Raw genomic sequence first — 57,671 nt, 5'->3', positions numbered from 1 at the left:
CCATAGAGAAGGCCATCGCTCTAGCAGGTGGTTTGACCGACAGAGCCTCACGCAAAGGCATTAACCTCACCAAGCATAAAACGGGTCAAACGATGGAAGGAGTCAGTATGCACCGCAACGTTGAACCTGGTGACATTGTATTTATTGACCAGAGCTTCTTTTAAGTGACAGGGAATCAAATGAACGGGACTCATCCAAATAATCTCCAGATGAACAAAGTAGAACTGATTCGTTTTGGCCATCACTTCAAAGCGATTAAAAAGAATTGGCTAAGCATCGCAGCATTCACGCTTCTGTTCTCATTAACTTGTACTTGGTATATCTACTCCAAAGCATCGATATACCAAGCTACAGCTACGCTACTCATCCAAGAGGAGCAAAAAAGCGCCCTTTCAATCGAGGAAGTATATGGCGTCGACACGACAAAAAAAGAGTACTTTCAAACGCAAATCGCCATTTTAAAATCGAATCATATTGCAGATAAGGTCATTAGAGAGCTGAACCTCACCCAATTACCTGAATTCACAAGCTCAGGGGGGTTAAATAAAAAAATCGACCAAATAAAGTCGATTCCTTTTGTTCAAGACCTACTGAATGTGGCACCAAGCCCAAAAGAAACCGCCCAGTTTTCAGAGTCCTATTATCAGGCACTTCAAGCTTTCAGAAGTAAACTCGATATTGAGCCAGTACGTAACACCCAATTAGTCAGAATTCGCTTTCGTTCTACCGATCCTAAGCTTGCGACGACAATCGCCAACGCGGTCGGCCAAGCCTATATTGACGCAAATTTTGAAGCCAAATTGGTCGTTACACAAAATGCGGCTACTTGGTTGACAAATAACTCTCAAAAATTGGAGGAGCGATTACGTAACTCGGAGCAAGCGCTGCAAGAATTCTTGTTAAAAGAAGGGTTGATCGATATAAACGGTATTGATGAAATTTACGCAAATGAGCTAGAAGAACTCACTCGCAAGCTGAATATCGCTGTTAATAAGCGTATTGAAGCGCAGACGTTAATCCAATTGTTACGACGTAAATCTTCGCAAAGTTTAGACAGCTTGTTGTCAATTGATGAATTCGCTAATCAAGCGCAAATCCGCGATCTAAAATTGTCGGAAGCACAGGCAGCCAAAAATCTCTCTGAACTGGCACAGCGCTACGGACCTAAGCATGATCGAATGATTCAGGCGAAAGCACAGCTTGCTGAAATTCAATCAAGAACCCAGCAACTCATCCGGGACATTTCCTTCAGTAAGCAACAAGACCTTCTTGCTGCAAAAGCGCAAGAGGACATGCTTCGAGCAGAACTCGATAACAAAAAGTCAGACTTCCAATCGTTAGGGTCACAAAAAGCGCGTTACGAACAGTTAAAACGCGAGGTTGAATCCAATAAGGCACTCTATGAAGCGTTCTTAAATCGTGAGAAAGAGACCAACGCCACCAGCGACTACAAGAATGTCACTGCTCGCTTTACTGATAAAGCCATCATCCCTCTATTCCCGGTGGCACCACAACGAATCAAACTGGTACTAATTGCCACCTTTTTTGGCTTTGCCATTGCTTGCGCTCTGGTCATCATCTTAGAAACGATGCGAGAAGTTATCCGAAGCACAGCCGATGTGCAGGAAAAACTTGGTGTTACGTGTTTAGGTGTGATTCCTATGGTCAAAAAACGCAATTTGCGTAAAAACGGCGTCAGTTATACCGCGTATTTAGATGATGAAGAAAAGCTATTTAGTGAAGCTTGCCGCTCCGTCAGAACCTCGCTTCTGCTCAGATTAACCAACACGAAGCAAAAGATATTGCCCTTTACCTCTGCTATTCCAGAAGAAGGAAAAACATCGACCAGTATCAATATGGCGGTGTCGTTTTCAAAAATGGAAAAGGTGTTGATCATCGACTGCGATTTACGTCGACCTTCCATCGCAAAGCGATTCGGTATTGCTGAATCAAGCCCTGGCTTAACGCATATCCTGACGATGGATACGCCAATCAAAGATTGTGTTACACATATAAAAGAAGCCAACTTAGATGTATTATCGGCCGGCCTAATTCCGCCAAACCCACAAGAATTACTGGCTTCTGATCGCTTTAAAAAGTTGCTCGAACATTTTCAAAATAAGTATGACCGGATCATTATCGATACGCCGCCCCTACTGTCAGTGAGTGACGCACTTATTCTTGGTCAATATGCCAATGGTCTGATTACCGTCATTCGCTCAGAATCAACAAAATCATCACTGGTTAACCTTGCGTTATCTAAACAAATACAACACTCAGTTCCATCTCTTGGCGTCTTAATCACACAAGCCAAGGCCAAGGAAGGAGAGACGCTTTATGTCCAGAAATACGCCTACTAACGTAAACCTATCTTGGTACCAAACCTTGAAAAGCCAAGAACAGCCGGTATTGATCTATCAAATGGGCAAAGTAGGTTCGAGTGCATTAGAGCATTCCATTCCTAACTCGATTCACTTGCACGACCTTATGACCGTCGATGCGCAAAAACAAATATCCCCCGTTAGAGCGCAATTGCATAAACCTCAGATCAATGCGTTAAAGCGACGACTAAAGCGTATAACGATGAGCCATATGTTAAAGCGCAAAAAAAAAGTTCGAATTATCTCGCTGGTGCGAGAACCGATCGGACGAAATGTCTCAATGTTCTTTCAAGCACTTCCTTTTTGGATGGCGGACAAATATCTAAAGGATGACAGCGCAATACGTACCGAACGACCGCAATTACTCCAAGAAGCATTTGATAAGCACATGAATCATCAATATGCGCTGCAGTGGTTTGACAACGAGATCAAACAACTAACAGGGATTGATGTGTTTAACGAGTCTTTTAATCACGAAGTAGGCTATCAAACATACCATAACAATAACTTCTCACTGTTGGTCATTCGAAGTGACAAGCTAACGAAGGCTAACTCCGCAGTTGAAGACTTTTTAGGTTACCCCGTGGATGTTGTTTATGAAAATCAATCAGACAACAAATGGTACTCGCCACTAATGAAAGAATTCAAAACGCAATTTCAACCTACACCCGAGTACGTTGAAGAAATGCTGAATTCTAAATTGACGAAGCACTTTTTCTCAAATGCAGAAATCACCGACCTTAAACAGCAATATCTGACCAATTAATTATGAAAACCAAGATTCTACATATTATTAATGATCTTTCTCAGAACGGCGGTGCTCAGAAGTTCTTAGTCGACCTTGTTTTAGAACATAAGCCTGAATACGAAATCAAAATTTTGGTCTTGTGTGATGAAAATGATTACTTACCAATGCTATCCGCCCAAGGGATAGAGTGTTTTAACTGGCGCACATTGTCATTGAGTGAGAGATTCTCTTTGCTGCGTTGGCCGGATGTCGTTCACGGGCACCTCTACCCTTCCATTTACCTAGCGCTATTGGCGGTAGGTAAAAAACGAATCCAGACTGAGCACTGTTCTTATAACCGTCGACGTGACTATCCGCTGTTTAAGTTCATGGAATACGTCTTATATTGGGGCCACGACTTGACGGTCAGTATTAGTGAAAAAGTACAAGATGAACTGGTGAAGTTCATGCCTCGCTACCAACATAAATATCACGTGGTGCACAATGGCGTTGATTTAAAAAGGTTTTCTATGACGCCAAGATTCGCCAGCCACCTAATCGACAAACCAGTTATCAAGATTGGAATGGTGGGCCGACTTCACCAACATAAAGATCATGAAACGCTTATCCAAGCACTTATCCATTTACCAAGACGATACGAACTCCACCTTGCGGGAGATGGAGAAAAAAAATCGTCACTGCAAGAATTGGCAACAAAAATCAACGTCGCGCAACGTGTTCACTTTCATGGCGTAGTTTCAGACGTTCCAGCCTTTTTGAACGACATGGATATTTACGTGCAATCGTCGCACGTCGAAGGCTTTGGTTTGGCGGCGGTTGAGGCGATGGCAGCAGGCTTACCCGTACTATCGTCGGACGTACCTGGTTTGGATGACGTCACCGGACGTGCCGAATATTTATTTCAAGTTGGTAACGCCACTGAACTGAGCCAAAAAGTGCTCCAGCTATGTGAAAGTGTTGAGCGGTACGACGCTGCAAGTCAATACTCAGTCAATAGGGCCTCTCTCTACACCATCGATAAATTTCGTGAAGGTTACTATGGAATCTACCAGCAGCTTTGCGCCAACAAATAGTTCCGTGCCATCGAGCCATCGCGCCTCATTGCTTGCAGCATGCCTATTAGCATTGTTCTTTATTCCTATGAAGTTTCGTGCTGGAGGAATAGCGCTAGCCCCTTCTGACATCGCAAGCCTTTTGTCCATTGGTTTTACTGCATTAGTGGTATTGGAAGGAAAAGCTGAAAAACTCATGCATCCCTGTATGGGGTTCCTCCTATTGTTCACTGGGTATGTGTTCATAAATGGTCTGCTAAATCGCGTCCCTTTAATGCCGCTAGTTATAGAAACTGTGCAATGGTTAGCGATTTTGTGCCTACTGAGCCTAATGTACGCCTATGGCGTGTTTGATGACGAACGGGTAATGGTTTATTTCACGTATCTGTTGTTTTTCATCTGTACGCTCGTTGCCTTATGGCACTTTGCTCAGGGCTATCAAAGCGGGTTTAAGTTACTCGGGGTAAGTAAATACGGGTTCGGTGTACTGTGCTCACTACTGTACCTTTATCGAGATAAAATTCGCGCTTTCCACCTTTTGATGCTCGTAGCTTTAGTATTACTGGTGTTATCACAAGAAAGAAAAGCGCTACTTGGTTTTTGTCTGCTTTTCTTCTTTGACCAACTGCTCGTAAAAAACTTAATGAGAAAATCGCTCAGCGAAACGTACACGTGGGCGATTTTATTAGCCTTGAGCTTCATTGTGTTTACTGCCGTCACAACCACACTCTACGTTGGGTTTGAAACTCTAGCAGACACATTGGAAATAACCCAAGAAGACGTCTTATTTGCCAACCAAAGTGAAGCCCGCTGGGTATCGAATCTTCATAGAAAACTTTTACTTGCCAATGGGCTAGATATTTTACTTCAACACCCAGTGTTAGGTGTCGGCGCGAAAATGTTACCCAACTTTATGATCAGTTACTTTAACTATGATGAGCTGGCGATCTACACCCACAACTTTGTGTTAGATACCGCAATTGAATACGGATTGCTTGGTATTGGTCTGCTGTTTGGTGGTTATTTTCTTTTTATTCGCTTTTGCTTCCGTAGTCTTAATGAAAACAGAAAAAGCTTATTACTTGCGATATACGCCCTCATCATGGTGTTTTTCGTTGCGGTAAACACCACCATAATTTTAATACTCTTATTACCCGTCATGATCAGCATGAGCAACGACTCAAGGGCCATTGCTCATACTTTTCCGGTAAACCATCACCACGAATATGAATAATCAAGGATAGGATAGATGAAGTATTCAATCTCTCGACAATTTGAAAAGAACCGAGAACTCCAAGCTGATAATTTTGTTTTAGTTTACCAAATGGGCAAAGTTGGCTCCTCATCAATTGAGCACACGCTAGGGGAGAAAAATATCCCGAGCTATCACATCCACACCTTTGATGATCACGAAGAATTTCACATGTATCACAATAAAAAAGACGTGAGTAAATTCTTCGACTTCCGAAACCGCGCACTCTATCGCTTAGTGCTCAAGCAGCGAAAACGTATCTTACAAAAACGCGAGCAGATTAAAATCGTTACGCTGGTCCGCGATCCAATCGCAACTGTCTTTTCTCGTTTCTTTCAAGACCTCCATTTGCAATTTATCGAAGGCAAAAAGAATGATGCAATTCACCGAGATATGGAAGTCACGTATCAGCACCTCGAGCATTGCTTTGATAACTATATCAATCTCAACTATTTTGCGGACTGGTTCGACAACGAGTTAAAGCGTAATTTCAATATCGATGTGATGCGCCAAGAGCTGGACAACACTCAACCTTTCTTCACATTCCAGAACGATCAGGCCAACGTCATGCTAATCAAATGCGAACAGCTCAGTTCTCTTGATAAAGAAATCGGTGAGTTTCTTGAGTTGCAAGACTTCGTACTGAAAAACAGCAACGAAGCGAAAAACAAGTGGTACTCCAATATCCACCAACACTTTAAGAATCACTACGACTTCTCAAAACTGTTCTATATGTACGATCTTCCCTTGTATCGCCACGTTTATTCAGAGCAAGAGCGTGATGCTTTTAAACACAAATGGATGCAAACACCAGGGACAAAATCATCATGAAGAAAGTACTCCATGTTACAGAAGCGTTTGGAGGTGGCGTTCAAACCGCCCTCTATAGTTATGTTCACTCATCCAGAGACGAGCCTTATCAACATTTCTTGCTAGCCAGAGCCCGAGAAAACGACTTGACCAATGAGAACAACCACCACATTTTCGTACAGACAAAGTGGGTAGAAGGCGGCTTGCTTCAATTTATTCGCGATGCAAACCACATGATTGCATCACTTGCTCCCGACGTCGTGCATTTGCACTCGAGTAAAGCGGGATTTCTCGGCCGATTTCTAAAGCTTGGCAAGGCACGCTTGGTTTACACACCGCACTGTTATGCCTTCGAACGTGAAGATATCTCAGAGCTTGCACGCCAGATCTATAAAGCACTAGAGAAAGTAAAACTGAGCAAAATTGATGTGGTTGCAGGCTGTAGCCAACGAGAGTGTGACCTAGCCATTAGCATTGGTGCGAAACGTGCCGAACTGCTCAACAACTACGTGTCTTATCAAAGTGAAGATCGTATAGAGCGAAACAAGCAAGAAGCGCTGAAGCTCGTTGTACTTGGTCGTGTCGCGCCCCAAAAAGATCCTCAGTTTCTTATCAGCACATTGCAGTTCCTTAATCGGTATGCGCTTAACCGCCCGATAGAGATCACATGGATAGGTGGCGGTGACCACGTACTCGAACAGAAATTACGCACTGAAAATGTGGATGTAACGGGCATGCTGCCTCGCGATGAGGTAGTTGAAAAGCTCAAGGGTTCAGACCTTTATCTACATACTGCAGCATGGGAAGGGATGCCGTTAACCATTCTAGAAGCATCCAAGTTACATCTTCCTATGGTTATTCGGACCATCGGCGCAACCAAAGATCTCAACTACCCGTTTTTAGCGCTCACTCCTGAAGAAATGGCCAAGCAGATCGCGCATTGTGTCAATCATTATGAAGAGATCGATTTTCGCCAATATACAGCAGAATTAAACGATGCCTTCAGTGAAGAAAAACAGCGCCTCGCACTCAATAAACTTTACGGTTAAATGCCCCTATGTTTCACACTGTTCAACAAAAATTACTGTTGATGCCCAGCGGTAAAAAAAGCTTGTTATCTACTGGATTAAAAACCGCAATCACGCGTGTGTTGAGTGCGCTATTTGCTTTTTTACTGACTCTGATTGTATCGAAGACCAGTGACGCTTCGACGGCCGGTCAATTTTTCTTTTTATTCAACCTAGTCTCGCTACTCGCTATCGTTTCTCAGCTAGGTTTTGATGTCTCGTTAGTTCGTTACAATGCGATCGCTTTTAATAACAAAGAGAAGCTTGAACAAAGCCAAAACTATAAAACCGCACTTTATCGAAGTATGGCATTTTGCTTGCTCGCCATAGGCGTTTTGTTGGCAGGGTTTAATCTGTTTCCAGAACAGCTAAACCAGACTCAATCACCAATGTATGCGATTACTTTATGCTTGCTTTGCATACCTTTCTTGGTGCTTGCGCAAACCAACAGTCGGGTGCTTCAAGCATGTAGAAAAGTCGTATCATCTCTGTTTGCGTTGCAGCTTGGGGTAAGCATGTTGATGGTCATTTTTGTCTTTGCCCTAGACTATATCGGTCAGCAAAATATCAACAATCTAATGACCGCACTGCTTTTAGCGAGCATAGGTGTCGCGGTCATATCTAGTGCCAATTGGCTGGGCTCAGATCAATATCAAACATCGGCTTTCGTACCAAACAAAAAAATGGTCGCTTCTGCCAAGCAAGTCTGGGTTGGCAGTATCTTCACGAATGTTCTTCAGTGGGGAAGCCTTGTTATTGCGGGCTTTTTTATCTCAACAGCGGAACTCGGTTTGTTAGCCGCAGCCCAACGCACATCACTACTGATTGGCTTTGTGCTGATTACCATTAACTTTGTGGTCGCCCCGATGTTTGCGTCTCTCTACAAAGAGCGCCAAATGCGCAAACTGCAGAATCTGAGCCGCTTGGCGTGCCGAGCCAATGTTGGTTTAGCGATTGTACCCGTAATTATTTGCACCCTCTTCCCCGAGTTTGTAATGCAACTTTTTGGTGGAGAGTTTCTCGCCGCGGCACCACTATTAGTCGTCCTTTCTCTGGGGCAGTTAGTCAATGTTGCGACTGGTTCAGTAGGTTTTTTATTATTAATGAGCGGTCATGAGAGAACCATGAAATACATTACAATTTCCTCAGGTACGGTGTCTATCTGCCTACTTGTTACGCTTTGCCAAATGTTTGGGGTGATTGGTGCAGCGTGGGCAATGGCAATTGGCATGGCTATCCAGAATTTAGCTGCACTGTACTTTGTAAAACGTTACTTAGGCTTCTTTCCAATAGGTTAATTATGGCTTTAATACTGGCACGCACGAGTTTTGTTTTAGTCCTGATGCTAACCGCTTCACTCTCTTTGTGGAAAAGCTCTGACCTACACCATACTGCTTACCTGCAAATGGAAACCTACTTAGGCGGATCGAGTACGCTTCACTTTACTTTCAGTTTATTGATCGGCTTTTTATCGGTCTTCACGTTCCCTTCTCTGGTGAGCTCGAATAAAACCGACGTTTTTGGGATTCGTCTTTTGCTACTGCTGTTGGCTATCGTTTCAATGGAAGAAATAAGCCAACTTTTTATTCCAAATCGATCATTTAGTTTTGATGATCTCAGCACCAACTGGATAGGCGTTATCTCAGGTTACTTTAGTGCCAAGTTAATTCGTTTCATCCGCGCTCGATCGTTCTAGTAAGACAGGAATCTCTGGGGTATTTGGGTATATAATTACGCCAAACAACCAGACTAACGAGTACATCATGCCATCTCATCCAACCAAGATTACTTTTTTTGAATTCTTAACCCCGTTGATCACGTCAGGCAAAAAGACGATAACGATTCGAGATGAATCAGAAAGCCATTACGTTCCCAATACAGAAGTCGAAGTTTTTACCTTAGAAACGGATCGTAAAGTCTGCGATATCAAGATACGTTCTGTAGAACCACTTCACTTTGAAGATATTAATGAGTTTCATGCAGAACAAGAAGCCATCGAACTACCAAAACTCAAGCAGTTAATTCGAGAAATCTACCCAAATACCGACACGCTCTTTGTTATTGAGTATGAGCTGATTAAATAACCCACAACAAATACTAGACGACTGGTCTAATTCATTCTATAGTACACTTCATGAACGCAAAGACGAATGACACACGCCAACATATTCTCGACGTCGGATACGAGTTGATCGTAAACCGAGGGTTCACGAGTGTTGGTCTTTCAGAGCTATTAAAAAAGGCCGCAGTGCCAAAAGGCTCGTTTTATCATTACTTCAAATCCAAAGAACAATTTGGTGAAGCGATGATTCAAGACTACTTTACTAAGTATTTTGAGCGTTTAAACGCACGCTTTACCAATACTGAACTGAGTGGCTACCAACGCCTAATGAGCTATTTCGAAGAAATGGTCAAAGTAGAAGACGACGTGTGTAATGCGAACAAATGTTTATTGGTTAAGTTAAGTGCAGAAGTCTCCGATCTCTCTGAGTCAATGCGCTTGGCATTACGCCAAGGAGCAGACAAAACCATTCAAGCGATAGCGGATTGCATTGACATCGGCATTCAAGATGGCTCAATCCCCAATGGTGACAGTGCGTTATTAGCAAGGCAGATATACTACCTTTGGAATGGCGCTAGCTTGCTGAACAAACTTTATCAAGATCAGGCAGCATTGACGCAAAGTCTGACCTATACTCAACACTTACTGCAGAATACGCGCACTTGCCCATAACGGGCGGCGTGGAAGCAGAATGAACACCCTACACACGTTTCACTGTCAGAAAAAGCGTCAGTGTTAACACAGTAAACCTTCCCGCTTTAAATAAGCGGGATATTTTGAAATAAATACTAGACGACCGGTCTAATCAACAAGTGAGATAGATATGACTAACGCAACAAATCGCAGAATCGTACTCGCGTCACGTCCCCATGGTGCACCGACACAAGAAAACTTTCGTTTAGAAGAGGTAACGAAACCGACTCCGAAAGAGGGTGAAATGCTATTGAGAACGGTTTATTTATCTCTAGATCCATACATGCGTGGTCGCATGAGTGATGCCGAATCATACGCTGACCCTGTTGCAATTGATGACGTAATGGTCGGTGGTACAGTTTGTCAGGTAGAAACATCAAACCACCCAGATTACGAAGCGGGTGAATGGGTTCTTGCCTACACTGTTGGCTGGCAAGACTACGCTATCTCAACTGGTGAGATGGTCATTAAACTTGGTAAAGAACCGCAAAACCCTTCTTACGCGTTAGGCGTTGCAGGTATGCCAGGATTTACCGCGTACATGGGTTTACTCGACATTGGTCAGCCAAAACCAGGGGAAACCATCGTGGTAGCAGCTGCTACGGGGCCTGTAGGCGCAACAGTTGGTCAAATTGGTAAAATCAAAAGTTGCCGAGTTGTTGGTATAGCAGGCGGAGAAGAAAAATGCCGTTACGCTAAAGAGGTGCTTGGTTTCGATGAGTGTATTGATCACAAAACTGAAGACTTTGCAGAACAACTGAAAAATGCCTGTGACAAAGGTATCGATGTTTACTTCGAAAACGTAGGTGGCAAAGTATTCGAGGCTGTATTGCCACTTCTGAATACAAATGCGCGTATCCCACTTTGTGGTTTGATTTCTCAGTACAACGCGACAGAGCTGCCTGAAGGTACCGACCACCTTCCATTACTAATGGGTAAGCTCCTGACCAAACGAATCAAGGTGCAAGGCTTCATCATTTTTGATGATTACGGACATCGTTACGGTGAATTTGCGCAAGATATTAATCAATGGTTGGCAGAAGGAAAGATCCAATACCGCGAACATCTAGTACAAGGACTGGATAATGCGCCAGAAGCATTCATCGGTCTGTTGGAAGGTAAGAATTTCGGCAAACTTGTAGTACAGATTAACGACCCATTATAAAAAGGGATATGTAAATGATTAAACTTCACCACCTCAATCAGTCTCGTTCAAAGCGCATCATTTGGTTACTTGAAGAGCTAGATGTAAATTACGAGATTGTACCCTATGTTCGTGATTCCGTGACCTTCATGGCACCGCCAGAACTAAAAAGTGTTCACCCATTAGGAAAGTCACCTGTTCTTGAAGATAACGGCGAGATTATCATTGAGTCAGGTGCAATGACCGAATATTTGATTGAGAAATACAGTGACGGAGCCTTTGCTCCTGAGCGTGGTACAAAAGCACACACAGAATATCTGCAATGGATGCATTTTGCAGAAAGCTCTGCAATTTTACCTATGCTGCTAAAAATCTTCGTAAGCAAAGAGCCAAATGAAACTCAGTTTTTACCAGGCTATGCCGACAAGGAAGCAATGAATGTACTAGGCTACTTCGAGCAATCCTTAGAAGGCAAAACTTACCTAGTAGAAGAGCGGCTGACTGGCGCAGACATCATGATGTCTTTCATTGTCGAATTGGTTCAAAAGTTTGGTTTAGTTAATCACTTCCCTAATATTGAACGTTATGGGAAACAGCTCGCGACACACCCAGCATTTGCAAAAGCTGAACAACTTGAAGTGAAGTACTCTTAATTACTTCCCCCCTTTCGCCCCTTTGATGACACGTAAAACTTCATTTAAGGGGCGATATTACTAGCATCGCAGACACGCTAACTGGATAGCGCTCCCCCCCAGTCAATCGCTTTCGAGAACGTCGATTGTTATGTCAATCAAGCTAATGTAGTAAATTTCTGATTCTAATATAGTTTCGACCATAGTCACCATCTATTGAATTGATAAGCAATATCAGTTTTCTCCTCCAGCTTTTCCGTAATAACCTCCTCTACAGTTTCTAAGGTATTGAGCCCTGGAGGGGGAAGAAAAATGACAAACAAGAAATTGACTACAGCAGCAGGTTGCCCTGTCGCACATAACCAAAACGTTATGACTGCAGGTCCTCGTGGCCCTCAACTATTACAAGACGTTTGGTTCCTTGAAAAATTGGCACACTTTGACCGCGAAGTGATCCCTGAGCGTCGTATGCACGCAAAAGGTTCAGGTGCTTACGGTACGTTCACAGTAACGCACGACATCACAAAATACACTCGCGCTAAGATCTTCTCTGACATCGGCAAAAAAACAGAACTATTCGCTCGCTTCACTACTGTAGCTGGTGAGCGCGGTGCAGCAGACGCAGAACGCGACATCCGTGGTTTCGCACTAAAATTCTACACTGAAGAAGGTAACTGGGACTTGGTTGGTAACAACACACCAGTATTCTTCCTGCGTGACCCACTAAAATTCCCAGACCTAAACCACGCAGTAAAACGCGACCCTCGCACTAACATGCGTAGCTCTACCAACAACTGGGATTTCTGGACGTCATTACCTGAAGCATTCCACCAAGTGACTATCGTAATGAGTGACCGTGGTATCCCTGCTTCTTACCGTCATATGCATGGTTTTGGTAGCCACACATTCAGCTTCATCAACGCAGAAAACGAGCGTTACTGGGTAAAATTCCACTTCAAAACTCAGCAAGGCATCAAAAACCTAACTGACCAAGAAGCAGAAGCGATCGTAGGTAAAGACCGCGAAAGCCATCACCGTGACCTTTACGAAGCGATTGAGCGTCAAGACTTCCCTAAATGGAAGATGTACGTACAGATCATGCCTGAGCTAGAAGCGGATGAAGTCAACTTCAACCCATTCGACCTAACACGTGTATGGTCTCAAAAAGACTACCCACTGATCCCAGTTGGTGAGTTTGAACTGAACCGTAACCCAGAAAACTTCTACGCAGAAGTTGAGCAATCAGCGTTCAACCCAGCTGCAGTAGTACCTGGTATCGGCTTCTCTCCAGATAAGATGCTACAAGGTCGTCTGTTCGCTTACGGCGATGCTCAGCGTTACCGTCTAGGTGTGAACCACCATCAAATCCCAGTGAACGCACCTCGTTGCCCTGTTCACAGCTACCACCGCGATGGCGCAATGCGCGTTGATGGCAACTTTGGTTCAACACTAGGTTACGAGCCAAACTACAAACAAGAATGGGCAGAGCAACCAGATTACTCTGAGCCACCTCTACGCATCAACGGCAACGCTGATCACTACGATCACCGTGTAGACGAAGACTACTTCAGCCAAGCGGGTGACCTATTCCGTCTGATGAGTGAAGAGCAACGTCAAACTCTGTTCGACAACACAGCTCGCGCAATGGACGGTGTACCAGAGTTCATCCAACAGCGCCACGTTCAACACGCATACCAAGCGGACGAAGCGTACGGCAAAGGTCTTGAGATTGCACTAGGCTTAAACAAGTAAGCGAACGCTGTGATCGTCACGCTGTGTGATTAAAAGACATAAAAAAGGAGGTGCCCAACAGCACCTCCTGATTTCAAATCACTAATCCTTAATCACAAGTCACAAACCATGCTCAAGGAGATTCATTATGATTAACTTAGATTTCTTTAAGCTCTTTGATACCAAAGAACTGTTTATCTATTACTGATTCATCAACTACTGATTTTTAGCTACCGCTTTGATCAGTACTGATGTATCCATGCGACCTAAACCATCACGTTGAAGGTCTGCGTATTGCTCATCCACTTTCTTAGTCAGTGGAAGTTCTAGACCCACTCGCTCAGCTTCTTGCAGACAGAAATCTAAGTCTTTGCGCATCCAATCAATAGCGAAGCCAAAATCGAACTTGTCTTCAGCCATCGTATTTGCGCGGTTTTCCATCTGCCAAGAACCTGCAGCGCCATGCTTAAGCGTTTCTACAACTTGAGCGATGTCCAAGCCTGATTTTTGTGCCAGCAACAAAGCTTCACTCAGCCCTTGTAAAACGCCACCAATACAGATTTGGTTTACCATCTTACAGCGTTGACCCTGACCGTTTTCACCCAGTAGCGTCATCTGCTTCGCGTACACATCCATCGCTGGAGACACACGGTCAAAAATGCTTTGTTCACCACCACACATGATGGTTAGAACACCATTTTCTGCGCCTGCTTGACCACCAGAAACTGGCGCATCAATGAAGTGATTACCATACTTAGCACACGCTTCAGCCAGCTCAACCGCTAGGTCTGCAGAAGTGGTCGTGTGATCGACTAACACTGCATCCGCTTTCAAACCGACCAGAATGCCTTCTTCACCGTAAACAACGCTACGAACGTCATCATCATTACCCACGCAGGTAAAAACGATGTCACAGCCTTCTGCCGCTTCACGTGGTGTTTCACAAGCTACGCCTTGGTATTCTTCAGCCCATTTGTCGGCTTTCGCTTTTGTGCGGTTGTATACTTTGGTTTCAAAGCCCGCTTTACTTAGGTAACCAGCCATTGGGTATCCCATCACTCCCAGACCAATAAATGCTACTCGTTGTTTTTCCATTGCACGCTTCCCTTAGTTCACCTGACTGAAATGTTTCGTAACATGCTACTAAAGAATTGAAATCATTACTCGTGATTTCTCTTTCCACGGTCTCGATGATCCAGTATTTCAGTTCGTTTATTGCGCCTTCTACACCCCTTTACTTGACGATTAGCATAACAGTCAAAGCACTTAAAAAGGTTTACTACTGCTTAGCATGGAACATCGCTTGCCCACTCTTGTCCTTGTTCGACCAGAAATTGATGTTGAACTGAGCATCATCGCTCATCTCAATGCGGTGCCAGTACTGCGGTGGACTTGTAGCAAACTGGCCTGCATTAATCACCACCACTACTTCTGCTTCTGTGGCATTTTCATCAGCAAAGCCGTAGTAAGTCACTTGCCCTTCCATGACGCAAAGCTGTCCAAACACTCCCTCAGCGGTATTGTGATGAGTCAGTAGCGCTGGTGGCACATTGTCTTTAGTGAAGAAAGGCGTTGAACGTTGAACAGTCCAGTCTTTAGGAATTCGTAGATGCGACATAATGATACCCTCTCTAATTACAATTCTTTTCGTTTAAATCGGTTAAGCCTGACCGGCTTGAGACAACTCTCGAAGTAATGGAAATGCTTGCGTAACTTGTTCTCCCGTCACGACGAAGCCCATGAGTCGGCTATTTTCATCCTCTGCTTTCGCGGCAATGCCAGTTTGAGAAATCTGCACGCTCCAATTCGTCACCGAACTAAAATCGCCTGCCAATTGAATTGGATAACTCGGTGTTTTGACCTTTACCATCATAGGCGGTAGTTTCAACTCTGCTTCTTGCCCTAGTAGCTGTTTGCCCAAAGCATTGGCACTTAGCACGATCGGTTGGAGATAAGGCATCATTCGACCTTGGATTTCAGCACAATCACCTAATGCGAACACATTGGCTGCTGATGTCTGTAATCGGGCATTCACCTCAATGCCTTTATTGACACTCAACCCACAAGCCTTCGCTAACCAAGTGTTAGCACGTAAACCCGCCGCTGAAATCACTACATCAGCTTCAATTGCTTTACCTTGGCTCAAGCTTGCCACCAGCGAATCATTTGAGTGATTAATCGCAGCAACTCCAGTCTCCAAGGCAAGTTGAATACCTTGCTGCTTAAGTTGGTTCTCCAACGGCAATGCGACGAATTCAGGAATCAAGTTAGCGAGCAAACGGGGATTTGGCTCAACCACCGTAACCGCTTTACCACTGGTTGCGAGATCCATGGCGATCTCGACGCCGATCAAACCACCACCCATTACTAGAATTCGTTCCGCGCGGCTAATTTGCTCTTCCGCTAATTGATATTCTTGTAGCGAGTTCAGCGTTATCACCTCAGGTGCTGCACCACCAGATATTGGCGGCACAAAGGCTTTCGCGCCTGTCGCAAACACCAGTTTTGAGTAAGGGTAGGCTTGACCATTGACTAACACTTGCTGAGCTTGCACGTCGACATGCTCAATCATGGTATGGGCGAACAGTTCGATGTTGTGTTCCTGTGCAAACGCCTCACCACTTTTAACTACCAAATCTTGGGCAGTTTGCTTGTTACTGAATACATGACTCAAATCGGGCTTGTTGTATTCCGCGCCATCATCAGCAGTAAACACTTGCAGCGGAATATGTGCGTCCATTCGACGCACTGTTTTCACCAATTGGTAAGCCGCAAAGCCGCTACCAATAATCACAATAGATGCTTGCATATTCTCCCCCTTACCCGTTGTATTCGACAAAGACGTCTTTACCCAAGTGGCATTCTGGGCACAAGAAGTAATCTGGCACTTCAGACCATGCCATGCCCGGTTCAACGCCTTGATTAGGCTCGCCTTTAGTTGGGTCGTATACCCAATTACAAACGGTGCAAACCATGCATTGACAACCTGCAGGATGCGCCTCAGTACTAGGGTTGCTAGAAGCAGCATCTACTGCCGCTTGTGTTGCTACTTGTGCAGCGGGTTGTGATTGAACTTGTGGTGCAGACGCAGCAATCGCCAGCGAAGTAACAGGACTTGTCAGGTCATGCTTTGCCCACAATTTCGCGATGTTTTGACCATGTTCGCGACATTCACGCATCGCTTTACCATCTGGTCGCCATTTGGTTTTCAAACTCACCGCGGTTTCAAAGCCTGCGTCAGTCAATCGAGCATGGATACGATCCACCGCACCACCGTTCCAACCGTAGCTACCGAACGCAGCGGCTTTCTTCGCCTTAAAGCGCAGACCGGTAATTTCTTCTAGCATGCCTGCGATCTTCGGCATCATGACGTTATTCATGGTAGAAGAACCAACCAAGATGCCTTTTGAGCGGAATACGTTGGCGAGAATTTCATTCTTATCATGCTTAGAGACATTAAAGACTTTGACCGCCACACCAGGATCGACATCGTGAATGCCTTGCGCGATTGCATCGGCCATCATTCGAGTGTTGTTTGACATTGAATCGTAGAAAATCGTAATGCGATCTTCTTGATAATTGTCTGCCCACGCCAAGTATTGCTCGATGATTTGAACCGGATTATCGCGCCATACAATACCGTGTGACGTTGCGATCATGTCGACAGGCAAATTGAAACTCAGCACTTCTTTGATTTTTGCGGTTACCAAGCTGCTGAATGGCGTTAGGATGTTTGAGTAGTAACGCAAACACTGTTCCATCAACTCATTTTGATCCACTTCATCATTGAATAAGCGTTCATCGCAGTAGTGCTGACCAAATGCGTCATTGCTGAATAATACTGCATCGCCCGTTAGGTAAGTCATCATGCTGTCTGGCCAATGCAGCATCGGCGCTTCCACGAACACCAATTGCTTACCGTTGCCAATATCAATGCTGTCGCCTGTTTTTACGGTTTTGAAGTTCCACTCAGGATGGTGGTGATGACCAACGATGGAATCAATCGCCGCTTCTGTACAGTAAATTGGCGTGTTCGGAATCTTCTCCATTAATGCCGACAATGCGCCTGAGTGATCTTCCTCTGCATGGTTTACCACGATAAAGTCGATAGACTTAAGATCGATTTCCATTTCTAAATTTTGGATGAATTGTTGACTGAATCGATGATCGACCGTATCAATCAATACGGTTTTCTCTTCACGAATTAGATAACTGTTGTAGCTGGTACCTTTTGTCATTTTGTATTCTGTACCGTGGAAATCTTGGACTTCCCAATCGCGTTGACCTACCCAGTGGATGTTGTTTTTTACGTGAATTGTCATAATTACTACCTTGAATGACGGGATAAACAAAACTAATTTCTTCTTGTATTGCACTGGGCATGCCAACTTTTAATTGCCATACATTTCAATATCTTAATTGAAATCCAACTTTAACAAGTGTCATTTAGACACAGTTGAAAATTGTCATTAAGACACTACAATAGTCATATTGACACAATCGGTATTGGCTATGACTTCTTTAATCGCGCAATGGCTACACATCACGCAAGACCTTAACTCGGCCCTCACTCAACAGGCTCGCTTCGATACGTTGTTAACCACGATTCGAGAGGTATTGAAGTGTGACTCTTCTGCCCTTCTTTTGTATGAAGACCAACACTTTAAACCTTTAGCGATCAATGGATTGGCGAAAGAAGTGCTTGGACGCCGTTTCTCCATTGAGCAGCACCCAAGATTAGAAGCCATTGCCCGAGCAGGCGATATCGTGCGCTTTCCCTCTGACAGCGACTTACCTGATCCATACGATGGCTTGATTCCAAACCACGATGACAAACTGCATGTCCATTCCTGCATTGGTTTACCTCTGCTGATCGACGATCAACTGATTGGTGCCATTACGATTGACGCCTTCGACCCCAATCAATTTGATGGGCTACGCAACCAAGAGTTACGTTTTGTCAGCGCGTTGGCAGCAGGTGGCCTACACACTGCACTCCTGTTAGAGCAATTAGAAACACAAGCGAGCCTGCCACGTGACTCTTACGCCGAGAAGCGCACCTTAAGTAATGAAATCATTGGCAACTCTCAGGGTATGAAGAATCTTCAAGAGCAGATTGATGCCGTCGCCGATACGGAATTGTCTGTGCTGGTGATGGGAGAAACGGGCGTAGGTAAAGAGTTGGTTGCCAGCGCTATTCACCATCGCTCTAGCCGCTCTAGCAATACTTTGGTTTACCTCAACTGTGCGGCGCTGCCAGAATCAGTCGCGGAAAGCGAGTTGTTCGGCCATATCAAAGGCGCATTTACAGGCGCAATCAGCAATCGCAAGGGTAAGTTCGAACAAGCCGATGGCGGCACACTGTTTTTAGATGAAGTCGGCGAACTGTCGTTAGAGCTGCAAGCCAAGTTACTTCGAGCTCTACAATATGGAGACATTCAACGTGTGGGTGATGACCGCCATATTCGAGTCAATACACGCATTGTCGCCGCCACCAACCGTATATTGCATGAAGAAGTGACTGCTGGTCGCTTCCGAGCCGACTTACATCACCGCCTAAGCGTCTTCCCGCTTCATGTTCCACCTCTTCGTGAACGTGAAGACGATGTGGTGTTACTCGCAGGCTTTTTTGCCGAACGTTTAAGAAGCAAATTGGGATTGAACAGCATTCGTTTGTCCCCCACTTTGGTGCAGGCACTCAAAGACTATTCATGGCCAGGCAACGTGCGAGAGCTTGAACATGTCATTAAACGTGCTGGTGTTTTGGCAAAAGCGCGTACCCACGCCATGGACATTGAGTTAGTTGAGCAAGATTTTGACATCCGAACGCCGAATCAGAACATCAAGAACGTTGAAGAAACGGAACAAAAATCTCGGCTTGAGCTACCAGAAGGCGGATTAAAGCCTGCCACAGACGCCTTCCAAAAAGCGATGATTGTTCGAGTTCTGGAAGAGAACCAAGGTAACTGGGCAGCAACGGCACGTCAGCTTGAATTAGATAACGGCAATTTGCACCGATTAGCAAAACGGCTAGGGATAAAATAGACACTAACGAATATCACCTAATATGGCATATTCATCGCCAAATAAAGAGCCGATGCCCAACCGCTCACTCAGCCCACTATAAGTAGTGAGCTGAGTGCTCAGATAGAATAGCCACCTAAGTTTGACGGTATTTTCTTCTAAATTTTATTGTCTTGAACCACCTCACAGATTTAATAACCCTTAACAATAAACACAATAATAGTTAAGGTATTTTTATGAGCCAGATCTAATAAAATTAAATATATAGTATTTATTTTAAGAATCTAAATTTTCAAAGTTCATCATAATAAATACAACCTCTATGTATACACTTTACCTTCAAAAAACATCAAAATATAATCCCTTCGATAAAAACACTTAAATGAATTTAACTGTATAAAAGTGAGGAGAATAAAATATGGGATATGGGGCGACAGTATATTCATTAGATACTGAAAAGGTTTTTAACGTACTAAAGAATGAGCGTAATCCAGAGCTAGAAAAAGCCATCATGGAAAGGTGTCAAGACTCCTTTAAAGTGATTAATGAAATGCTGGAAAGTAGTGGCGAAAGCATCCGAGCTGAAGAGCTTCTTATGCAGATGCTGTCTGAAGAGATAAAATACAGTCACTTGGGTTACGCATATGCTTACTTGCTTGAAGCTATATGTAAGATAACTGGTTATTACTTATCCAATAACTCTTGGTATCCTTGCGATGTAAACGATTTCTGCGATATTCCATTCACTAATACCGATTATCCTATAAAATTCCCATTCCCTGACGATTTCCCTGTTGTTTTTATGATAAAAAATCAAGATATTCACCAAGATAACGTTGACTTCGGAGGCTTATCAGAGCAACAAATATCTGAAGTCAAGAGCTGGTACACTCATGCAGTCGTAAACAATCGTGATTTGGTATTATTTTATTATTAATTTTAACTATTAATAAATTATCCAATAGTTAAAATAACAATAGAATATTAATAAAACTCTAGCTTATATTAAGCTAGAGTTTTATCTATTTAACTGAAATTTTCTAATTTTAAAAACATTATATTTCACACCTAATTTATAGACTCTGTGTATAGTGTGCTCAGAGGCAATGTGAACTCATAGGATCAAAATCAAGTTCTAATTTTTAGAAGAAAAACCGATCTGCTTGTGTCAAAATGCGCCATCCCAACCAAAAAGTCTTAATGTAATGAACTACCAAGCTGCTATTTTTGATATGGATGGTTTGCTCCTTGATACTGAGCGCGTCTGTATGCATATTTTCCAAGAAGCATGTGAAGCCCAGAACCTACCCTTCTATAAAGATGTTTACCTTTCAATCATTGGTCGCAATGCAGCGGGCATTGAAGTGATTTTTCGTAAAGCTTATGGGGATGATCTTGACCGCTTACACCAAGAGTGGCGCGACCGTTACGACGCTGTGGTTAAGCACCAAGCGATACCGGTAAAAGAAGGGGTGATTGAGCTGCTTGAGTGGTTGAAAGGCCAAGGGTTGCCAATTGCAGTCGCCACTTCTACAGCAAAAGAAGTGGCACAGAAGAAGTTGGAGTTAGCGGGCCTAAGCAAGTATTTCGACAACTTAACGACAGGCTGTGAAGTGTCACACGGCAAACCTGATCCAGAGATCTACCTGCTTGCAGCAAGTCGTCTAAGCGTAGATCCAACCAAATGTCTCGCCTTTGAAGATTCAAATAATGGCGTACGTGCTGCGGTAGCAGCGAACATGATCACTTATCAAATTCCTGATTTGGTTGAGCCTTGTGACGAAATAAAGCAATTAGACCATACTGTCGCACCTTCACTGCATGATGTGTTGCACACGTTAAAGCAAACTCGCTAGGCCTACTTGTCGTCTGTTCTCTAGAAGCTCAGCAATTTAGCTGAGCTTCTTTCTTGAAACCTCTCCAATACCGTAAAACCAAACAATTCTGCCACCCGTTTAGAGAGATTATTTTCACCTTAACTCTGGCTAATCACGACTTTTGATTTAACTCACGCAATCGCATGAAATAAGGCATTTGAGTGATCAAATAGCGGAACTGACCAGTACAAGCTTGCAACAAAACGTCAATATACCGATTGAAGCACGTTTTTGGAGTGAAAATTGGCTGATAATGAGAACTATTGGATAAGATCAATCCAAGTCAGCCTAAAATACAAAATGGAGAGTGTTATATGTCTTTACGTTTATTAGCAACAACCTTCGCATTAGTAGGAATGAGCTTTGGTGCCCAAGCCAGTGCCGAGTGTGAAGTGTCATTAGATGCTAACGATATGATGCAGTTTTCTACTAAAACATTGAGCGTACCAGCCACTTGTAAAGAGGTAAAACTAACGCTGAATCACACAGGTAAGATGCCAGCGCAATCGATGGGTCACAACGTGGTCATCTCTGACACAGCCAACCTACAAGCAGTCGGTACTGATGGCATGGCAGCTGGAGCAGAAAATAACTACGTAAAACCAAATGATGATCGCGTCTACGCTCACACAAAAGTAATTGGTGGCGGTGAAAGCACCAGCATTACGTTCAGTACTGAGAAAATGAAAGCCGGCGGTGACTATTCATTCTTCTGTTCGTTCCCGGGTCACTGGGCAATCATGCAGGGTAAATTTGAGCTAAAATAAAAGATTTAGCCAAGCCAAAAGAAGACTCATTATAGGGAAGCCAAGGCTTCCCTTTTTGATAGATAAAATAGCAATTGAGAAAGGTCTAACACGTCTGGAAACGTGACCAAGAAACTAGCAAGTAAGAAACCCTTGCTCCACTGAGATTAAGTTCTTTTACGAAAACTCATGGGTAAAAATCGGATTTTTGTTTTACCTTTCCGAAACACTACTAAATGATAAAAGTCATTCAATACCATGTAACTCTTTCCAGTTTCCTGGATGAACCACATAGCCGAACAGAGCATGCCCACCATAAACCAATTCAGTCCCTTCCGGTATCCACAGCATCTGACCTGGGTGCACAAAATGTGTTTCACCATTTGCGGTCAGCTCGAAACAGCCTTCAATCACGAAAATAACTTCATCATAAAGCACTGTCCAAGCCACTTTAGCGCCTTCCCATTTAGCAAAGCCTACGCCTATGTTTGGTGAAATTTCTGGGCTTAACGCCCTTGCAACATACGCCATTCCCGGCGTATCACCACGAACATTGAAATCTAGACTTTTACTATCAACAAGTTTGACTTGCTTCATAATTCACTCCGGCTTTGCCATTTTGCTAATTGGATACGCGTTTTTACTCCCAAACCTAAAAAAGGCTCTGGCGGATTCAAACAAGGCATTCCTGTCACTTGCTGTATGTCATCCAATGATTTAGATGTCGCACCAACGACATAGTCAGCTAACAGTGTTCCAGAAATGGTTCCCCACGCAGCACCAACACCATTGTCGCAAGCGCTGGCATAAACACCTTCATCTAATTGACCAAAAAAGTTAGTAAAGTTACGAGAGATGGCATATACCCCACCCCATGTGTGAGTAAATGGTACGTCGGCCAGCTCGGGGTAACGCGCCAAAAAGACTTGACGATGATCGTCTCGGATTTGTTCTCTGACTTTATCGTTCATGCTTGAGCCATATTTCGGCACGTGTTTGTAAGTATTGCGGATCAAAATACGTCGATCGGCGGTCATACGTAACGTCGTTCCCGCATGATCAGCTGGAGTTAGGCCCCAATTCAGCTCTCCTCCGTATCGCTGCATTTCTGCGTCAGTCAATGGACGCGTCCAGCTTGCAAACGTCATCACTGGAAGTAGTCTGTTTTTAAGATAACCAAACTCCCGAGTAAAAATGCTGGTCCCAAGCAGCAGTTCAGGGGCTTCAACAGAGCCACTATCTCCATGTAATACCCAGCAACCGTTTTCTTTACTGAGCTTGCGGATTGGCGAGTTCTCTAACACCTCGACGTTCTCTGGAAGGCTTTCCCCTAGCCCACGCACCAAAGCAGCAGGTTGCATTAAATAACCACCTGGCGTGTAAATTGCGCGGCTGTAGTAGTTGGTTCCCAAGACTTTCGCCAGCTCACTGCCATTAACATGGAAGTATGGTTCGCCAAGGTCTTTCATTAGGTGCTCAAAGTGATCGAGATACGCTTCACCGCGCGCCCCTACGGCTCCTTGATATTTGCCCTTTGTTGACCACTGACAAGAAATACTGTGCTTCGACACTAAAGTGTTTAGCTGAGCAATCGCAGAACGGTTGAGCGACAATAACTTTTGTTTGTGCTCAGGGTCGGGATGCTCAAGTGAAAACTTATGAGGCAAATCGATAACAAAGCCCGAATTTCTTCCTGAAGCCCCTTGGCCGATACGTTGCGCATCAATCAGTATAATTCGTGCATTAGGCATAAGTTCAGCTAAACGTCTTGCCATAGCTAGGCCTGCGAAACCGGCACCTAACACGGCATAGTCAGCAATTTGTTTACCTTTTAACGCCGGTTTTTCTGGAATACTTGGCAACGCATGGTACCAACCACACGTCACGTCATCATTGGGTAAATGAATCATCTTTTTTCTCCGCTACGCTGCTGACAGTTTCAATGACAATTGATCTAGCCAAGGGCCGCGTAATGACTGTACTTTTCTTCCTAGCAACGCAAAACCGAGCATTGCTCCTTCTGGTGAATAAAACGCAGCGGTCAATTCATCTGCTTGGTTCTCGATGTACCATTGTCCCTGTTCTTCAGCGGCTACCGGGAAAATCGTGAGTGGAAGAATCGGCGTTTTTACAATCACTGGAGTTGGTGTTAACGAGATAGGGGCGACATCGCCTAGCAAGCTTTTCGCTACAGAAGGGATCATTTGATTAATCGGCGCAATATAGGGCTGCCAACCTTGCTCAGTTTCAACACAGTCACCTAGCGAGTAAATATTCTCATCACTCGTCTGGCCGAATTGATTCACTTTAATGCCGCGGCCCACTTCGAGCCCTGCTTGCTCAGCCAGAGAAACATTTGGCTTGAGTCCAACCGCGCTCAGCACTAGATCTGCTTCAATCTGCTTGCCACTGTTTAGATGTAAAACCGCACTAGATTCCGACCTTGGTTCGATTCTGGCGATACTGTCTTGTAGAGCCCATTGCACGCCTCGTTCGGCGAGTGCACTTTGTAATGATTCACCCAACTGTTGCGGGATCAAACGCTCCATTGGCCATTGACCCAACCCGATAACTGTCACTTCATAACCGCTTTCGATCAGGTCATTCGCGAACTCACAGCCAATTAAGCCATCACCTAGGATCGCGATGCGCTTTTTGTCTTGCAGCTCCGATCTGAAACGGCGGTAGTCAACTAAGTCGTTCACACTCATAACCCAAGAGCGATCGCCCTCAATTGGGATTTCAATCGGTGATGCACCTGTTGCCAGTACCAAGCGGCTGTAGGCGTATTTACCGATGGAGGTATGTAGCGTTGAATTGGCACGATCGATCTGTTCAACACGCGTATGCGGGTAAACGCGGATATTGAGACGGCTTTCCCACTTCAACGCGCTTTCACTTTGCAGCGCGTCGCCGTCTTTGTTCATGACCAACGCATTAGACAAAGCTGGTTTGCTGTACAAAGCGCCATCATCAGCGGTAAAGACGGTGATAGCAACCGTCTCGGATTGTGCTCTAAGTGCCGCCGCCAACTGGTAACCACTGTGGCCACTACCGATGATAACGATAGGGTCATTTGAGAATACAGGTTGAGTAACTTCAGATGGAAGAGGCTGAGCCGTATTTCGCTGAACAGACGCTTCTACCGACACCGAAGACACAGCTGCAACCTCTTCTAGTGGCGCATCGTCGGTGATTTCGATCATTTCAAAATCGGCCTTACCCACTAAACAGTCAGGACATAACCAGTCATCCGGTACATCTTCCCATGCTGTTCCTGGTGCAATGCCATCGGATGGCCAACCTTGTGCTTCATCATAGATTAAGCCGCAAATAATACAGAGCCACTTTCTCATCACTTATACTCCAACTACCTTGTTCAGAATTTCCGTGTTTACAAACCGCTGTCAGATTTGTTGTGATTCCATCAACCTCGCCCTAGCTTGTGGTCTGAAATCCAAGCCGGTACGAGGTGATGAAAATACAGTTACACGGTAGCTATACGTTGCTGTCTTACTGCAAACGAATGGCAATATTGCGTGTCTGGACGTAGCTATAAATCGCTTCTTGTCCTTTTTCTCGCCCAAACCCGGACAAGCCCACGCCACCAAATGGTGTTTCGATGCCACCAGCAAACCATTCATTGATGAACACTTGTCCACCACGCAGTTGCTGTGCCACACGCAATGTTTGGTTTAGGCTTTCACCAAAGACACCAGCGACCAGGCCAAAATCGGTGCCATTCGCGATTTCAACGGCCTCTTGCTCGGTTTCAAACGGTGTAATTACCAGTACAGGGCCAAACACTTCTTCTTGAGCAATACGCATATCTGGTGAGGCTTCAATCACCGTCGGTGCCACAAAGTAACCTGACAAATCAGGGGCGTACCCACCCGTTAGGATGTTCGCGCCGTCGGCTTTTGCTTGTTCTATCATTTCAAGCACGCGTGCTTGTTGATCAGCCGATACCAACGGTGTGATGTCCGGCTGGCTTTCGCCTTGACCAATAGTTAGGCTTTTTGCCATTTCCACTACCGCCGCTTTTACTTCTTCATAACGCTCTTTTTGAATTAGCAAACGAGACATTGCCGAACAAACTTGACCAGCGTTAAAGAAAATACCGACTTGAACGCTTTGTAAAAGCGTTTCGAGACTCACATCTTTCAGTGCGATAGCGGCCGATTTACCACCCAGCTCCATCACAGATGGTGTGGCGCGTTGCGCTGAATCTTTCAGTATGCGTTGGCCGGTCGGCACAGAACCTGTAAAGACAATTTGATCAACGTCTTGATGCTGCACCAAATGACTTCCAACGACTGAGCCTTTGCCACATAGCAAGTTAATCGTGCCTTTTGGGAAGCCCGCTTTTTCAATCGCTTTAATCAACAACGTCATAGCGAGTGGGGAAATCTCTGGCGATTTGATCACCACTGCGTTACCAGCAGCTAATGCAGGTGCTAATGAGCGTGCACAAATAGAAACTGGGAAATTCCACGGCACAATCTGCACTGACACACCAAACGGCACATATTGGGTGAAATCGACATAATCTTTACCCAATGGAATTGACGTGCCTTCCAGCTTGTCGGCCATGCCAGCGTAGTATTCGAAGTAACGTGCCGATTCTAAAAACTCATCTTTGGCATCTTGCAAAGATTTCCCATTTTCACGGCAGGCAACTAACCCACCTTCATCAACCATTTCACGAATAGCCGCGGAGGCTTTTAACATCCACTCGGTTCTGACGGCTGGACGAACGTCCGAAAGAAGACCTTGCTTGACCACTCGACGTGCCGCTGCCATTGCGCGGTCGGCATCGGTGATAGTGGCTTCTGCAATCGTCGCATACGCTTCGGCTGTGCCAGGGTTAATGACGGTCAGCGCTTGCTCTGAATCGCACCACTCACCATCAATATAATTAAGGTAATGCATCATATTACTGCTCCAGTGCCGCTTTCACTTGCTTTGCCAACCAGGTTTGAAAGAAATGCGTCGGAACATCCATTTCTGGTGAGAACACACCACCACCAAAGCCAGGTGAGTAACGACCTTCCTGCATGCCCTCGACCGCTCCAATATCTTCGCCGAATACGACTCGCCATGACTCAACGGTAGCAGTACGGCACGCAGCGAACTCATCTTTCGTTGCTTCATCACCCACATAGAAAACACGTAGGTGCTCAACACTTTTATTCGCAGTGATTGGTTCAATCATCATTGCAAAGGCATGATCGGCTTGAATACCAAGCAACACGTTTGGAAAGAGTGCAACATATTCTGCATGACGCAGTTTATCTTCTGGCCAGCTTGGAAATTTAGGTAAGTGTGTTCCTGCAGTATCAGAGAGGTTGTATGCGAGACTACCTTGGCCAGCAAAACGCTCTGCAAACATGATGTTGTAGTGATCCTCTAGGCGAGAATAACTGTTCAAACTCGGATGCACCCAAGGTAAGTGGTAAGCTTCACAGTAGTTTTCTACGGCAAGCTTCCAGTTACTTTTCACTTCTATCTCTAAGTTGCCACCCATGTTCACGCGGCGAAGAAGCCCTAATCCTTCTTCACCTAAGAATTGCTGCCAACGTTGCTCTAGCGGCGCGATATGCTCTTCAAAGCTTTCTGCATTGCCCGATAAGTTGACGAATACCATGTCCATCCAAACGGCTGAACGAAGTGGCTTAAGGCCGTGCTTTTCACACTTAAATCGGTCATCTTTGTGTTTTGCGATACCACCGATGTGTGGTGTGCCTTTTAGATTGCCGTCAAGATCGTACGTCCATGAATGGTAAGGACAGCGAATCATGCCTTGAACTTCGCCTGCCTCATGAACCAGCTTCATACCTCGGTGGCTACACACGTTGTGGAAGACTTGGACTTCACCTTGACGATTTCTCATCATGAGTAGTGGAAGATTCATGAAATCAAGTGGCATTACATAACCATTTCTAAGCAGGTCTGATGCAAAACCAATACATACCCAAGTGTTACCAAACACCTGATCACGCTCAAAAGTAAAATACTCTTCGCTGGTGTAGGCCTGATTCGGCATTCCTGTTGCTTCACTGATTGGGTTCAGTACATTATCAACAAGTTCAACAGGAATAATGGTTTGGTTGACATTGCTCATATTCTTATCTCCGAGAGTCGAGTTGCATCCAGTGCGTACAACATCGTGTTGTGTTAGTGGAGATAATCTTGATTAACAACCCGGCAACAAACAAACGACTTTTTCGCCGGGCTTGGATGAGTTTTTGTCATTCATGCATTGATCTCGAACAAAAAAATAACCTTTTAATTAACAATGATCTTCTTGTCATGATTAATACTCATTAACCGATGAGTATTAATCAGTTGAAACACAAAAGCCCTCTCTCTACTCTCTTTCAAAAATTAACAATAACGCAACAAACAATAACATTAAAACAAACGCACTGTGAGGGATGCCTATGAGAGCAACATCTGGGATATTGAAAGGACTCAATCCGACTGTGACAATCGCATCAAAGATCGTCGTTATCGGTTTTGTACTTTTCTGCGCCATTCTCGCCAATCAAGCGGGCCAATACTTCGAAACGATTTCCGGCATTTTGCTACAGAATATGAAGTGGTTTTACATCGGACTTGTTTCACTCGTTGTCGGTTTTCTTCTTTACCTTATGGTTAGTCGATATGGGCATATTCGTTTGAGTAAAGATGACGAAAAACCAGAGTTTAGTTATTTGTCTTGGGTATCCATGCTTTTTTCCGGAGGCATGGGGATAGGCTTGATTTTCTGGTCGGTCGCCGAACCGATGTGGCATTACGCTGACAACCCATTTACTCAAGGCCTGACCAATGAAGCCGCAACAACATCAATGAAACTGACATTCTTTCACTGGGGTCTACATCCTTGGTCTGTCTTTATCATTGTTGCACTCGCATTAGCTTACTTTTCCTACCGTAAAGATCTGCCTTTTACCCTACGCTCTATCTTGTACCCTTTGATTGGTGATCGTATTTATGGGCCTATCGGGCACACGGTTGATATCCTAACAGTCGCGGTGACTGCTTTCGGTATCTCTCAAACCTTGGGGATGGGAGTTATCCAAATAAACTCTGGTTTGAATCAAGCCTTTGGTCTAGAAATTAGTTTGGGGATTCAACTCTTTATTATCGTTTCCCTTTGTACTTGTGCGGTTGCGTCGGTGCTATCTGGTGTAGGAAAAGGTATTCGCCGTTTATCAGAATGGAACATGCTGCTTTCACTCGCACTCGTGCTAGTCGTACTTTACATTGGTCCAACTCGCTATATCTTAAATACGCTACTTGAAAGCACAGGGCTTTATGCACAAAACATTGTCGGTATGAGCTTATGGAGCGATGCACAGAATGACTCTGGCTGGCAAAACTGGTGGACGGCTTATTACTGGCCTTGGTGGATGACTTGGGCACCTTTCGTTGGCATGTTTGTGGCTCGTATCTCTAAAGGACGCACAATACGTGAACTTATCGGCGGTGCTCTCATCGTACCCACGCTGATCACGTTTTTATGGATTTCAGTATTTGGTGGTGCAGCGTTGAAGGTAGAGCAAGACGCTCGTGTTGCTCATCAAGAGCAAGTCACTGCGGCACAAGAAACCAAACAAACACCACCTGCGGATTTTTCTGGCGGCCCGATTCTTGAAGCGACTAAAGCCGATACGACACGCGCTTTGTTTACGCTATTCGACAATCTAGATACAGGTATGTTTGGTAAACTACTTAGCGTGCTTGCGTGTCTATTACTCGGTACTTATTTCATTACCTCCGCAGACTCGGGTACCTTGGTTCTATGTACCCTCGATGCCGCTGGGCACAGTGAGCCTCCTACCTCTATACGCGTATTGTGGGGGATCATGATCGCAGCCATTGCGGGAGTACTTCTATACGCAGGAGGGTTAAAAGCAATGCAAACGGCCTCCATTATTGCCGGTTTCCCTATCGCCATTTTTATCGCAGTGATGAGCTTAACGCTGTTTCATAGTATTCGACGCGAACCTAAGCCATGGGCAATGCTTCCAGAGCACGTTCACCCAGAGCAAGAGAAACTTGATGGTCCTGTTGAACCGCTTGTTGAAAGCAAAACAGTGGTTTCCGAGCCTATCGCTTCAACATCCTCACTAAAAGATGATTCCACACTCAATCAGGGACCAGTACTAAGTTAGTGCGTCGTTTCATCAATCAATTAAAACAAAGCGGGAACTGGTACTCCCGCTTTTTAACATGACCAAACTCTGTTATTTTCTCTGCTTATTGATTTAGGCTAAACCTCGATCACCCACCTCATCTGGCAACTGTTGCAAAAGCCACTCTCTAAAACGCTTGACGCTTGCTGGGATTAAACCTCTATTTTTAGGTTCAAGCATAGAGAAATTGGAAGGTGTTGAAAGCACGTGTTCGACTGGCCTAACTAAAGCACCGCTTTGTAAATAGTCGTCCACTAATGACCCCCAGGCTAACGCGATTCCCTGACCATTAATTGCCGCTTGTAACAGCATTGGATAGTTATTGATGTTCATGCGATTACGAGGCGAAATATTTGGCAATCCTACACTCGCAAACCACTGCTCCCAATTCACCCAATCTCTTTGAGACTCTTCCAGATAGAGTAACGTTTTATTGAAGATTTCTTCTGGCTTACTAGGCTGGCCGATTTTCTCTAAATAAAGCGGGCTACACACAGGGAATACTTCTTCTGAAAATAGCGTTGTCACATCCATTTCCGCAGGTGGAGTGCGACAATAAAACAAGGCGAGATCGCAATCTAATCGGCGTAAGTCCAACACATTATCTGAGGCCAATATTCTTATATCGATGTCATCATGTTCATTTTGAAATTGAGCAACCTTAGGCAACAACCACAAGGCTGCCATTGCATTTGTCGTCGCAACCGTGATCTTTTGTTCGCCCTGCCACTTCTTCACTTCACCCGTGATTTGAGCAATATCGAGCAAAGATTGGCTGACTGCTTGATAATATTGAAGACCTGTAGGCGTTAAATTAATGCTTCGATTGGCTCGCGTGAACATAGCCTTGCCTAAGTATTCTTCTAATTGTCTAATTTGGCGACTGATAGCACCTTGGGTCACGTTTAGCTCGTCAGCGGCTAACGTAAAACTCAAGTGCCGCGCCGACGCTTCAAACGCAACGAGGCTATTTAAAGGTGGGAGGGGTTTGATTTTCATGTATCTTCCAGTAAGGCAGTATTGTAATTATTTTTATTCCCGGCAATCTTATGTTGCACGTGGATAATGCCATTCTGGACAACACCTCAAAAACGACAATTTATAAATGATAAAAAATAGAGATGAATCATAAATTGTTGTGAGAGAGACTGCCGTATACAGTTTCGTGGCTACAACGAGCACAAAAAGAGGAGCAGTTACTCCTCTTTTGTCTAGCCTTTTGCTCACTTTGTACGAGTTAGCCCATTTACCCTATTGCCAGTTTAGTACTCGCGTAACGCGCTTTTTTCTTTCTTGGACTGGCTAAGAAGTACGCTAATGTAAGAGGCCCTAATCGTCCCATAAACATCATGAAGATGATCACTAACTCACCCGGTTCGGACAAACTGCCCGTTAAGCCTCGCGATAACCCAACCGTACCCAGTGCCGAGACCGCTTCGAACATAATGTCTAACATAGACGCTTTCTCTGTCAGTAACAGCGTGAATATGGCAAACCAAGTCACCCCCACCGAGATCAGAGTCAGCGCCAATGCCTTGCTGATGGTCTCTTTGGGAATCTCGCGTTGAAAGGCATAGGTTGCTTCATCGCGACGCAAATAGCTGTAAGTCGCCAAGACTAACACTATAAATGTCACAACTTTAATGCCACTTGCCGTACTCAATGATCCACCGCCGATAAACATCAACACCAGAATGATCGCCGTTGTGGCATCTTCCAACTGATCGATAGCTAAAGTGTTGAACCCTGCCGTTCTTGGCGTCACCGCTTGAAACCACGATGCCCACCATTTCCCTGCTTCGCTCAACGGGGCAAGCGTGTTGGGGTTGTCATATTCAATCAGATAAATCGCGATAAGTGCCACCACGTTAATGATCATCGTGCCTAAGATCATCATTCGACTGTAAACGGTGAGTCGATGCCAACGGCGATTGCGTTTTAAGTCAATCCAAACCGAGAAGCCTAAACCACCAATAATGAACAAACTGGTAATGGTGAAGTTAACGACCGGGTCGTCCACGTAAGGCATTAAGCTATCGGCACTCAACGCAAAACCTGCATTGTTAAACGCACTGATGGTGTAGAAGAAACCATGGAACAAACTGGTTTCCCAGCCCAGCTCTTCACTCCAATAAACGCTCAAAATAGTGAAACCAATAAGTTCAACGAGCAGAGCGAACATCAATACAGATTTAGCAGTGGCAATGAGTATCGATGAATCAGTCTGGTTGAACGCCTCTCTCGCGACTGCTCGCTCCAAAAAGCCAATTTTTCCGCCCAGAGCCAGCAAGGTCACGATAGCAAACGTCATCAAACCTAGGCCACCACATTGAATCAGGAAAGCAATAACCACTTGCCCAAAAGGCGTAAACGCCGTGCCCGTGTCCACCACAACTAATCCCGTCACCGTAATGGCCGATGTTGCTGTAAACAGGCTTTGAATCCAAGTGATGGGCTCTGTGGTGGCAATCGGCAGTTTGAGTAAGACCGTGCCGAGCATGATCAAGCACGCAAAGCTGAGGCTAAGTATTAATGGCGGTGCGCCCAACAATTTTTTGCCCGCTTTGGGTTTTCGCTCGATTGGGATAACAGAGGGATGCCACAAAACCATGTTACACCAACCTTGGAGCGACGTATTTCAGCTCAGCGCGACTACCGCAAAGCAACAGCGTGTCGAACTCATTAAGCACAAACTCATCATTGATATTGGTGTAGACGGCTTCTTCGCGCTTCACCAAGATAGGCTGAATGTTGTAACTGCCTCGGCTGATCAACTTAGAAAGCGGCGTATCGTGCAGATTGGATTTAACGTGGATTTCCACCACATACAAACCATGCCCCATTTCCAAATAGTTGTTCACCATCGGATAGTTGAGTGCCTGCGCGACTCTTACGCCCATCTCCTCTTCCGGATGAATAATGCGTTGTACACCAAGCTTAGACACGATGGTGTGGTGTGCTTTGGTGCTCGCTTTGACCCAAATAGATTTCACACCCAGATTTTTCAGCGCCAGCGTACACAACAAACTGGCTTGCATGTCTTCGCCAATCGCCACCAACACCACATCACTGTTCGCTAACGCTAACTCTCTGAGTGCACCTTCGTCTGTTGCGTCACATATGACCGCTTGCGTTAACTCTTCGACGTATTTTTCGACGATTTTCGGGTCGCTATCCACCCCCGTTACGGTGTGTCCAAGATGAATAAGTTCTAAGCTGGCGGCAACGCCAAATCGCCCTAGACCAATTACTGTAAAGTGAGCCATATCAATACCTAACTGTGTTTTATGTATAGAAAATGCTAATGCGTTAAGGGTTAGACTGATTTTCCGTCACGGAAAATAGGCAACACGAATCCTGTTCGAGTGCCGATAACCAGCACTAAACCTTGGCATTAACGTTGATTAAATTTGGAATTTAGTGGTGCTTGGACGCCTCTAGCACTAAACGATAACCCAACCCCGGCTCGGTTTTTAATAGCCGCTGTTCGTCAGCACTATCGTTCAGTTTTTTGCGTAGTTGACTCACTAACACACGTAAGTAGTGAGTATCTTCGACATGACTTTTTCCCCAAATCACCGCTAGCAAATGAGTTTGCTCAATGAGTTTTCCCGGCTTGAGAATCAACTGTTCAATGAAAGAAAACTCTTTCTTGGTGAGTGGAATTTCCCTCTGATCCAACCAAAATTGGTGAGTACTTTTGATGATTTTGACTCGGCCAGCCACCAGCTCATCAGCGACGGTTTGCTCATCCACCAAATCTCGAACCAGCACTTTGATGCGCGCGATGAGCTCTTTTACGCCAAAAGGCTTGCTCAAGTAATCATTCGCGCCCGCTTCTAAAAGGCGGATTTTTTCCTCTTCTTGATCGCGAGCCGTCAGCACTAGCACTGGCGTTTTATACGTCTGACGAAGCGTAGTGAGAAACTCCTTCCCATCGCCGTCGGGCAAGCCTAAATCTAGCAGAATGACGTGCGGCGAATGCGCTTCGAAACACGCTTTGGCTTCTGCAATGGTACTCGCGCCAATGTAATCAAACCCTTCAGCAGACAGCGAAATTCGAATAAAGGTATGAATGCGAGGCTCATCGTCCACGACTAAAACTTTGTAACTCACGCCTGCTCTGCTCCTGGATTGAGTGGAAGTCGAATGCGGATCAGCGTCCCTTCTGATACTGGCATAGATTGAATCTCTCCTTGGTGTGCGATGATGATGCCTTTGGCAACCGCGAGTCCCATTCCGGTGCCTGAATCGGCCGATTTGTTGTTCGCGTCGGAATAGAAAAGGCTGAATATTTTTTCCGCATCTTCAGCTTTGATGCCAATCCCCATGTCCCGAACATCAATCACGCACGACGAACCCTGCTTAGAAAGTGAAACCTCGACAGATTCATTCTCTGGTGAAAATCGCATGGCATTATCCAACACATTAAAAATCGCTTGCTCGATGAGCGAACGACTTACTGACAAATAATCAACGGAATCATCCATATTCATGGACACTTTCTCGGTGTAATTTGGCAAACGAGAAACCGCATCCCGAACAATATCTGCAATCAACTCATCTTTTTTGGTAATTTTTAATGTGCCGTGCTGGAGCTTAGTCGCCTGTAAGAGGTTCTCGATATATTGATGCAAGCGATGGCTTTCTGAAGTCGCACTGTCGAGCAATTCTTTACGCTCTAAGTCATTGAGCTTGGGCATGTACTCGTTGAGTGTGGTCAATGTTCCAATAATGGTTGCCAGCGGCGTGCGTAAGTCATGGGACACCGATAGCAGGATGCTGTTTTGCAGCTTGGTTTGTTTTAACTCGCCCTGCTGGCGACGATAAAGATCCGCAAAGGTGCTGGTGATAAATGCCACCACCATAAACACGACTAAATTAAAAATGTCTTCCGGACGAAACATCTGCAAAGAGTAACGAGGTGTCGTAAAAAAGAAGTTGAAGCTCAGCGCTTCGATCACCGCCGCCGCATAAGCGAATCGCGAGTTGCATTGAAACGCCACTACCACGACCGCTAACTGTAAAATCAGCAGGACGGCAGCCGTAGAGCCAAACAGTTGGTCTAACAACCATGAGACGACAACCGCGCCAACAATCACGGTAGTAGAAAAGAGAAAGGTGTTATCTCGCCATTGAACAAACATAAAATACATCAACCAAAATTCGATGTAGAAAACTTTAGCAAAAGCCCATTCGGAGTTCGCGTAAAAAAAGCGTAAAAAATTCAATAACGACAGTGAGTTATAAACATAATCATCATTAAGTTGGCCTAACTTAATGAATAATCACAAGTTAACGTTGCCCATTAACGCCTACTTACTCGGTATAAACGACAGACACAAAAAAGAGGAGCATTTGCTCCTCTTTCGTGTAGCGTCATATTAGATGACTTGCAGCTGAGCATCACCTTGCTCAGACAAAAATCCGCCGGTTTGATGCTTCCACAACTGAGCGTAAACACCACCCAATTGCAGCAGCTCGTAATGCGAGCCTTGCTCAATGATTTTGCCGTCATCCATTACAATCAAACGATCCATCGCGGCAATCGTTGATAAACGGTGAGCAATCGCAATCACTGTTTTTCCTTCCATCAGAACTTCAAGGTTTTCTTGAATTGCCGATTCTACTTCTGAATCAAGTGCAGACGTTGCTTCATCCATGATCAAAATTGGCGCGTTTTTCAGCAGAACGCGAGCAATCGCCACACGTTGACGCTGACCACCAGACAGCTTCACACCGCGTTCACCCACTTCAACGTCATAGCCAACGTTACCTTGCTCGTCTCGTAGAGATTGAATGAAATCATGAGCATGTGCTTTCTCAGCAGCTGCGATAACGGCATCCATTGAAGCATCTGGATCACCGTAAAGAATGTTCTCTTTAATTGAGCGATGTAGCAAAGAGGTGTCTTGCGTGATCATACCGATGTGTTGGCGAAGCGACTCTTGTTCAACTTGAGAAATGTCCTGTCCATCAATACAAATCTTACCGCTATTTACGTCGTAAAAGCGCAGCAACAAGTTGACCAACGTGGATTTACCTGCCCCAGAGCGACCGACAATGCCGACTTTTTCGCCCGGTTTGATAGTCAGATTCAAGTTCTCAAATACTGCCTTCTCATCACTGTAGTTAAAACCTACGTGATCAAAGCAGATCTCACCTTGAGAGATTTGCAAAGGCTTAGCATTTGGTACGTCTTTCACTTCAACATCGTTTGAAATCGTATTAATACCGTCTACTACTGTACCGATGTTTTCAAACAGTGCGCTAACTTCCCACATGATCCACTTCGACATACCTTGTACGCGCAACGCAATACTGATGGCAATCGCAATAGCACCAATTGTTACAGCGTGATCTAGCCATAGATAAACCGAAATGGCACTAATAGACATCAGCAGCAAATAGTTGATGGCATCCACACTAAACAGTAAACAAGTCACCATGCGCATTTGGCGGTAAACCGTCACCAAAAATTGCTTCATGCTGCTTTCTGCGTATTCCAACTCTCGTTGCGAGTGTGCGAATAGCTTTACGGTAGATATGTTGGTGTAAGAATCGACAATGCGCCCAGTCATTACAGAACGAGCATCCGCTTGCTCTGTCGCTACTTGTTTCATTTTAGGGATAAAGTAGAACTGGATAACCGCGTACATTCCTATCCAAATCACAATAGGTAACATTAGCAAACCATCGGCTTCGCCCATCATCCAGAGCATCGAAAGAAAATAAACGCTGATATAAACCAGTACATCCACCAGCTTCATGACCGTTTCTCGTACCGCTAACGCACTTTGCATCACTTTGGTCGCAACTCGGCCTGCAAAGTCACGCTGGAAAAATCCAACCGCTTGTTTTAGCAAGTAACGGTGAATCAACCAACGGATAGACATCGGGTAGTTACCCAATAACGTTTGGTGCATCACCATTGAGTGGACAAAACCGAGAGCTGGCATCACAACCGCCACTAAGAACAGCATCATTAGCATGCGATCACCCTGGTCTTGCCAGAATGTTGCGCGTTCTTGATTAGAGAGAATATCGACGAGCTCGCCCATATAACGCAACAGCGTCACCTCAGTAATGGCAATAAGCGCACTGAACACAGCCATAACGAGTAAAGGGGCTTCAAAGCCACGAGTGTAAAAACGACAAAAGCCAAATAGCGCCTTCGGTGGCTTTTCGGTTTCCATCTGGGGAAAGGGTTGGGTCAGTTTTTCAAACCAATTGAACATAACAATGACTTTAGGTACCGCGAATGAATTTGCGAACGTTTTACTATCTTTTGATACAAAAGTCAGTAAAATACCGAAACAAAAGCTCAAATGATAATAATTACAATTAAGCTTAGCGTTAATCATAATTATCGGGAATAGATTTATGCAAAAGAATAACTCACTGACCATCGCTATCCGCAACGCGTTGGTTTGTGCTTTAGCACCTACAGCAGTGGTTGCATTCACAGCACAAGCTCAAGAAGACGTCGTACAAGATGACGTGATTGCCATGGAGACCATAACGGTCACCGCGCAAGCACTTAAAGTAGAAACCCCGGCAGCAGAAACGCCGCGCAGCGTATCTATCATTTCTGAAGATGAACTTCGTGTTCGTGCACCGAAAAAACTAGATGAAGCATTACGCTACACATCTGGTGTAACCGCTCAGCCTTATGGCGCAGACAACGACACTGATTGGTTCAAAGTTCGTGGATTTGATGCAGCGACTTACCTAAACGGCAACCGTCTATTCCGCGATGGTTACTACACATGGTTGGTCGAACCTTACGGCCTAGAAAGTGTAGAAGTGGTTAAAGGCCCATCGGCTATTCTGTTTGGTGAATCGGCACCAGGCGGTATCGTGAATGCGGTGCAGAAAAAACCAACGTTTACGCCTCAAGGCGAAGTAAAAGTCGAAGTTGGCAACAACCAACACCAGTCCGTAGGTTTTGACATTGCTGACGAAGCAAACGACGCAGGCACTGTGCGCTATCGTTTGGTTGGCTTGATGACAAGCCAAGATGGTGAACTGGACGGCACAAACAACGAGCGTTTCTACCTAGCGCCAAGTGTCGAGTTCGACATTTCTGACCGTACAATGCTGACCGTTTTGGCAACTTACCTTCGTGATGACGGTGTACCAACTAACCCATTCTTCCCAGCAGCAGGTACTCTGATTGGTTCTAACTTTGGCAAAATCGATCCTTCGACTAACCTTGGTCAGCCAAACTACGATAAATACGAACGCACGCAGTTTTCTCTGGGTTACTTACTAGAGCACGACATCAATGACACGTGGTCACTCTCGCAAAACCTCAACTACGGTTCGAATGAGTTGTACTTGCGCAGCTCTTACGCGTTCTCAAACAACGATCCAGCGAAAGAAGAATTAACGCAAGGCATCGTATTCCGTGACGGAAAAAGCCAGAGCATCACGTTCGATAACAATGCTGTCGGCAACTGGATGACAGACAACGCAGAGCACACAGTGCTTATCGGTATGGATCTGCAATTCCACAAAACCGATGGCGACGAGCAAGACAACTATGCATTTGGCACTATCAACCCGTGGAACCCAGTTTACGGCAACTTCACCCCTCTTGATCCTGCCGACAACGTGAAACGTGAGATTGAGAAATCTCAAGCAAGTCTCTATTCACAATACCAATTGAAACTGCATGAACAGTGGATTGGTAACATCGGTGCTCGTTACGACTGGGTGAAAACAGAAAACTCTGGCAAAGGCGCTACCGTTGATCAAAGTGAATCTCGTGATGATGGTCAGCTATCTCTAAGTGCGGGTGTGATGTACCTTGCAAACAATGGCCTGTCACCTTACGCAAACTACTCTCAGTCGTTTGAAGTGATCAGCACTATTGATACGGCAACCAATGAACTTTACAAACCGCTGGAAGGCGAGCAAGTAGAAGTGGGGGTGAAGTATGAGCCAAGCTTTATGGATGGCTTTATCAACCTTGCATGGTTCGACATCACGCAAAAGAATGCATTGGTCACAAACCCATCAACATGGATTGCGACACAAACAGGTGAAGTGACATCTCAAGGTGTTGAGCTAGAAAGCACGGCGCAGCTAACCGACGATCTAAAACTGATGGCAAGCTACACCTACACTAAAGCGAAAACAGATGAGAGCTTTGGCCAAGGTAAAAAACAAGCCGCACTTATTCCTGAGCACCAAGCTTCTGCATGGGTAGACTACAGCGCCTACAGCCTGATTCCAGGCCTCAATATCGGTACTGGTGTGCGCTACGTAGGTGAGTCAAAAGATAACCCTAAGAGCTCGAACCTAACGGTTCCTTCAGTCACTCTTTGGGATGCGTCAGTCACTTACGACATCACTTCACAGTGGCAAGCACAGCTAAACGTGAACAACATCCTAGATAAAGAGTTTGTTTCAGGTTGCGATTACTGGTGTTACTACGGCCAGTCTCGCTCTGTTATGCTAAACGCAAACTACCGCTGGTAATTGTACTTCTACTCCCCTCTATTGAGGGGAGTTTTCTCCTAAGAGCCATCCATGTTTCAACTGTCTAATATTGAGATCGTGCGAGGTGGACGTCAGATCCTCGGCATCGAACAACTTAACATCCCAACAAATGAGCTAACGGTCGTTTTAGGCCATAACGGTTCAGGTAAGTCGACACTGGTGAACCTGCTTTCTGGTCAAATGTCGCCAGATAAAGGCACGGTAACACTAAACGATACTTCCCTTTCATCACTTAAAACCAAAGAGTTGGCAAAACAGATCGCCTATTTGCCACAAAAGCTGCCCTCTTCGGCTGGTTTAACGGTAGAAGAGCTAGTGCGCTTAGGTCGCTTTCCGTGGCGTGGGGCACTTGGTCGTTGGAAAACCGAAGACAAACAGATCATCACGCAGGCTATGGAACGAACAGGAGTTACACCTTTTGCTCAAGCTTTGGCGGATGACTTATCGGGCGGCGAGCGCCAACGCGCTTGGGTGTCTATGCTACTGGCTCAACAATCGCCAATTTTAATTCTCGATGAGCCAACCTCGGCGCTCGATGTTCACCATCAGTTTCAACTAATGGCGCTGCTGGCAGAACTGAATCGAACCGAGAATGTAGGCATTATCGTGATCCTGCACGATCTGAACTTAGCACTGCGCTACGCCACCCACATTGTTGCGCTCAAAAAAGGTAAGATTGCCTTTGAAGGCAACGCCGACATGTTGTTAGACGAGGCACGCCTTTCTAAACTATATGAGTCACCAATTAAGCTGATTGAACACCCAAGCCCGGCTAACACATTAGCGAGCCAAAAGGTGGCTGTTGTATGCGCATAATAGCTCGTTTACTTACTGTGGTTACACAATCTGCTTTTCTCCTCGCATTTTTTATGACCAATGCACATGCAGTCATCACCGTTACCGATGAATATGGTGAGCATAGTTTTGAGCAAGCGCCTCAACGCGTTGTTGCCTTAAACTGGGACATCTTAGAACAAGTTTTGGCGCTAAACGTAGAACCAATCGCAGCCCCAAATTTACCAGGCTACCGCCAATGGGTCGTCAATCCAACCGCACCAGAGTCAATTGAAGATATTGGGACCCGAGCAGAACCCAACTTAGAAAAAATAGCCAGTTTGAAACCAGATGTCATCCTTGCTGCGTCTCCACAGCAAGACTTGATTCCGTTACTCAAACAAATTGCTCCGGTAATCTATTTACCTAATTTTTCTGAAAATGAGGCCGCAGCTGAAACGGCCATTCGTCACTTTCGTACGCTCGGCAAGCTATTCAATAAAGAGGCACTTGCTGAACAGAAATTGGCAGAATTAGATGCTTCATTTGCGCAGATGCGCCAGCGAATTCGCCACTATTACTCTGCTCCACTCAGCGTTCTTGTGATGCGATTTTCAACTCCGAATACTGTATTACTTGCAACCGAAAACTCCACCACTGACTACGTGGTTAGAAAACTGGGATTACAGGCTCCAATTAAAGAGGACCCACGTGCGTGGGGAGTAAAGCAAGATCGAATCAATCGGCTTCAGAGCCTTCAAAACAGCTACGTTCTCTACGTACAACCTTTCCCAGGAGAACGAAAACTGAAAGAGTCGCCACTTTGGCAAGCGATGCCGTTTGTGAAAAAGCAGCGGGTAAATTCAGTCAGAGCAGTGTGGGCGTATGGCGGTGCCATGTCTTTGCAATACACCGCTGAAGCGATTACCGACAGTCTAATAGAGTTGGCACCAGAACAATGAGAACGAAACATTATATTGGTTATCTGGCGCTGATTACATTACTTAGCGTCTTTAGCCTACAAATTGATACTAATTTATCACTTTTCGAACAATGGCAATTATTAACAAAACCAGAGGTAGCAACCGAGTTTCGTGACGTATTCTTTACGCAAGCGCAGCTTCCTAGGTTAAGTATGACCCTGCTTGTTGGTGCCATGCTTGGTCTCACCGGCAGCTTAATGCAGCAATTAACGCAGAATAACCTCACCTCGCCGTTGACTCTTGGCACCTCTTCTGGTGCTTGGCTTGCATTAGTCGTGGTAAACATTTGGTTCGTCGATTGGGTCGCCGATTACTCTGCATTAGCCGCAATGGTTGGGGCTTTAGTGGCGTTTGGCCTGATCGTATCAATTGCCGGTGTGCGTAACATGACAGGTTTGCCGCTGGTCGTTTCGGGGATGGTGATCAATATCTTGCTCGGTTCTATCGCCACAGCCATTATTATTTTAAACGCCCAGTTCGCACAGAATATTTTTATGTGGGGAGCCGGAGACCTTTCTCAATACAGCTGGGATTGGTTTGAGTGGTTATTGCCTCGCTGCGCTATCGCAATCGTAATTTTGATCGTCGCACCACGTATTCTGACCTTAATGAAACTAGGACAAGAAGGCGCAGCAGCCCGAGGCTTAGCGGTATTACCCGCGTTTGGTGCGTTAATGGTGATGGGTATTTGGCTGGTATCTGCCTCCATCACCGCAGTTGGTATTATCAGCTTCATCGGATTACTGACACCCAATATTGCCAGAGCGATGGGGGCAAGAACACCGCGCGACGAATTGATCAGCAGCATGCTTTTGGGCGCAATGCTACTAATCATCACAGACTCTGCCGCTATCTCGCTGAGCTTATGGTTAGAGGAAACCATTCCTAGCGGCGTAGCGGCTGCAGCTATTGGCGCTCCCGCTTTAATTTGGTTTACTCGTAAAAAACTGACGGCAACCGATCAACTTAACCTTTCAATGAGCCAAGGAAAAACGGCGCTTTCTAAACGCGCGGTATGCAGCATTGCGCTATTCAGTCTGGTTGGGATTCTAGCTTACTCATTCGTTACCCATGGTATAAACGGAATTCAATGGTCTGTGCCAGGTGAGTTCCAATGGCAATTGCGCTGGCCGCGCATGTTAACCGCACTTTCTGTCGGTATTGCGCTATCCGTTGCCGGAATCATTTTGCAACGCATAGTTTACAACCCTCTGGCAAGTCCCGATATTCTCGGTGTGTCTTCCGGAGCCACGTTTGCCATTATTACGACAGGAGTCATCGCTGGGTCGCTTCTCTCCGCATTTAGCTGGGGTATCGCTTTTTTCGGAAGTATGTCCGTATTGATGTTATTGCTGGTTATCGGTAAACGAAGCCATTTTAATCCATCTAACTTCGTGTTGTCCGGCATCGCACTAACGGCACTATTAGAAGCCCTCGTTCAATTTTCGCTAGCTCAAGGCTCAGGTGACAGTTACAAAATTTTATTGTGGCTAACTGGTTCTATTTATCGAGTCACAGCCGACACCGCACTGATGCTATGTTTGGCCATAATAGTTCTGCTTGCCGCTGTATTCTCGATTTCTCGTTGGCTAACACTAATTTCCATCGGGCGACAATTCTCAAATGCACGAGGGCTTAACCCTACCGTAGCCAATACGCTTATGCTCACCATCGTTGCTTTGTTATGCGCCTTTTCTACCGCTACAGTTGGTCCAATATCTTTTGTTGGCTTGGTCGCTCCCCATATGGCGATGATGTTAGGAGCAAGAAAAGTGAAAGAGCAACTGTGTGTCGGTGCCTTAATTGGCGCAACCCTAATGTTGTGGGCAGATTGGCTAGGACAAATCGCTATTTATCCAAGTCAGGTCGCAGCTGGCACGTTGGTCGCTATTATAGGCAGCACTTACTTCCTATTTTTAATGCTGAAGAGTAAATTCAGCTAAGTTGGGAATATTGTTACAGCCTAAAAATACGCTAAGAAAAACAAACCCCGCTATTTTGATAGCGGGGTTTGAAATTAAAGGCGAAGTACGATGCTCTATTCTTCTCGCACTACAGGAAAACGTTGCTCATAAAGTTCCATAAAGTCCTTACGAATTAAGTGCTCTAAGTGGTTCGCTTTATCGGTTGGGCAGAAAATCATCACGTGCAGAATTTGTTCACCATTAATGTTACTAGAAATATGCATATGTGGCTCAGAACCAGGAAGGTCAACACCGGCATGTTTTTCAATCATCGCATTGTAACGATGTGCAACATCAGCAAAGTAACTGCAATGTTCTTCAATTTTATCAGTTAAAATCGGTAGCAGTGGATACAAATTGACGAAGTCTTTCACCACTACAGAAAAGTTGTGGTAAACGTACCGCTTCATGAAGTTGAGGTTCTTTACTGGATAGGTAAAGAACATACTATTAGGCAATGTCGCTGTTTTGCCGGTGTAATGATATTGCCCATGATGCAGGTCGATCTCTTGAATCACCGTCGCCATCATATTGTGCTCAATCACTTCACCGCATAACTTCCCGACCTCAATCCAGTCCCCAACGCGAAAAGAACGTGAACTTGCTCTTTGAATCGAACCCGTAAAACACAAAATGATTTCTTTGGATGCCACTACAATGGCAACGGCAATCGCCGTTACACTCAGAGCAAACTCGTTAATTTCTGATTGCCATAAAATAAATAAAATCAGTAATGTAACAGCAAAGGTGCCATTTTTAGTTCTGGACATCCAACTACGCTGATCTTCTGAGAGAAAAGCGTGATCACCACGAATCATCGATAAAATTGCACGACGAATTAACCACATAATCGCAAAGATCAGTGCGGTAAAAATCAATTTATGAGTGAGAAGAAAATCGACAACTAACTGCACTTTCTCCATTCCACGGCTCCCTCGAATAAAAATACGGCCCAGTAACAGCTAACGATAACAAATTATTTTGTCTGTTGTCCGTGCTCACTCAAGTCTTTTTGAAATTACTCCTCTCTGAAGGCGCGATTCATGCTTTCTGTAATTGGCTTTATTAGGTAGCTCAATGGCGTTCGTGGCTCAGATAAAATAAGCACTTCGGCATTCATACCTGAGGTTAAACGATGTTTTGTCACATCTTCCGGTGAAATTGCAATTCTAGCGAGATAAAAATCTTCTTGGTTTTCTTGCGAGAGCTTATCGGCAGAAATCGTCAGCACTGTACCGTCTAAAGGTGCCAACGTCCGTGCATTCAGAGCGGTCAGACGAACATGCGCTTGCTGGCCTGGATTCACTAAATCAATATCCTGAGGATTAACACGAGCCTCGACTAACAACTTATCGTCTTGCGGGACCAGCTCTAGTAACGTTTCACCCGAGCCAATCACACCTTTTTCGGTAAACACTTGCATGTTGACTACGCGACCAGAAATAGGTGCGTTGATCGTTGTTCTTGCGACAATATCTTGAGCGGAGCGATATTCTTCCCGAATTGCGACAATTTCCGTTTTGGTATTTCGTAGTTCCTCGACAATCTCATTCAGCCTTTCAAGCTTCAACTCTTCAATTTGCGCTAGGTTCTCATCTAACCTTTTTCTAACGGTGAGCGATTGCCTGTCTAACTGGCTTAAGGTACTTCTCACCTCCGCTGCTAAGCGCTTGAGTTGAAGTAAAGTAGATTTTCCCGAGAAACCTTTTTGCACCAAGGCTTGGTTGCTGTCTATTTCTTCAGCAATAAAGTTGAGTCGTTCCGTCTCAATCACTTTGGTTTGCTGAAGGTTTTCAAGCTCTAAATTTGCTCCAGAAATACTCTGCTCAATGATACTCAGTTTACTATCAAAGAATCGCTTTCTCGCTTCAAAGATCTTGTTTTGAACCAGTTGTGCTTCTTGTACGATATCGACACGGGGAATGCTTTCAAGATCATCAGACCATACAATCGTTGGAAGCTCGTCAAGCTCCGCACTTAAACGGTTTTCCTTTGCTAGAGTATGGATAAAACGACCACTTAACGAGTCCAACTTAGCCATAGCTTGACGCTTAGAAAGTTGAATTAATAACTGACCTTTTTCGACTAAATCCCCCTCCTGTACATATAGCTTTTCAATAATACCGCCTTCTAAATGCTGAATTTCTTGTCGCTTAGTGAGAACTGACAAATCACCATAAGCAATCGCTGCACTTTCTAATTTGGCTGTTGCAGCCCAGTAGCCAAGACCTCCAAGAAAAACACTTAAGGTCACCACACCAAGTAAAATTGGTTTTCGAAAGCTTAGTCTCGCTTTGGGGCTAAAACGATATACGATCTCGGTAGAACTCTGATTAACGGTTGGCAGTTGATTGCTCATTTCTTACCCTTGGGATATCTGTTCTTTCTTCGCCCATCAAACGTTTTAATACTTCATCTTTAGCGCCGTATAACTTGACTCGGCCGTCAGCCAAATACAACAGCCTATCCATTTGTCGTAACGTACTCGGATTGTGGGCAATGACGATAATCGTTGTACTCTGTGCTTTTAAATGGGCAATCAAACGTTGATACGCAGCCTCTCCCTCACCATCGAGGTTGGCATTCGCTTCATCGAAAATCACAATAGGTGGGTCGCCATAAACGGCTCTTGCAAGAGCGATTCTCTGCCTTTCCCCCCCAGATAAACCACGGCCATTTTCACCAATAATGCAATCATAGCCTTTGTTTTTCTTGAGTATTAATTCATGACATCCTGCTAGTTGAGCCGCCTTGATGACTTTAGCGGGGTCTTCTTCTTTAAAGCGCGCGATGTTCTCTCGAATTGTGCCAGGAAATAACTCCACCTCTTGAGCGAGATACCCAAAATGCACGCCGCGATCTTCAGATGCCCATACGGAGACTTCCATTCCATCAAGAGTCACTTTACCCGCTAATGGCTTAACCGTACCTAATAACAGCCGAGCAAACGTCGATTTACCCGTACCAGAAGGGCCAATCACCCCAACAGCAACACCCGGAGGAATCGATAAGTTGATCGATGACAGCACTGGTTCGGTTGCTCCAGGATGGCGATAGGCCAGTCCGGTAAGCTCATAGTGTCCTTTTGGTTTAGGCAGTGGCATATCTGATTCATCTTGGCGCACGATCGCATCGATTTCTTTCAACCTTTTATAGGCGCCTTTAGCAGACATCGCACTTCGCCACGTGCCTATCGCCTGCTCCATCGGCGATAATGCCCGACTCATTAATATGGAGCTCGCGATCATCGCCCCTGCCGTTATCTCATGTTGGATAACTAACCATGCACCACCTCCCAGTAAAAATATCTGTAGTGATCCACGCACAAACTTAGAAAAGTTAGCCATGTAGATGGACTTACCTGCAACTCGCTCTTCAAGCACATTCACTTCACTCACGCGCGACTGCCACTTCTCTAAAAATGCATTCATCATCCCCATTGCGAGAATTGAATTGGAGTTTTGCGTGGCTAATTCTGCGTTGTTGATATGAGAAATCGCTCTGACTTCGCTCTCTTGCATTGTTTTACGCGTCATTAGCTCATTAAGTAGACCTAGGCTAAACAATACGATAGATCCAAGTAACGCGATGTGACCTAGTATCGGGTGCAATAAATATACAAATAAAATAAACAGCGGTGTCCAGGGCGCATCCAACAGTGGATAAGGTGCTTGACTGCTCAAAAAGCTTTTGATGTTCTGAATGTCTCTCAGAGTTTGCGAGGTATAACTCTTCCCGGTATGTGATTGATATTGAATCGTGCGCTTGAGCATGAAAGCGGAGAGTTTTGTGTCCATCCAATAACCAAAAGATTTACTCATTTGTGCTCGTGCAATGTCGATGATGGACATGGTTAACAGCGCGACAATTACGATGACAGTGAGCAAGAATAAAGTATCGGTTGAGTAGGAGGATATCACTCGGTTGTACACTTGAAGCATGTACAACGGAATCGAGAGAACCAATAAGTTGATAAAAAGGCTAAAAACGATCAGCAAGCCCGCAAGCGTGCATAGTTTTTGTTTCACTTCTTTGAAAACCGTTTTTTGCACGACTACTTCCGTTTAACGTGAAAATTGTAGGCGCCAGAAATACTAGCGCCTAGCTTAAGGTAACCTCAAATCGCTCTAGAGTGTCCGATTAGTTCACCTCAGCATGGCAGAGCCACGCAAACTAATTCCCATCCAGAGTTATTTTCAGTCGTTTAGATTACGAACAGATCTGCACCATAGGTGTTGATGTCAGTTTCAGTCACGCCAATAAGTTTCACTGTTAGATCAGCCCCATCGGTAAACACTGCATTCCCAACTGCATCGTAGCTAAAGCTTAAATCACCAAAGTCAGTGACAGAGTCGCTAATGATGTGCAAAGAGTCTTCACCAATGATGAAGTCAACAACTTTGGCTTCGCCATGGCCACCAAACTTATCCGTGAACACAAACTTATCGCCATTGCTGCCGCCAACTAAAACGTTGTCACCAGAACCAGCAACAAGAATATCTTCACCGACACCACCATTTAATTTATTGTCGCCCAGCAAACCCAACAGCAAGTCATTACCGGTACCACCGCCGAGGTAGTCGTTTCCTGTACCAGCCCTAAGGATGTCATCTCCTGCACCACCAGTTAGGCGATCATCGCCGTCGCCGCCGATCACATAATCATTACCGCCACCGCCAACAAACGAGTCATTACCACCAAAACCGATAAACAAATCATCGCCGCCATCGAAATCAGCAAATTGGTTATTTACACCTGCATCGCCTAAATAAGTGTCATTGTCACTTGCGCTCATTTTTATTCCCTCTTAGCTTATTAATTGAATAGACCTTCTGTTCCACGTCTGACTAGATTCGTCACGACATGAGAAGTCTAATAGTCAACTGAATAGGAATAAGTTTGAATATGGGATGATATTTCAGACTGACATTTTAATAATAAATATAAAATTTAGTACTTTATAGAGTATTTTCTTTTTATTACAGCAAGTTAATACTAGTACTACAGGTTTCTCTTAGCCCAACTTGTAGCTTGCGTACGGTTCTTTACTTCTAACTTTCTAAAAATATTGTATAGATGTGATTTAATAGTATGCTCGCTGATAAATAAAGAATCAGCGATTTCCATATTTGAACCACCTTCTTTCAACATTTTTAAAACCTGAACTTCACGCCGAGTAAGCTCAACCTCAATAGCAGGTTCGATAATGTTATTTGCTTCTCTACCTCGATAATAATTTACTAGCTGATCAAGTAATCTTCGAGACAGCCAGTTATCCCCTTTTATTATTGCTTTTAATCCCTGACAAACCTTGTCCATTGAATCTCCTGGACCAAATATACCTTTTACATGAGGCCAAGAAGCGAGTTCTTCTGTGTCTAAGTCATAACCTAGATTAAGCATTATGGTTCCTAGCACTTTATTACTATCTTTTAAATAAACTAAAGTTTCGGAAGGAATCTCAACTGAAAAATCAACAAGCAAAAAGTAGCGTTCCGGAATGAGTTCATGATAGCTAGGGTTCTTAGTATCAATGATCGTTATTTTAGTTTCTGTATTTTTAGAAAGCATTTCCTTAAAGTTTTCACTCTGTAAACTTTGTTGAGTGAGCATTAGGATTTCAGGCTTTTCCATATACTGTTCCATAATGTTTCTCATACTTTCAGTGACTTAACATTCTTAAATTAGTAGTTAATCGTCAGCACTTAGTTTGATATGTAAGTGCTAGTTCACAGAGTAAAGTTATTTGCTACTTTTTTAAATTCTAAAGTTATTAAAAAGAGAATCAAAAAAAGTGTTTCTCATAAAAGAAACACTTTTAACACATTCAGGTCACAGAAATTATTAAGAGTTTACTAAATTAGGCAACCTAATATTGCAATAGCATTACACCATTAACGAGTTGTCTGAAATATTTTCCTTTGCCCAAATAAGTGCTTGAACTCTATTTTTCACATCAATCTTCTTGAAAATATTATGTAAATGCGTTTTTACCGTATTCTCGCTGACAAATAATTGTTCGGCGATTTGTTGATTGGACGCCCCCATGGAAAGAAAGGTAATTATTTGTTGCTCTCGTTTGGTCAGAATAGCGGAAACATTCTTATTTATAGGTTTGCAATGTCGACGAAGGTAAGTAATGTACTGCTGAGAAAACTTACGGCTGAACCACATATCTCCTTGAAGCACCTTACCAATACCAACTTGCAACGTTTTTATATCATCAGAGGTATAGAAAATACCGGCCAAAGTACGCCAAGCAAAGAGATCTTCTGTCGATATGGATTGCTCACAATTAATTAAGATTTCAAGCGTGTCTTTCTGCTTGGCCGCTTTAAACTCCGCATAACGGCGAAAAATTTCATCCGTGATCACGCTGCAATCAACAATAATGGCTGATGCAAGAGATTCATGTAACACTCCGTGAATCAGATTATCTGGCGTGATTAGAGCAACACTAATACCGAGTTTGGTCTCCAATACATCTTTCAACAGAGATGACTGTAGACTTCCCTCCGTGATTAAAATAACGTTTCTTTTTTTTTGCTGCTCCATCCTGATCGCATTCCCTTGGTCGTTTTTATTGAAATACGCAATAGATTTAGATAGAGCGGTAGTATTGTCAAGTATGAAAATCACTAGTACTAATTAATAACTCATTGAAGTGTCAATAATTTTTAAGTGGCAAGTATGTGAGAGGTATTAGCATTTTTCAGACATTAAAAAAGGGAGTATAAACTCCCTTTTTGTGTTTGAGCAGGTGATTTAATCACGCACGTTAGAGGCAAAACACCACCTAACTTAGTGGATTGGAACTGCGTTTTTTTGGTTAAACTTACCAAAGTGTTGTTCTAACACTTCTGGCGTCAGCTTACCTTCCGCTTCCAGCTTTTTCAGCTCAGCGACGATCGCTTTTTGCTCTTCTAGCGACGGCAGTTTTACTTCTGGCTCCTGAGCGGTTTCTTGAGAAATTTGCTCTAGTTCTTTTTCGAAGTCATTCATAGTACTTACCTAAAATTAATGATTGAACTTTTAAACTTCGCCTATTCTATCCAACTCTATAACTTGAAGCTACCAACCATCTTGTCCAAACGAGAAGAGAGCGCTTGAAGATCGCGACTTGCATCCGCCAACTCTTCTGCTGTCGCGGTTGTCATTTCATTTATCGCGTTGATTTCTTCGATATTTTGATTAATGGTATGCACCACCGTGGATTGCTCTTCCGTCGCCGTTGCAACCTGTGTATTACGATCAGAGATGTCGGTGATTCGTTCAGAAATACTGATTAATACCTCGACTGCTTCATCGGTAGAAGTAACCCCTTCTATGGTGACCGCTTTGCCCGCTTCCATAGCACTTACCGCGTCTTGTGCGTCACTTTGAAGCTGATTGATCATGCGCTGAATCTCTTCTGTAGAATCGGCCGTGCGTGAAGCTAGGTTTCTTACCTCATCAGCAACAACCGCAAAACCACGTCCCTGCTCACCAGCACGAGCAGCCTCAATTGCAGCGTTTAGCGCAAGTAAATTCGTTTGCTCAGATATGTCACGAATTACACCCAGAATCGAGCCAATATCTTTGGTTGTCGATGCCAACTGCGTCACAACAATATTGGTTGTTTCAACATCATCGGCTAGGCGGCTGATCACCTCTTTTGCTTTCATCACAACTTCTCGACCAGTTTGAGTGTTATCTGAAGCCTGATTTGCCGTATCAGCAGCGGTAGCAGCGTTCGATGCAATTTCACTGATGGTCGCACCCATTTGGTTGATAGCTGCAACTACTTGAATGGTTTGATCACGCTGCTCTTGGCTGTTGTCGTGTGTGGATGTTGCTTTCGTTGACACACTTTCTGCCGCTTGACTTAATGAGCCACTGGTTAAAGCAACCTCTTTCATCGTGGCATGAATCTTCTCAATAAATCCATTAAAGCCTTTTGAAAGCTGAGCAATTTCATCATTACCCTTAATTTCAATACGCTGCGCCAAATCGCCTTCACCTTGCCCAAGGTCGGTAAAACGATCGGCAATCAGTCGGATTGGTTTCGTAATGCTGTTTGCTAACCATACGCCCATGAGGATGAATACAACGGCAACAATGATGGTCGTAAACAGCATTTTTTTAGCTGTCGCATTCAGGTCTGCGAATACTTCATCAACGGGAACCACGCCAATAACAAACCAGTTCATTGAAGGAACATACAAACTAGAAACAAAAGTATCCTGCCCTTCAAACTCCACATTAATTAGGTTGAAGCTATTTTTGTTCAACAGCGCACTTGCGTCACTACCAAATAGTTTAGTGATAGAAGTTTGGTTCTTACCTTGTTGACGGTGTATTTGAATCTGGCCTTGTTCATTAGTGAGGAACACGTAACCCGTATCTTCAATTTTAAACCCGTTGAGCAAAGTAACCATGTCTCCCATAGATTTAGAGAGACCTGACATTGATGTACCATTAAGATCTTGGAAATTGGCAAACATTTTCACTTCGCCATTTGCCTCTTGGAACACACTCACGGACGTTTCTTGACCAGACGACGTAAATCCAAAGAACCAAGCATCTTGCGTTCGGTTAAGTTGACGTAAGAATCCGTTTTGGTTCCAGTAATATGCCGTTTGACGATTCGCTACCGACGCATCATTAAGACCATACTGTGATTTAACATTATTGAGCTGCTGCACCAACTGAACTTCTACTGACGGATCACGGTCTGTATTAGATAGGGCTTCAACAATAAATTCGTTTGTAGCCAGCTGTTTTGCCGCTTGTTGCATTTCGACAACTTCGCGGTCAATTTCGGTATTGATTTGCTGCAACATCGCAGGTAGCTCGATGTCAATAAGACGATGGCTCAATACATCTCTCGCATGACGCTGAGCCATAACACCAACAATGATTGTTGATGCTAGAACAGCAAACGTAATGCCAAGTACAACCTTCTGTTTGATGCTCAAGGAATGAAGTTTCAACATATTCGGACCTTTTAAAAGAATCACTTGTTATTGGCCCCACAAGGGGAATCAGGTGCATATCTCATGACACGCACACCACGGAATCTTTATCGGCTCATATGTACAAAACTAGAGGCATTTCTCATTATATTATGAAAAATAAATGTAACACACTGTCAAATAAGCACTTTCAGAGATAGCACGTACTTGCAATTCTCTGTAGCGTCCCAATATTGAAAAGATAAATTGCAATAGAGCGTTGGAACTTTTTTCACATGGAAAATGACCAATACTCAACACGAAAATCACATGGATACCGAGAGTCCAAAGCATGCATAAATCTAACTTCGAAACTCTTCAGCAATACTTAGAGTCGCAGATCATCGGACAGCAAGATCTGGTAAAGCAACTGCTTGTTGCGCTTCTTGCAGATGGGCATATTTTAGTTGAAGGCCCTCCTGGGTTAGCAAAAACCCGTGCAGTAAAATCACTCTCAGACTGTGTTGAAGGCGACTTCCACCGCATTCAGTTCACCCCTGATTTGCTGCCAGCCGATTTAACCGGCACCGATATCTTCCGTCCCGAAACCGGAGAATTCACTTTCCAATCAGGTCCTATCTTCAACTCGCTTATTCTTGCGGATGAGATAAACCGTGCACCAGCCAAAGTACAAGCGGCAATGCTTGAAGCAATGGCAGAGAAACAAGTCACAGCAGGTCGTCATACCTACCCGCTGCCAGAGTTGTTTTTGGTTATGGCAACTCAAAACCCGATAGAGCAAGAAGGGACCTACCCCCTTCCTGAAGCGCAGCTAGACCGCTTTTTATTGCATTTAGAAGTTGAATACCCAGATGCGGAGCATGAGCTATCTATCTTGCGTATTAACCGCGGAGAAGCAAAAGGCGAAGCAAAGGTTGAACGCCCAATGTTAAGCCAACAAGATATATTCACCGCACGTAAAGAGGTGTTGGATATTCATATGGCGGAAACGATAGAGCAGTACATCGTCCGTTTAGTTATGGCGACACGTCAAGCCAACAAATATGACACTGAGTTGGACAAGTGGTTGTCAATGGGTGTGAGTCCGCGTGCTACCATCGCTCTTGATCGCTGTGCACGTGCGCACGCTTGGCTTGCTGGTCGTGATTTTGTCTCTCCGGAAGATGTTCAAACCATGGCTTATCCGGTACTGCGCCACCGTTTATTATTGAGTTACCACGCTCAAGCTGAAGGCATTACGGCAAACCAGGTCATCGATAAACTGCTAAACCTTGTTGGCAGTGCATAAACGAGTGAGTGATATGTCCGCTACACATTCATTACCACCTCATGCGAATGGGGTGACATTAACCCTTGAAGAGCTGCTCCAATATCGCACTCAATCTGTACGTTGGTTACCACCAGCACAGAGTCTCTGGTCGCAGATGAGTGGTAACCATACCAGTCGCCAAAAAGGGCGAGGTATGGATTTTATGGAGGTGCGCCAATATCAACCTGGCGACGATATTCGCAGCATTGATTGGCGAGTCACCGCTAGGACCGGTAAAGCACATACGAAGTTGTTTGCAGAAGATAAAGAGCAAGCGGTCATTCTTTATCTTGATCTAAGTTCTAGTCTACATTTTGGATCTAAGTATGTACTCAAATCCGTTCAATTGGCCCACTTTGCCAGTGTTCTAATTTGGCTAACTCTAGCTAAAAAAGATCGCATCGGCGCAGTGATTGATGACGGACATCAATGTCTTGAATTTCGCCCCTCTTCTTTACAAAGACAAGGGCTGCGGATTCTTAACGCCATAGTCGACATACATAATGCGCAAGTAACTCGTACTGCAAGCAACGACACTCGTACACTGCCGTATACACAAGTATTGGAGACACTTCATACGCTCACCCCAAAAGGCAGCGAATTGATTATGCTCAGTGACTTTGCCCACGTAACACCAACGGAACTGGCACAACTACGTCGACTCAAACAACACAATAGCGTAAGGGCCGTTCAGTTTTATGATCCGTTAGAAAGAGGCGAAACAGACTTTAGAGGTCAAGTGAAAGCTTCGGATGGGCAGCATAGTCAATGGTTTAACTTTGGCTCTAAAGGACAACGAAGAGAACTCGAAAGCCACTTTACCCAACATCAAGAAACCATTAAGCAGCAATGCCATTCAATAGCAATTCCATTTAACACGCTATCAAGTGGCTGGCCCTTAATTTCACAATTAAGCTAACAAACTGACAAGCAGTATTTATTAAGCAGTAATAATAATGACAACAAACAACCAAAGCCTAAACCTTGAACCTTTGATTTTGCCAAACGCACCGGATTGGTTTCCGCTCGCTTGGGGATGGTGGGTGGTGCTTGCAGCCACCTTGCTCTTCGTTTTCGGCATTTGTCTTTATGTGAGATGGCGTAAAAAACACTTACGCGCAAAAAAGACAGCATTAACACTTTTAACTCAACCTACCGCGCCTCATACCCCCTCTTCTGCTCTGGAAATATTGCGCCAGGCAGCATTGAGTTACTTTCCGCGTGAAGAGATCGCACCATTAACCGGAATCGCTTGGTATGAATTTCTCGATAGCCATACCAAAGAAAGTCGATTCGTAGACAAACAACATCAGTGGCAAGAAGCGTTGTATCAGAATTCTTCCCAAGGGCAGCATCAAAGCTTGGTAGACGATTGTGTCTTTTGGATAACCTACGCTTTGCCACCAAAGAAAAAGGCAAATAACCGTGACTGAGCAAACACTCATAACCGATCTTGCCCAATGGCTAAACATTGAATTTGTCTGGTGGTGGGCACTGTTTTTGTTGCCCATCCCATGGCTGGTATACAAGTTCCTGCCACAAGAATCTCAACAAGCCGAGATCAAATTGGCGTACTTACCAACCAATGAGAATCGCAGCAAGCCTAAGCAAGCGCTGCAAAAAGCACTTTCAATCGCGATCTGGGGCCTTCTTGTCGTCGCTTGTGCGCGTCCAGTTTGGTTTGGCGATCCCGTTGAATTCCAACCCAAGTATCGGGACTTGATGTTAGTCGTCGATCTGTCCGGTTCGATGCAGCAGGAAGACATGGAACTCAACGGCGAATATATCGATCGCCTCACAGCAGTCAAAAAAGTTCTGTCTGATTTCGTAGCAAAGAGAAAAGGTGACCGTCTCGGAGTTGTTTTGTTTGGCGACCATGCTTATTTGCAAACACCACTCACTGCAGACCGCAAAACCGTCATGCAGCAGATTAATCAAACCGTCATCGGCTTGGTTGGTCAACGAACCGCCATTGGTGATGGTATTGGTTTAGGCACAAAAACCTTTGTAGACAGTGATGCTCCGCAACGAGTCATGATTTTGCTTAGTGACGGCAGCAATACTGCAGGGGTTCTCGAGCCGCTAGAAGCAGCGGAAATTGCGAAAAAATACAACGCCACTATTTACACCGTGGGCGTGGGCGCTGGTGAAATGATGGTGAAGGAGTTTTTCATGACTCGCAAAGTCAACACCGCAGCCGATTTAGATGAACAAACACTGACTAAAGTGGCAGAGGTGACAGGTGGACAATATTTTCGAGCGCGAGATACAGAAGAGCTCGAAAATATTTATGACACCATCAACCAGCTAGAACCCGTATCTAGCGACACACAAACTTGGCGCCCACAGTCTGAATGGTTTCCATATCCATTAAGCGCTGCATTTGTATTATCGGTATTGTTATTCCTGTTAAGGAGAAAACATGGCTGAGTTTATTTTCCTCAATCCTTATTGGCTTTTGGGGCTCATCGTGATCCCTATCGCACTCTTGCTTAATCACAAATTTAGAGCCCAAAAATCCACACTGATTGCCCCTCACTTATCGCGGATGCTCGGACAAAACACGCAGTCTAAGCATTACTTCACTCTATGGGGTTTAGCTTGGGCAATAACTTGCATTTCATTAGCGGGGCCAAGCTGGCAGTCCAATGCTCGACCAAGCTTTGAGTTAAACCAAAACCGAATCTTGGTGCTTGATATGTCTCGCTCTATGTTTGCTACAGACATCAAACCCAATCGGTTAGCACAAACACGTTATAAGGCGCTCGATTTGCTGCCTAAATGGAAAGAGGGAGCCACTGGACTTATTGCTTACGCTGGCGATGCCTATAACTTAAGTCCACTGACAACTGATTCCAGCACGCTTGCGGGCATTATCGAAAATTTGTCACCAGAGCTGATGCCTTTTCAAGGAGCAAACCTGCCTGCCGCGATTGAACTTGCGATCAACCAGTTTTCTCAAGCCGGCACGCAACAAGGCGATATCATCGTGTTAGCGGATGATCTTGATACGTCAGAGCTGTCTCGCGCGTTAGATTTAGTCCAAGGTACAAAGTTTCGCATTTCTGTTCTTGCCGTCGGGACTCCTAACGGTGCGCCTATCGCGCTGCCCGATGGCTCTCTGCTAAAAACTGCACAAGGCACTACCGTCGTAGCGAAAACAAATCTGAAAAATCTACAAACGCTAGCGAATAAGACTGGTGGCCTATTTGTTCCTATTCAGCACACCAACCGTGATGTTGAAAACATCGCGGCCTTTACCAATAACATTGGTAGCCAGCTTTCTGCGACCCAAAGCGAAGAAGTTAAAACTGATTCTCGTCTCAACAGTGGCTTTTGGTTACTGCCGTTGTTACTTCTTCCTGCGGCTTTACTGTTTCGACGCGGCCTGATTTGGATGGTAGTTGCGACTGTAGTCCCAGTAACGTGGACACCGCATGCAGAAGCTAATCCGTTCTTAAATGCCGACCAACAAGGAGCGGAACTCTACAAGCAAGGTGAGTATGAACAGGCGCAAAACCTATTTACAAACCCAAGCTGGAAAGGAGCCGCCAGTTATCAAAAAGGTGACTACGAAGCCGCTATCGAAGCATTTTCTCATGATGCCTCCCTTAACGGCCGCTATAACCTCGCCAACTCGCTCGCTCAAAATGGTCAATTAGAAGATGCGGCTGATTTGTATAAAAAACTGCTAGAGGAAAAGCCTAACTTTGAAGCCGCGAAGAAAAACCTATCGGTTGTAGAAGAAAAGCTAAAACAG

51 protein-coding genes and 1 pseudogene (1 of these 52 running past the window's edge) are annotated in these 57,671 nt (G+C 44.7%); 28 read left to right on the top strand and 24 right to left on the bottom strand.

The features are described 5' to 3' along the window. From R8N46_RS02255 to R8N46_RS02190, 14 genes are all read left to right on the top strand, one after another. A protein-coding gene (locus R8N46_RS02255) for a polysaccharide biosynthesis/export family protein (protein WP_005375265.1) crosses the window boundary here: on the top strand, positions 1-164 show its 3' end. It extends 370 nt beyond the left edge of the window; 164 of the gene's 534 nt are visible here — the last part of the coding sequence; its start codon lies beyond the left edge, outside the window; the stop codon is at positions 162-164. A 15-nt stretch (positions 165-179) separates the two neighbouring features. Beyond that, positions 180-2,360: a GumC family protein gene (locus tag R8N46_RS02250; RefSeq protein ID WP_005385847.1), complete on the top strand. Its 2,181-nt coding sequence runs from the start codon at positions 180-182 to the stop codon at positions 2,358-2,360. Beyond that, the gene (locus R8N46_RS02245) at positions 2,338-3,147 is read left to right on the top strand and encodes a putative capsular polysaccharide synthesis family protein (RefSeq protein ID WP_005375261.1); all 810 of its coding nucleotides are present in this window, start codon (positions 2,338-2,340) and stop codon (positions 3,145-3,147) included. Before R8N46_RS02250 ends, R8N46_RS02245 begins: the two co-directional genes overlap by 23 nt. A gap of 2 nt (positions 3,148-3,149) precedes the next feature. Beyond that, positions 3,150-4,202 (top strand): glycosyltransferase, encoded by a 1,053-nt coding sequence (locus tag R8N46_RS02240; RefSeq protein WP_213972120.1) that lies wholly within the window; start codon positions 3,150-3,152, stop codon positions 4,200-4,202. Further along, positions 4,168-5,415: an O-antigen ligase family protein gene (locus tag R8N46_RS02235; RefSeq protein ID WP_213972119.1), complete on the top strand. Its 1,248-nt coding sequence runs from the start codon at positions 4,168-4,170 to the stop codon at positions 5,413-5,415. Before R8N46_RS02240 ends, R8N46_RS02235 begins: the two co-directional genes overlap by 35 nt. Positions 5,416-5,430: 15 nt before the next feature. Further along, positions 5,431-6,264 (top strand): putative capsular polysaccharide synthesis family protein, encoded by an 834-nt coding sequence (locus R8N46_RS02230; RefSeq protein ID WP_005375258.1) that lies wholly within the window; start codon positions 5,431-5,433, stop codon positions 6,262-6,264. Next, positions 6,261-7,292, top strand: a complete 1,032-nt coding sequence (locus R8N46_RS02225) for a glycosyltransferase family 4 protein (RefSeq protein ID WP_053303830.1) — start codon at positions 6,261-6,263, stop codon at positions 7,290-7,292. The genes R8N46_RS02230 and R8N46_RS02225 overlap by 4 nt, the downstream gene beginning before the upstream one ends. Before the next feature lie 8 nt (positions 7,293-7,300). After that, the gene (locus R8N46_RS02220; protein ID WP_213972118.1) at positions 7,301-8,608 is read left to right on the top strand and encodes an oligosaccharide flippase family protein; all 1,308 of its coding nucleotides are present in this window, start codon (positions 7,301-7,303) and stop codon (positions 8,606-8,608) included. A 2-nt stretch (positions 8,609-8,610) separates the two neighbouring features. Continuing rightward, on the top strand, positions 8,611-9,006 hold the full coding sequence (locus R8N46_RS02215; RefSeq protein WP_033906760.1) for a VanZ family protein: 396 nt from the start codon (positions 8,611-8,613) through the stop codon (positions 9,004-9,006). A 67-nt stretch (positions 9,007-9,073) separates the two neighbouring features. Continuing rightward, on the top strand, positions 9,074-9,394 hold the full coding sequence (gene yqfB / locus R8N46_RS02210; RefSeq protein ID WP_005385855.1) for a N(4)-acetylcytidine aminohydrolase: 321 nt from the start codon (positions 9,074-9,076) through the stop codon (positions 9,392-9,394). A 50-nt stretch (positions 9,395-9,444) separates the two neighbouring features. After that, positions 9,445-10,044, top strand: coding sequence for a TetR/AcrR family transcriptional regulator (locus R8N46_RS02205; RefSeq protein WP_005385858.1), 600 nt, complete (start codon positions 9,445-9,447; stop codon positions 10,042-10,044). A gap of 151 nt (positions 10,045-10,195) precedes the next feature. After that, the gene (locus tag R8N46_RS02200; RefSeq protein ID WP_213897546.1) at positions 10,196-11,230 is read left to right on the top strand and encodes an NADP-dependent oxidoreductase; all 1,035 of its coding nucleotides are present in this window, start codon (positions 10,196-10,198) and stop codon (positions 11,228-11,230) included. Between the two features lie 14 nt (positions 11,231-11,244). Continuing rightward, positions 11,245-11,862, top strand: coding sequence for a glutathione S-transferase family protein (locus R8N46_RS02195; protein WP_213897545.1), 618 nt, complete (start codon positions 11,245-11,247; stop codon positions 11,860-11,862). Between the two features lie 291 nt (positions 11,863-12,153). Next, the gene (locus tag R8N46_RS02190) at positions 12,154-13,593 is read left to right on the top strand and encodes a catalase (RefSeq protein WP_017821260.1); all 1,440 of its coding nucleotides are present in this window, start codon (positions 12,154-12,156) and stop codon (positions 13,591-13,593) included. Positions 13,594-13,788: 195 nt separating this feature from the next. Here the strand turns inward: R8N46_RS02190 and R8N46_RS02185 are convergent, their stop codons facing one another. From R8N46_RS02185 to norV, 4 genes are all read right to left on the bottom strand, one after another. Further along, positions 13,789-14,667 (bottom strand): NAD(P)-dependent oxidoreductase, encoded by an 879-nt coding sequence (locus R8N46_RS02185; RefSeq protein WP_213972117.1) that lies wholly within the window; start codon positions 14,665-14,667, stop codon positions 13,789-13,791. A 184-nt stretch (positions 14,668-14,851) separates the two neighbouring features. Continuing rightward, on the bottom strand, positions 14,852-15,190 hold the full coding sequence (locus tag R8N46_RS02180; protein WP_005375231.1) for a DUF1971 domain-containing protein: 339 nt from the start codon (positions 15,188-15,190) through the stop codon (positions 14,852-14,854). Positions 15,191-15,232: 42 nt separating this feature from the next. Beyond that, positions 15,233-16,381, bottom strand: a complete 1,149-nt coding sequence (norW, locus tag R8N46_RS02175; RefSeq protein WP_005375228.1) for an NADH:flavorubredoxin reductase NorW — start codon at positions 16,379-16,381, stop codon at positions 15,233-15,235. Positions 16,382-16,391: 10 nt separating this feature from the next. After that, positions 16,392-17,894: an anaerobic nitric oxide reductase flavorubredoxin gene (gene norV, locus R8N46_RS02170; RefSeq protein WP_005375223.1), complete on the bottom strand. Its 1,503-nt coding sequence runs from the start codon at positions 17,892-17,894 to the stop codon at positions 16,392-16,394. A 190-nt stretch (positions 17,895-18,084) separates the two neighbouring features. On the opposite strand from norV, the gene norR reads away from it, so the two are divergent. The 4 genes from norR to azu all read left to right on the top strand — a co-directional run bounded on the left by norR (position 18,085) and on the right by azu (position 22,240). Beyond that, positions 18,085-19,617, top strand: a complete 1,533-nt coding sequence (gene norR / locus R8N46_RS02165) for a nitric oxide reductase transcriptional regulator NorR (protein ID WP_213972116.1) — start codon at positions 18,085-18,087, stop codon at positions 19,615-19,617. Positions 19,618-20,014: 397 nt separating this feature from the next. After that, positions 20,015-20,533 carry a hypothetical protein gene (locus tag R8N46_RS02160; protein WP_005375218.1) on the top strand — a complete coding sequence of 173 codons (519 nt, stop codon included), beginning with the start codon at positions 20,015-20,017 and terminating at the stop codon, positions 20,531-20,533. Positions 20,534-20,801: 268 nt separating this feature from the next. After that, positions 20,802-21,452 carry an HAD family hydrolase gene (locus tag R8N46_RS02155; protein ID WP_005375213.1) on the top strand — a complete coding sequence of 217 codons (651 nt, stop codon included), beginning with the start codon at positions 20,802-20,804 and terminating at the stop codon, positions 21,450-21,452. A gap of 335 nt (positions 21,453-21,787) precedes the next feature. After that, complete coding sequence (gene azu / locus R8N46_RS02150; RefSeq protein WP_005375211.1) at positions 21,788-22,240, top strand: azurin; 453 nt, start codon at positions 21,788-21,790, stop codon at positions 22,238-22,240. A gap of 225 nt (positions 22,241-22,465) precedes the next feature. Here the strand turns inward: azu and R8N46_RS02145 are convergent, their stop codons facing one another. From R8N46_RS02145 to R8N46_RS02120, 6 genes and pseudogenes are all read right to left on the bottom strand, one after another. Further along, a complete protein-coding gene (locus tag R8N46_RS02145; protein ID WP_005375208.1) occupies positions 22,466-22,816 on the bottom strand; it encodes an ethanolamine utilization protein EutQ in 351 nt (116 codons plus the stop codon). Further along, entirely contained in the window at positions 22,813-24,129 is a 1,317-nt protein-coding gene (locus tag R8N46_RS02140; protein ID WP_005375205.1) for an NAD(P)/FAD-dependent oxidoreductase, read from the bottom strand. Before R8N46_RS02140 ends, R8N46_RS02145 begins: the two co-directional genes overlap by 4 nt. A 12-nt stretch (positions 24,130-24,141) precedes the next feature. After that, the gene (locus tag R8N46_RS02135) at positions 24,142-25,425 is read right to left on the bottom strand and encodes an NAD(P)/FAD-dependent oxidoreductase (protein ID WP_225491648.1); all 1,284 of its coding nucleotides are present in this window, start codon (positions 25,423-25,425) and stop codon (positions 24,142-24,144) included. Then, positions 25,414-25,575 (bottom strand): annotated as a pseudogene (locus R8N46_RS02130) (rubredoxin); the annotation flags it as partial. The gene R8N46_RS02135 and the pseudogene R8N46_RS02130, both read right to left, overlap by 12 nt. 157 nt (positions 25,576-25,732) lie before the next feature. Then, complete coding sequence (locus tag R8N46_RS02125) at positions 25,733-27,154, bottom strand: aldehyde dehydrogenase family protein (RefSeq protein WP_005375192.1); 1,422 nt, start codon at positions 27,152-27,154, stop codon at positions 25,733-25,735. Between the two features lies 1 nt (position 27,155). After that, on the bottom strand, positions 27,156-28,343 hold the full coding sequence (locus tag R8N46_RS02120; RefSeq protein WP_005375185.1) for an aromatic ring-hydroxylating oxygenase subunit alpha: 1,188 nt from the start codon (positions 28,341-28,343) through the stop codon (positions 27,156-27,158). A 319-nt stretch (positions 28,344-28,662) separates the two neighbouring features. Here R8N46_RS02120 and R8N46_RS02115 point away from each other — a divergent pair, with 319 nt between their 5' ends. Beyond that, positions 28,663-30,399 carry a BCCT family transporter gene (locus R8N46_RS02115; protein WP_115386779.1) on the top strand — a complete coding sequence of 579 codons (1,737 nt, stop codon included), beginning with the start codon at positions 28,663-28,665 and terminating at the stop codon, positions 30,397-30,399. Between the two features lie 93 nt (positions 30,400-30,492). On the opposite strand, the gene R8N46_RS02110 is transcribed toward R8N46_RS02115, so the two are convergent. The 6 genes from R8N46_RS02110 to R8N46_RS02085 all read right to left on the bottom strand — a co-directional run bounded on the left by R8N46_RS02110 (position 30,493) and on the right by R8N46_RS02085 (position 37,658). Next, positions 30,493-31,419, bottom strand: coding sequence for a LysR substrate-binding domain-containing protein (locus R8N46_RS02110; protein ID WP_115386780.1), 927 nt, complete (start codon positions 31,417-31,419; stop codon positions 30,493-30,495). A 247-nt stretch (positions 31,420-31,666) separates the two neighbouring features. After that, on the bottom strand, positions 31,667-33,031 hold the full coding sequence (locus R8N46_RS02105; protein WP_115386781.1) for a TrkH family potassium uptake protein: 1,365 nt from the start codon (positions 33,029-33,031) through the stop codon (positions 31,667-31,669). A gap of 1 nt (position 33,032) precedes the next feature. Further along, a complete protein-coding gene (locus R8N46_RS02100; RefSeq protein ID WP_005375180.1) occupies positions 33,033-33,686 on the bottom strand; it encodes a potassium channel family protein in 654 nt (217 codons plus the stop codon). Positions 33,687-33,837: 151 nt separating this feature from the next. Beyond that, entirely contained in the window at positions 33,838-34,536 is a 699-nt protein-coding gene (locus R8N46_RS02095) for a response regulator transcription factor (protein ID WP_017821850.1), read from the bottom strand. Beyond that, positions 34,533-35,567: a DUF4118 domain-containing protein gene (locus R8N46_RS02090; RefSeq protein ID WP_025768539.1), complete on the bottom strand. Its 1,035-nt coding sequence runs from the start codon at positions 35,565-35,567 to the stop codon at positions 34,533-34,535. Before R8N46_RS02090 ends, R8N46_RS02095 begins: the two co-directional genes overlap by 4 nt. Positions 35,568-35,804: 237 nt before the next feature. Continuing rightward, positions 35,805-37,658: an ABC transporter ATP-binding protein gene (locus tag R8N46_RS02085; protein ID WP_213972115.1), complete on the bottom strand. Its 1,854-nt coding sequence runs from the start codon at positions 37,656-37,658 to the stop codon at positions 35,805-35,807. A gap of 145 nt (positions 37,659-37,803) precedes the next feature. Between R8N46_RS02085 and R8N46_RS02080 the strand changes: the two genes are divergently transcribed. Genes R8N46_RS02080 through fhuB form a run of 4 tightly spaced genes read left to right on the top strand, consistent with a single transcriptional unit; the run spans position 37,804 to position 43,627 of the window. Beyond that, the gene (locus R8N46_RS02080) at positions 37,804-39,906 is read left to right on the top strand and encodes a TonB-dependent siderophore receptor (RefSeq protein WP_115386782.1); all 2,103 of its coding nucleotides are present in this window, start codon (positions 37,804-37,806) and stop codon (positions 39,904-39,906) included. 51 nt (positions 39,907-39,957) lie between these two features. Then, the gene (locus R8N46_RS02075) at positions 39,958-40,743 is read left to right on the top strand and encodes an ABC transporter ATP-binding protein (RefSeq protein ID WP_005375174.1); all 786 of its coding nucleotides are present in this window, start codon (positions 39,958-39,960) and stop codon (positions 40,741-40,743) included. Further along, the gene (locus tag R8N46_RS02070) at positions 40,734-41,663 is read left to right on the top strand and encodes an iron-siderophore ABC transporter substrate-binding protein (RefSeq protein WP_170897555.1); all 930 of its coding nucleotides are present in this window, start codon (positions 40,734-40,736) and stop codon (positions 41,661-41,663) included. The genes R8N46_RS02075 and R8N46_RS02070 overlap by 10 nt, the downstream gene beginning before the upstream one ends. Beyond that, on the top strand, positions 41,660-43,627 hold the full coding sequence (gene fhuB, locus R8N46_RS02065) for a Fe(3+)-hydroxamate ABC transporter permease FhuB (protein WP_115386784.1): 1,968 nt from the start codon (positions 41,660-41,662) through the stop codon (positions 43,625-43,627). Before R8N46_RS02070 ends, fhuB begins: the two co-directional genes overlap by 4 nt. Positions 43,628-43,722: 95 nt before the next feature. Here the strand turns inward: fhuB and R8N46_RS02060 are convergent, their stop codons facing one another. The 8 genes from R8N46_RS02060 to R8N46_RS02025 form a co-directional block, all read right to left on the bottom strand. Then, positions 43,723-44,571 carry a mechanosensitive ion channel family protein gene (locus R8N46_RS02060; RefSeq protein ID WP_005375171.1) on the bottom strand — a complete coding sequence of 283 codons (849 nt, stop codon included), beginning with the start codon at positions 44,569-44,571 and terminating at the stop codon, positions 43,723-43,725. Positions 44,572-44,666: 95 nt separating this feature from the next. Continuing rightward, the gene (locus R8N46_RS02055) at positions 44,667-46,007 is read right to left on the bottom strand and encodes an HlyD family type I secretion periplasmic adaptor subunit (RefSeq protein WP_005383906.1); all 1,341 of its coding nucleotides are present in this window, start codon (positions 46,005-46,007) and stop codon (positions 44,667-44,669) included. Then, positions 45,982-47,700: a type I secretion system permease/ATPase gene (locus R8N46_RS02050; RefSeq protein WP_033906740.1), complete on the bottom strand. Its 1,719-nt coding sequence runs from the start codon at positions 47,698-47,700 to the stop codon at positions 45,982-45,984. The genes R8N46_RS02055 and R8N46_RS02050 overlap by 26 nt, the downstream gene beginning before the upstream one ends. A gap of 152 nt (positions 47,701-47,852) precedes the next feature. Further along, entirely contained in the window at positions 47,853-48,443 is a 591-nt protein-coding gene (locus R8N46_RS02045) for a calcium-binding protein (protein ID WP_033906739.1), read from the bottom strand. Between the two features lie 206 nt (positions 48,444-48,649). Then, positions 48,650-49,306, bottom strand: coding sequence for a LuxR C-terminal-related transcriptional regulator (locus R8N46_RS02040; protein ID WP_005383910.1), 657 nt, complete (start codon positions 49,304-49,306; stop codon positions 48,650-48,652). Between the two features lie 228 nt (positions 49,307-49,534). Continuing rightward, a complete protein-coding gene (locus R8N46_RS02035; protein ID WP_005375166.1) occupies positions 49,535-50,203 on the bottom strand; it encodes a LuxR C-terminal-related transcriptional regulator in 669 nt (222 codons plus the stop codon). Positions 50,204-50,449: 246 nt separating this feature from the next. After that, entirely contained in the window at positions 50,450-50,650 is a 201-nt protein-coding gene (locus R8N46_RS02030) for a restriction endonuclease subunit S (protein WP_005375165.1), read from the bottom strand. 56 nt (positions 50,651-50,706) lie between these two features. Beyond that, positions 50,707-52,623: a methyl-accepting chemotaxis protein gene (locus tag R8N46_RS02025; protein WP_025768546.1), complete on the bottom strand. Its 1,917-nt coding sequence runs from the start codon at positions 52,621-52,623 to the stop codon at positions 50,707-50,709. A gap of 310 nt (positions 52,624-52,933) precedes the next feature. Between R8N46_RS02025 and R8N46_RS02020 the strand changes: the two genes are divergently transcribed. From R8N46_RS02020 to R8N46_RS02000, 5 genes are all read left to right on the top strand, one after another. Beyond that, complete coding sequence (locus tag R8N46_RS02020) at positions 52,934-53,890, top strand: AAA family ATPase (RefSeq protein WP_017635415.1); 957 nt, start codon at positions 52,934-52,936, stop codon at positions 53,888-53,890. A 13-nt stretch (positions 53,891-53,903) separates the two neighbouring features. After that, positions 53,904-54,830 carry a DUF58 domain-containing protein gene (locus R8N46_RS02015; protein WP_064354905.1) on the top strand — a complete coding sequence of 309 codons (927 nt, stop codon included), beginning with the start codon at positions 53,904-53,906 and terminating at the stop codon, positions 54,828-54,830. A gap of 37 nt (positions 54,831-54,867) precedes the next feature. Next, positions 54,868-55,344, top strand: coding sequence for a DUF4381 domain-containing protein (locus tag R8N46_RS02010; protein ID WP_054574933.1), 477 nt, complete (start codon positions 54,868-54,870; stop codon positions 55,342-55,344). Then, complete coding sequence (locus tag R8N46_RS02005; protein ID WP_213972114.1) at positions 55,337-56,341, top strand: vWA domain-containing protein; 1,005 nt, start codon at positions 55,337-55,339, stop codon at positions 56,339-56,341. Before R8N46_RS02010 ends, R8N46_RS02005 begins: the two co-directional genes overlap by 8 nt. Beyond that, on the top strand, positions 56,334-57,671 hold a 1,338-nt coding region (locus tag R8N46_RS02000; protein ID WP_318075655.1), incomplete at its 3' end, for a VWA domain-containing protein. The genes R8N46_RS02005 and R8N46_RS02000, both read left to right, overlap by 8 nt.

The organism is Vibrio sp. 1874, assembly GCF_033344395.1.
Taxonomy (GTDB): domain Bacteria; phylum Pseudomonadota; class Gammaproteobacteria; order Enterobacterales; family Vibrionaceae; genus Vibrio; species Vibrio alginolyticus.
Note: the sequence above shows the minus strand (reverse complement) of the source record. Positions and strands in the feature narration are given on the sequence as shown.

Bases quoted from the DNA above. Each gene is read 5' to 3' on its own strand.
- R8N46_RS02250 (WP_005385847.1), top strand. From the start codon at position 180: ATGAACGGGACTCATCCAAATAATCTCCAGATGAACAAAGTAGAACTG.
- R8N46_RS02245 (WP_005375261.1), top strand. From the start codon at position 2,338: ATGTCCAGAAATACGCCTACTAACGTAAACCTATCTTGGTACCAAACC.
- R8N46_RS02240 (WP_213972120.1), top strand. From the start codon at position 3,150: ATGAAAACCAAGATTCTACATATTATTAATGATCTTTCTCAGAACGGC.
- R8N46_RS02235 (WP_213972119.1), top strand. From the start codon at position 4,168: ATGGAATCTACCAGCAGCTTTGCGCCAACAAATAGTTCCGTGCCATCG.
- R8N46_RS02230 (WP_005375258.1), top strand. From the start codon at position 5,431: ATGAAGTATTCAATCTCTCGACAATTTGAAAAGAACCGAGAACTCCAA.
- R8N46_RS02225 (WP_053303830.1), top strand. From the start codon at position 6,261: ATGAAGAAAGTACTCCATGTTACAGAAGCGTTTGGAGGTGGCGTTCAA.
- R8N46_RS02220 (WP_213972118.1), top strand. From the start codon at position 7,301: ATGTTTCACACTGTTCAACAAAAATTACTGTTGATGCCCAGCGGTAAA.
- R8N46_RS02215 (WP_033906760.1), top strand. From the start codon at position 8,611: ATGGCTTTAATACTGGCACGCACGAGTTTTGTTTTAGTCCTGATGCTA.
- yqfB (WP_005385855.1), top strand. From the start codon at position 9,074: ATGCCATCTCATCCAACCAAGATTACTTTTTTTGAATTCTTAACCCCG.
- R8N46_RS02205 (WP_005385858.1), top strand. From the start codon at position 9,445: ATGAACGCAAAGACGAATGACACACGCCAACATATTCTCGACGTCGGA.
- R8N46_RS02200 (WP_213897546.1), top strand. From the start codon at position 10,196: ATGACTAACGCAACAAATCGCAGAATCGTACTCGCGTCACGTCCCCAT.
- R8N46_RS02195 (WP_213897545.1), top strand. From the start codon at position 11,245: ATGATTAAACTTCACCACCTCAATCAGTCTCGTTCAAAGCGCATCATT.
- R8N46_RS02190 (WP_017821260.1), top strand. From the start codon at position 12,154: ATGACAAACAAGAAATTGACTACAGCAGCAGGTTGCCCTGTCGCACAT.
- R8N46_RS02185 (WP_213972117.1), bottom strand. From the start codon at position 14,667: ATGGAAAAACAACGAGTAGCATTTATTGGTCTGGGAGTGATGGGATAC.
- R8N46_RS02180 (WP_005375231.1), bottom strand. From the start codon at position 15,190: ATGTCGCATCTACGAATTCCTAAAGACTGGACTGTTCAACGTTCAACG.
- norW (WP_005375228.1), bottom strand. From the start codon at position 16,381: ATGCAAGCATCTATTGTGATTATTGGTAGCGGCTTTGCGGCTTACCAA.
- norV (WP_005375223.1), bottom strand. From the start codon at position 17,894: ATGACAATTCACGTAAAAAACAACATCCACTGGGTAGGTCAACGCGAT.
- norR (WP_213972116.1), top strand. From the start codon at position 18,085: ATGACTTCTTTAATCGCGCAATGGCTACACATCACGCAAGACCTTAAC.
- R8N46_RS02160 (WP_005375218.1), top strand. From the start codon at position 20,015: ATGGGATATGGGGCGACAGTATATTCATTAGATACTGAAAAGGTTTTT.
- R8N46_RS02155 (WP_005375213.1), top strand. From the start codon at position 20,802: ATGAACTACCAAGCTGCTATTTTTGATATGGATGGTTTGCTCCTTGAT.
- azu (WP_005375211.1), top strand. From the start codon at position 21,788: ATGTCTTTACGTTTATTAGCAACAACCTTCGCATTAGTAGGAATGAGC.
- R8N46_RS02145 (WP_005375208.1), bottom strand. From the start codon at position 22,816: ATGAAGCAAGTCAAACTTGTTGATAGTAAAAGTCTAGATTTCAATGTT.
- R8N46_RS02140 (WP_005375205.1), bottom strand. From the start codon at position 24,129: ATGATTCATTTACCCAATGATGACGTGACGTGTGGTTGGTACCATGCG.
- R8N46_RS02135 (WP_225491648.1), bottom strand. From the start codon at position 25,425: ATGATCGAAATCACCGACGATGCGCCACTAGAAGAGGTTGCAGCTGTG.
- R8N46_RS02125 (WP_005375192.1), bottom strand. From the start codon at position 27,154: ATGATGCATTACCTTAATTATATTGATGGTGAGTGGTGCGATTCAGAG.
- R8N46_RS02120 (WP_005375185.1), bottom strand. From the start codon at position 28,343: ATGAGCAATGTCAACCAAACCATTATTCCTGTTGAACTTGTTGATAAT.
- R8N46_RS02115 (WP_115386779.1), top strand. From the start codon at position 28,663: ATGAGAGCAACATCTGGGATATTGAAAGGACTCAATCCGACTGTGACA.
- R8N46_RS02110 (WP_115386780.1), bottom strand. From the start codon at position 31,419: ATGAAAATCAAACCCCTCCCACCTTTAAATAGCCTCGTTGCGTTTGAA.
- R8N46_RS02105 (WP_115386781.1), bottom strand. From the start codon at position 33,031: ATGGTTTTGTGGCATCCCTCTGTTATCCCAATCGAGCGAAAACCCAAA.
- R8N46_RS02100 (WP_005375180.1), bottom strand. From the start codon at position 33,686: ATGGCTCACTTTACAGTAATTGGTCTAGGGCGATTTGGCGTTGCCGCC.
- R8N46_RS02090 (WP_025768539.1), bottom strand. From the start codon at position 35,567: ATGTTTGTTCAATGGCGAGATAACACCTTTCTCTTTTCTACTACCGTG.
- R8N46_RS02085 (WP_213972115.1), bottom strand. From the start codon at position 37,658: ATGTTCAATTGGTTTGAAAAACTGACCCAACCCTTTCCCCAGATGGAA.
- R8N46_RS02080 (WP_115386782.1), top strand. From the start codon at position 37,804: ATGCAAAAGAATAACTCACTGACCATCGCTATCCGCAACGCGTTGGTT.
- R8N46_RS02075 (WP_005375174.1), top strand. From the start codon at position 39,958: ATGTTTCAACTGTCTAATATTGAGATCGTGCGAGGTGGACGTCAGATC.
- R8N46_RS02070 (WP_170897555.1), top strand. From the start codon at position 40,734: ATGCGCATAATAGCTCGTTTACTTACTGTGGTTACACAATCTGCTTTT.
- fhuB (WP_115386784.1), top strand. From the start codon at position 41,660: ATGAGAACGAAACATTATATTGGTTATCTGGCGCTGATTACATTACTT.
- R8N46_RS02060 (WP_005375171.1), bottom strand. From the start codon at position 44,571: ATGGAGAAAGTGCAGTTAGTTGTCGATTTTCTTCTCACTCATAAATTG.
- R8N46_RS02055 (WP_005383906.1), bottom strand. From the start codon at position 46,007: ATGAGCAATCAACTGCCAACCGTTAATCAGAGTTCTACCGAGATCGTA.
- R8N46_RS02045 (WP_033906739.1), bottom strand. From the start codon at position 48,443: ATGAGCGCAAGTGACAATGACACTTATTTAGGCGATGCAGGTGTAAAT.
- R8N46_RS02040 (WP_005383910.1), bottom strand. From the start codon at position 49,306: ATGAGAAACATTATGGAACAGTATATGGAAAAGCCTGAAATCCTAATG.
- R8N46_RS02035 (WP_005375166.1), bottom strand. From the start codon at position 50,203: ATGGAGCAGCAAAAAAAAAGAAACGTTATTTTAATCACGGAGGGAAGT.
- R8N46_RS02030 (WP_005375165.1), bottom strand. From the start codon at position 50,650: ATGAATGACTTCGAAAAAGAACTAGAGCAAATTTCTCAAGAAACCGCT.
- R8N46_RS02025 (WP_025768546.1), bottom strand. From the start codon at position 52,623: ATGTTGAAACTTCATTCCTTGAGCATCAAACAGAAGGTTGTACTTGGC.
- R8N46_RS02020 (WP_017635415.1), top strand. From the start codon at position 52,934: ATGCATAAATCTAACTTCGAAACTCTTCAGCAATACTTAGAGTCGCAG.
- R8N46_RS02015 (WP_064354905.1), top strand. From the start codon at position 53,904: ATGTCCGCTACACATTCATTACCACCTCATGCGAATGGGGTGACATTA.
- R8N46_RS02010 (WP_054574933.1), top strand. From the start codon at position 54,868: ATGACAACAAACAACCAAAGCCTAAACCTTGAACCTTTGATTTTGCCA.